The following is a 54,403-nucleotide window of genomic DNA, read 5'->3' as shown; positions in this document are numbered from 1 at the left end:
CGAACCGTTCCCGCCTGTCCTGAGTGGACCGTGCACTCGGAGAGACCCAATGGAGTAAACGGCGTTAACTGAAGAGGTGTAGGGTCGGCCGCGTGACAGACCACGTGCGCATCGGAGTGCTCGGCGCGGCCATGATCACGCCGGCCGCCGTCATCCGCCCGGCCCGCTCCTCGACGGTCGCCGAGGTCGTGGCGGTCGCCGCGCGCTCGACCGGCAAAGCCAAGGCGTTCGCCGACAAGCACGGCATCGCCCGCGTGCACGACTCGTACGAGGACCTCCTGGCGGACCCGGCGGTCAACGCCGTCTACAACCCGCTGCCCAACGGCCTGCACGGCAAGTGGACGCTGGCCGCGCTGGAGGCGGGCAAACACGTGCTGTGTGAGAAGCCGTTCACGGCGAACGCCGACGAAGCCGCGTCCGTGGCCAGGGCCGCCGACGCGTCCGGCCTGGTGGTGATGGAGGCGTTCCACTACCGCTACCACCCGCTGGCGCTCCGCGTCGCCGAGATCATGCGGTCCGGCGTGCTCGGCCCCTTGCGGCACGTCGAGGCTTCGGTCTGCTTCCCGCTGCCGATGTTCTCCAACATCCGTTACGACTACTCGCTCGCGGGCGGCGCGATGATGGACGCCGGCTGCTACGCCGTGCACATGGCACGACTACTGGGAGGCGAAGAACCCGAGGTGCGGTCGGCGAAAGCGTTGCTGCGCGGGCCCTCCATCGACCGCGCGATGCGTGCCTCCCTGCGTTTCCCCTCCGGCCACACAGGTTCCGTGCACGCGTCGCTGTGGTCGTCGACGGTGTTCAAGCTGTCGATGAAGGCGATCGGCGAGAACGGCACGCTGACCGTCCTCAACCCGCTCGGGCCGCAGACCGTGCACCGGTTGTCGTTGAAGCTCAAGGACAAGAGGTCGTCGGAGACGTTCGGGAAGCGCGCGACGTACGACTACCAGCTCGACGCGTTCACCGACGCCGTGCTGCACGGCAAGCCGTTCCCGACGACGGCGGACGACGCGGTGAAGAACATGACGGTGATCGACTCGATCTACCGGGCGGCCGGTCTGCCGGTGCGCCGGCCGACTCCGTGAGGCTTCCGACGACCACCTGATCAGGGGGGCCGCACAACCCGATCCGGGAGTAAAGAATCGACATAGCGACTCCGAAAAGTCTCATAGCCAGTTGAGACGCGGAGGTACGAACGGTGACGATCGAACAGAAGCCCGTCCAGCAGTTGTGTGAATCCCCGCTGGTCATCCTGGGTGTTTCGGGGTTACTCGCCGTGTTGATCGGTGTGCTTCCGCTGGCGTGGGCCTACAGCCCCGCACTCGCGGCGGCACTCGCCGCACTCCTCGTGATCGCTTTCGCGATCACCGTCAAGTACGCACCGAACCGCAAGTGAGAGCTTTAGACTCGATCGGGTGAGCGACGAGCTGGTACCGGCTGACCAGAGTCACCTGCGCGCCTCGGACGCGGACCGGGAACGGATCGCGCAGGTGCTGCACAAGGCGACCGCCGAAGGCCGCCTCGACATCCATGAACTGGACGAGCGGCTCGGCGCGGTCTACGCCGCGAAGACGTACGGCGAACTCGTCCCCATCACCGCGGACCTGGTGCTGAGCGGCCTGCCGCAGACCCCCGCCGTGCCGCAGTACCAGCCGGCGGTGAGCGACCGCATCGGCGGCCAGCCGGGCAGCGCGGTGTCGGTGGCGTTCTGGTCGGGCGTCAACCGCAAGGGCGGCTGGGTCGTCCCGCGCATGCACAACGCCGTCGCGATCATGGGCGGCATCGAGATCGACCTGACCCACGCCAACTTCGCCGAGGCCGAGGTGACGATCAGCTGCTTCGCGTTCTGGGGCGGCGTGGAGATCCGGGTGCCCGACGACATCAACGTCAAGGTCGACGGGTTCGGGTTCATGGGCGCGTTCGAGGAGCAGCTGCCGAGCCGCCGCCACATCCCGGGCGCGCCGACCGTGCGGATCACCGGGCTGGCGATCATGGGCGCCGTGGAGGTGAAGGGCCCCAAGAAAAAGAAGAAGGGCATCCTGCGCGAGTTGCTGGAGTGAGTTCGGAACTGTGTTTGAACGAGTAGGCAGTACAGGAAGGGTGTTGCCCAAGCGAGCGCCGGGGGCGCAGGTTCCGCGCCGAGCGAGCGCCGGGGGCCTGCGGTTTCCTGCCCTCGAAGGCTGCCTGATCAGCGGAAACGTCGTCACTTAGGACGGGCGTCCCATTCCGCTTAGACTCGCGGTCATGGCTGCTCCAACGACACTGCCGTCGGCCCTGGCTGACGCCGTGCGCGACGAATCGTCGCTGCGGCGTTTCCTGCACGGGCTCCCCGGCGTCGACCAGGTCGGCGTCGAGCAACGAGCCGCGGGCCTCGGCACGCGGAGCATCAAGAAGGCCTCCAAGCTGTACGCCATCGACCTGGCGATCAGCATGGTCGACCTCACCACGCTCGAAGGCGCGGACACGCACGGCAAGGTGCGCAGTCTTGCCGCCAAAGCGAAACGGCCCGACCCCGAGCGGCCCGGCGTGCCGAAGGTCGCGGCTGTCTGCGTCTACCCGGACATGGTGAAGACGGCGGCCGACGACCTGGTGGGCACCGGCATCAACGTCGCCAGCGTCGCGACCGCGTTCCCCAGTGGCCGCAGCACGATGGACATCAAGCTGGCCGACACCCGGTTCGCCGTCGAGCAGGGCGCGGCCGAGGTCGACATGGTGATCGACCGCGGTGCGTTCCTGAGCGGCCGGTACGGGCAGGTGTTCGAGGAGATCGTCAAGATCAAACAGGCGTGCGGGGACGCGCACCTCAAGGTCATCCTGGAGACCGGCGAGCTCGTGACGTACGACAACGTGCGCCGCGCGTCGTGGCTCGCGCTGCTGGCCGGTGGTGACTTCATCAAGACGTCGACCGGCAAGGTGCAGCCCGCCGCGACGCTGCCGGTGACGCACGTGATGCTGCAGGCCGTGCGGGACTGGAAGGACCAGACGGGTGAGCTGCGCGGGGTGAAGCCCGCCGGTGGCATCCGCACGACCAAGGACGCGATCAAGTACCTGGTGGCCGTGCACGAGGTGGCCGGTCCGGAGTGGCTCGACCCGAACCTGTTCCGGTTCGGCGCGTCGACGTTGCTCAACGACCTGCTCATGCAGCGTCGGACCCAGTTGGACGGCCACTACAGCGGCCCGGACTACGTGACGGTGGACTGAAGACATGTGGGAATACGCACCCGCGCCCGAGTCGCGGGACATCGCGAACCTCAAGCCGAACTACCGGATGTTCGTCGACGGCAAGTTCGTCGAGGGCTCCGGCGAGCCGCTCAAGACCATCAACCCGGCCACCGAGGAGGTGCTCGCGGAGGTCTCGACGGCGAGCGAGTCCGATGTGGACAGCGCGGTCAAGGCCGCGCGCAGGGCCTACGACCGCGTGTGGTCGAAGATGCCCGGATCCGAGCGGGCCAAGTACATCTACCGGATCGCGCGGCAGATCCAGGAACGCGGCCGTGAGCTCGCGGTGCTGGAGTCGCTCGACAACGGCAAGCCGATCAAGGAGTCGCGCGACGTCGACGTCCCGACGGCGGCCTCGCACTTCTTCTACCACGCGGGCTGGGCGGACAAGCTCGGCTACGCGGGCCACGGTCCGGACCCGAAGCCGCTGGGCGTCGCGGGCCAGGTGATCCCGTGGAACTTCCCGCTGCTGATGGCCGCGTGGAAGATCGCGCCGGCGCTGGCGTGCGGCAACACGGTCGTGCTCAAGCCCGCCGAGACCACCCCGCTGACCGCGCTGGTGCTCGCGGACATCATCCAGCAGTGCGACCTGCCGCCGGGTGTCGTCAACATCATCCCCGGTGCCGGTGACGTCGGTGCCGCGCTGGTCGGGCACACGGACGTCAACAAGGTCGCCTTCACCGGCTCGACCGACGTCGGCAAGGTCATCCAGGGCCAGCTCGCGGGCACGTCGAAGAAGCTCACGCTGGAACTGGGCGGCAAGGCGGCGAACATCGTGTTCGACGACGCGCCGCTCGACCAGGCCGTCGAGGGCATCGTCAACGGCATCTTCTTCAACCAGGGCCACGTCTGCTGCGCCGGATCCCGGCTGCTGGTCCAGGAGTCCATCGCCGACGAGCTGATCGAGAAGCTGCACGCACGCGTCAGCACGCTGCGGGTCGGCGACCCGCTGGACAAGAACACCGACGTCGGCGCGATCAACTCCCGCGAGCAGCTCACCAAGATCAAGGAGCTGACCGAGTCGGGCGAGGCCGAGGGCGCCACCCGCTGGACGTCGGAGTGCTCGTTGCCGGACAAGGGTTTCTTCTTCGCCCCGACCGTCTTCTCCGGGGTGTCGCAGGCGATGCGCATCGCCCGCGAGGAGATCTTCGGCCCGGTGCTGTCCGTCCTGACCTTCCGCACGCCGGAAGAGGCCGTGGCCAAGGCGAACAACACGCCGTACGGCCTGTCCGCCGGTGTCTGGACCGACAAGGGCTCGCGCATTCTCTGGATGGCACAACGCCTGCGCGCCGGCGTCGTCTGGTCCAACACGTTCAACCGCTTCGACCCGACCGCCCCGTTCGGCGGGTACCAGGAGTCGGGCTTCGGCCGTGAGGGCGGCCGCACCGGTCTGGAGGCCTACCTCGATGTCTGATCGCATCACGGTCGCGAAGACCTACAAGCTCTACATCGGCGGCAAGTTCCCGCGCTCCGAGTCGGGCCGCAGCTACCCGGTGACGGACGCGAAGGGCACGTTCCTCGCGAACGCCGCCCAGGGGTCCCGCAAGGACGCGCGGGACGCGGTCTCCGCCGCCCGCAAGGCTTTCGCAGGGTGGTCCGGCACCACGGCCTACAACCGCGGCCAGGTCCTGTACCGGGTGGCCGAGGTGCTGGAAGGCCGCCGCGAGCAGTTCATCGCCGAGGTCGCCACCTCGGAGGGCGTCCCGGCGAAGAAGGCGCAGTCCCTCGTGGACACCGCCATCGACCGCTGGGTCTGGTACGCGGGCTGGACCGACAAGATCGCGGCCGTGCTGGGTTCCTCGAACCCGGTGGCGGGCCCGTACTTCTCGTTCTCCACCCCGGAACCGACGGGCGTGGTCGCCGTGCTGGCCCCGCAGCAGTCGTCGTTGCTGGGCCTGATCTCGGTGATCGCACCGGTGATCGCCTCCGGCAACACCTGCGTGGTCATCACCTCGCAGGACCGCCCGCTCCCCGCCATCACGCTGTCCGAGGTGCTGGCCACGAGTGACGTCCCCGGCGGCGTGGTCAACATCATCACCGGGCGCACGGCGGAGATCGCCCCGTGGCTCGCCTCACACGGTGACGTGAACGCGCTGGACCTGACCGGGGCGCCGGAGTCGATCCGCGCGGACCTGGAGCGGTCGGCGGCGGGCACCGTGAAGCGCGTGCTGCGCAACAAGCAGAACGAGGACTTCGCGGCCACGCCCGACATGTCCCGCCTGCGCGCGTACCTGGAGACGAAGACGGTCTGGCACCCGATGGGTGTGTAGCCCTCAGTCGGCGGCGTAGGCCTTGCCCTGCGCCGCCAGCTCCTCCCCCAGGATCCGGACGGCCTTCGGTCCGATGCCGTGGATCTGCAGCAGCGTCCTCGCCGACACCTCGGTCAGCGAGTCGTACGTCGTGTACCCGTTCGCGACCAGCTCGCGGTTGGCGACCTTGCCGATGGCGCGCGGGAACTCGGATCCGGGCTGCTCGCTCACGAGTGCACCAGCCCTGCCCTCCACGCCCACGAGGCGATCCCGACGCGGTTGCGCACGTTCAGCTTCGTCTGCACCGAGGCCAGGTGGGTCTTCACCGTGGACAGCGACAGGAACAGCGACGACGCGATCTCCTGGTTGCTGAGGCCACGAGCCACCTCCCGGACCACGTCCTGCTCCCGAGCCGTCAGCAGCGACAGGTCGGGCCGCTGGGCGGGCCGGGCGAAGTGCTCCAGCATCCGCACGGTCACCTGGGGCGAGATCAGCGCGTTCCCCGCGGCCGCGGCGCGGACGGCCTCGACGAGCAACGCCGGACCGGCGTCCTTGGTCAGGAACCCGGAAGCGCCGTTCTCCAGTGCCGTGTGGACGTACTCGTCCAGGTCGAACGTCGTCACCACGACGACCTTCGTGGTCGGCGACAGCTTCTTGGTCACCTCGAGCCCGTCGAGCCCCGGCATGCGGATGTCCAGCAACGCCACGTCGGGCTTGAGCTCACGGGCGGCGGTGACGGCCGCGATTCCGTCGGGGACGTCCGCGACGACGGTGATGTCCGGCTGCTTCTCCAGGATCATCCGAAACCCGACCCGGACCATCTCCTGGTCGTCGGCGATGAGAACCGAGATCACTTCGTCCTCTCCAGGGGTAGCTCGGCGAGCACCTGCCAGCCGTTCTCACGCGGGCCCGCCGAGAACAGGCCACCGAGCAGGTCGACCCTCTCACGCATGCCTACGAGACCGTAGCCACCCTGGTTCAGCTCGTGCAGCTGACCGTCGTCGGCCACGATCACCCGCAACGCCCCGCTGGACGTCCGCGAGATCTCCACGTCGATCATGGTGGGCGACACGGCGTGTTTGTGCACGTTGGTGAGCGACTCCTGGACCAGGCGCAACACCGAGCGGCCGAGCTCGGGGGCCACCTCGCCGGGGGGCAGGTCGATGCGCAGGCGGGTCTCGAAGCCGAGCTCACGGGTGCGTTCGACGGCCGCGATGACGTCGGCGGCGAGGTCGGTGGTGGCTGCCTCGTTCTCGCCCTGGCGCAGCGTGCCGACGAGGCGGCGCATCGCTCCCAGTGCCTCGGTGCCCGAACGGACGATGCCGGGCAGCAGCCGGTGGGCGGCGTGCGGGTCGTCGTCGGAGACCTCCAGCGCGGCCTGGGCCTGCACGAGCATGCCCGTCACGTGGTGGGCGACGACGTCGTGGAGTTCGCGGGCCAGGGCGATGCGTTCTTCTTTCTGCGCGTCGGTGACGGCGGCGGCGATGAGCCGGCCGCTCTCGGTGTCGCGGGCGCGGAAGTACAGGCCGGTGCCGACGGCCGTGAAGCCCAGGACGAGCGAGCCGAGCATCTCGTTGTAGTTGCTGCCGGAGATCCAGTTGTCGCGGACGATGGCGGCGAAGAAGCTTACGGCGACCAGCGAGCCCACCGACCACGTGGCGGACCGGCGCGGTTCCTCCCGCACGACGACGGCCGTGATGACCAGGCACGCGGCGGTCTCGGCGACGGTCAGCGGGCTCAGCAGGGTCGGCAGGTCCACGCTGAACGTCCGGATGACGAACGACGACACGAAGATCGACGCGACGGCCACGGGGATCGTGAAGGCACGCGACTTGAACGAGGTGACGGCCACGATGCACACCGGCACGCTCAACAGCCACACGAGCGCCTCGGCGCTGCCGCCCCCGCTCATCAGAAGAAGCTCGCCGAGCATCAGCAAGGCGAGAACGGCGGCGATCGGCCATTGGCCCCGATGACTGTCCACGGGAGACAACGGTAGGACCACCACACCTCTACGGCCTCGGTCATCCGGCTGATCCGGTGTGTCGTCAAGGCTGAGGTTTTACGGCTCCGCGCACGGCACCTTGAGGACATGAATTCGGTTCTGGCCGCTCGTGGCCTGCTCAAGACCTACGGCGACGTGCACGCGCTCGCCGGGGTGGACATCGACATCAAGGCCGGGGACGTGCTGGCGGTCGTCGGTCCGTCCGGCTCCGGCAAGACGACGCTCCTGCACGTGCTGTCCGGCATCCTGCGCGCCGACGGCGGCGAGGTGTTCCTCGACGGGCGCGCGATCGGCGAACTGAACGAGACGGGACGCAGCGCGTTGCGGCGCACGGCGTTCGGGTTCGTCTTCCAGTCGGGGATGCTCGTGGCCGAGCTGACCGCCGAGGAGAACGCGGCGCTGCCGATGCTGCTCGCCGGCGGCTCGCGCGAGGAGTCGCTCGGCGCGGCACGGCTGTGGCTCGCGCGGCTCGGCCTGCAGGGACTGGAGAAGCGGCTGCCGAGCCAGCTCTCGGGCGGGCAGGCGCAGCGCGTCGCGATCGCGCGGGCCCTGGCCCACCGGCCGCGGGTGATCTTCGCGGACGAGCCGACCGGCGCCCTCGACACGCGCACCGGCCAGGAGATGATGACCGCGCTCCTGCAGGCCGCGGAGGAGACCGGCGCGGCCGTCGTCATCGTCACGCACGACAAGGCGATCGCGGATCGGGCGCTGCGCGTCGTCGAGATCCAGGACGGGCGCATCGCGGCAGGGGTGTCGGCGTGAGGATCGCTCTCGCGGTGCTGCGCAGGGACCGCCGCAGCCAGGTCGCGACCGTGCTGGTCGCGCTCGGCGTGATGATCGCGGTGTCGCTGGTGCTGTGGCTCCTCGCCGCACCGAACGGCCTGCAGGCGCGCGCCGACCGCACGGCGTGGCGCGACGTGCTGGGCCAGCACGACAGAGAAGCCATTTCCGTCGCGAAGAACCTGGATTCCTACGACGGCAAGCTGATCCAACGGTTCGACGTCGCGCGCAGGCACCAGTTCCAGGGCCACATCGAGGTCGCCGCTGGTATCACCCGGTTCCCGGAGGCGGGCGAGGTGCTGCTGTCCCCCGCCCTCGCGGACCTGGTCCGCGGCACCCCCGCGGAGCAGCTCGGCAACCGCTTCCCCGGCAGGCAGATCGCCGAACTCGGCCCGGAGGCGCTCAGGTTCCCCGGAGAGCTCGTCGCGATCATCGGTCACGACGAGGTCCGGAACGGATTCCCGGCACCAGGTCTGGTAGGCAGCGGCTCGTACCGCGACGACTACAAGGGAATGCTCTACCTCCTCACCCGCGTCGGGCTCGTGGTGCTGGTCGTGCCGTGCCTGGTGCTGGTCGCGTCGGCCGCCCGGCTGACCGCGGCGAAACGGGAACGACGCCTCGCCGCGCTCAGGCTCGCCGGCGCGTCGCCGCGGCAGGTCGTCGTGATGACCGCGATCGAGACGGCGGTGGGCGCGGTCGTCGGCAGCGCGCTGGGGTTGCTGCTGGCACAGCCGTTCAGCCACCTCACCGCGAGAATCCCGTGGGAGGGCGGCACCTGGTACCCCGGCGACTTCGTGCCGGAGCCCGCGGTCGTGGCGGCGGTGGCCGTGCTCGCGCCCCTGCTCGTCGTCGGTGCGGCGATCATGGGGCTGCGGCGGGTGGTGAACCAGCCGCTCGCCGCGCAGGAGCGGCGCAAGGTCCGGTCGTGGCGGCTGCTGACGATCGCCGGTGCGCTGGGCGTGTTCTTCCTCGGGATCATGTACGCGCAGGAGGCCGGCGAATCAACCGTGGCGCTCGCCGGCCTCGGCGCGGTGGCGGTCGCGCTGGTGCTGGCGGGACCCGTGATGACCGCATGGGTCGGCAGGTTCTTCGTCGGGCGCTGGCGTAAGCCTTCGACGCTGCTGGCCGGACGCAGGCTCTCCGGTGACCCGGTGGCGGCGTTCCGCGGCTCGGCGGGTGTCGTCATCGCGGTCTTCACCGGCTCGATGGCGCTCACGATGCTGCCGGGCCTGGAGAGCCAGGTCCCCTACCGCGACAGCACCTGGAACGAGAACGCGATCGTGGCGGACCAGGTGACGCACGACGTCACGCCGTTGCGGCTGACGACCTCGGCGCCGATCGTCACGATGCTGGACGGCACGGTGAAGAGCGGCAACCACAGCAGGTACGTCATCGTCGGGCAGTGCGCGGAGATCGCGAAGGTGCTGACCGGCCTCACCTGTCAGCCGGGACCTGCCGTGTACTCGTCCCGCCCGTTGGGGGGCGACGAGTTCGAGCCGAGCGGGCTGGACGACCTGACCGCGAAACTGCCGGAGAAGTACGAGACGCGGCCCTTCGAGGCAGGCGGCCAGGTGGACGCGGTCATCGACAGGGAGCTGCTGCCGTCGATCGCCGGTGAGGTGTCGATGGTCGGTGTGCCCACTACGGCCGAGAACCGCGACGCCGTGCAGACCGCGCTGATCGGCACGTTGCCCGGCGTGCGGCTCACGGACGGGGAGCAGCGGGGCCTGTACGGCGACACGCTGATGGCGGACCTGCAGCGGGCCACGATCATCGGCCTCTCCATCGCGGCGGTGCTCGGTGGCATCGGCGCGGCGGTGGCCGCGGCCGGGTCGGTGATCGACCGCAGGCGCACATTCGGCGCGTTGATCGCGGCAGGCACTCCTATTCGTGTGCTGGCTCACGCTTTGCGCCGAGAAGTGATGCTTCCGGTGTTCGCCGTCACAATCGCGGCATGCGGTGCGGGAATTGTCGTGGGCCTCGGACTGCTCACTCTGGCGCGCGGACTGGTGGGACACGGCGAAATGCCGATCACGCCGTGGGTCGTCGCACCGGTGGGCGTGGGCATCGCGGTCGCGCTGGTAGCAGCCTTGGCGTGCGGTCCGGTACTACGCGGCATCAGCCCGAGGGATTACGCGGCGGAGTAGTACTCGGCCGGAAGTACGAGAGTGGAACTGGCCCTCAGCGCGATGTGCGCGGAGGGCCATTTTCATACCTTTGATTCATGACGAATGCACAGCTCGCGAGCATCCAGTGGGGCGTTTTCCTCTCGGTCGTTTTCCTGCTCCCGCAGCTGCTGTTCCGTCAGCTGACATTCCGCGGCGCCACCATCACCGTCTACGCGAGCATGCTGTTCGCGGCGACGTTCCTGCCGGTGCAGACCGTCGCTCCGCGCCAGTCCGTGCAGCTGGTCCCGTTCCAGTGGATCGCCGACACGTTCCGCGACGGGCAGATCGCGTTCGACCAGATGACGCTGAACGTGCTGCTGTTCGTGCCGCTCGGCGCGATGCTGATGTTCTGGGGCGGGCGCACGATCGGCCAGGCCGCGCTGATCGGTTACGGCGTCTCGCTGCTGATCGAGGGCTCGCAGCTGTTGTGGGCGAACCGGATCTTCGACGTCGACGACCTGATCACGAACACCACCGGCACCGCGCTCGGCTGGCTCGGCGCGCTGGCCGCCGTGAAGGTCCACGCCCGCGTGACGGCCGCCGCCGTGCCGCAGCGCGAGCTCGCCGGCGTCCGCTGAGCTGCTAGTGGTGTGGCCCGGAAGGTTGCCGGGGGAATGCGCGGTCAGACGGGTGCATCGTGGTGTCGCCCCCACGTCCTCGTACTGGTAGTACGGGGGCGTGGGGGCGGCGCCGCGAGGCGCCCTGCTGAGCGTGGATTACCTCGCCAACGTTCCGGGTCGCGCCACTAGTTCGTCCGCCAGCCCAGTTCGCCCGCCGTGTTGACCTCCGGCAGGCAGTGCCCGACCGCGCTACGCGTCTCCAGGGCCGTCGCGACCTGGTCGAACATCTCCAGGATCGACGTCCACTCCGGCTTGACCATCTCGTTGCGCTCCTGGTCCCACTCGACCACGCAGCCGCGCAGCACGCCGGGCCGCAGGTCCACCGCGAGCACGTCGCCGGTGCCGTCGAACGCGATGGGGAGCCACTCGGGGTGGAACCCGCTGGTCGGCGCGCCCGCCTCGGAGGAGTCCACGGGCTTGCTCACGTGGGTCTCCCTGAGCACGAACGCGCGGTCGGCGCCCAGCGGCGTGTAGAAGGGCGGCAGGATCTCGGCGAAGAGTCCCTCCTCGGTGCCGCCGTAGACGCTCCACCACGACTGTAGATCGATCGGAACCCGAAGATCCGGTAGCGCGTCATACCTCGGACGCAACACGGCGCGGGTGGCCGGAGCGTGCTCCGCCAGCCATGCCAGGATCCGGTTCCAGTGCTCGATCACACCCACCGATCCATGATCTTGGCGGAACGACGGGCGAGGTACCGCCCATCGGGGCAGGATCGACGCGAACAGGTCACTACTGGGGGAAGAGCTTTCAGATGGCGGAAAAGGGCCTCAAGGTCGACTTCGACGCCTTGACCGGATACGCGTCGGCCGTGAGCGGTCTGGCGAGCGAGGTCGGCACGGTCGGTACCGGCACGTTGAGCGGCACCACCAGCCTGCCGGGCGACTGCTTCGGCAAGCTGGGCAACGAGGTCGGGCTCAACGCCGCGTTCCAGGCGGCCGCGCAGGCTCAGCTCGACGCGCTGAAGGCCGCGTCGACGGGACTCGCGGGCCTCGGCACCGCGGTCTCGAAGGCCCGCGAGGCCTACATCGCGCAGGAAGACGCGAAGAAGGCGTCGCTCGACAAGGCGGCGCAGGTATGAGCGTCGAGGGGCTGCTGAGCCAGTTCATCGCGCCCATGAAGGAGAACCTCGCGAAGCTCGACGGCGACACCGGCGGCGCGACGCGTGCGGGTGACGCCTTCGGCCGCGCCCAGACCGCGATGACCGACCTCGGCACGCGGCACGCCTCGGCCTCGACCGCGGTGCTGAACACGTGGTCCGGCGACAAGGCGAACGCCTTCACCGGCCGCGTCTCGACCTTCGCCTCGGCCACGAACCTGTTGTCCTCCAACGCTTCCGCGCTCAAAACCGCGGCCTCGACCGGTGTGACCGCGGTGACCGGCGGGCGCACCGCGATCCAAGGCCTCATCGACGAGTTCACGTCCAAGGCGACCCCGAAGCTCGCCGCCGCGCTCGCCCTGTCCCTCGTGGCCGGGCCGGGCGTGGTGCTGGCGGCCGTCGCGGACCTCGCCGGGATGGCCTCCGGTTACCAGAGCAAGACCGCCGCCGAACTGCAGAAGGTGCGCGACCAGCTCACGCAGCTCGTCGGGCAGCTCAACGCCCTGCAGAAGCCGGACGCGGGCGCACTGGCGAAGCTCGGCGACCCGCTCGGCGGCGACGAGGGCACCACCTCGACGGCCGGCGCCTCCGACACCAAGAAGCAGGAGTCCGGTCCCGGCTCCAACTCCGGCAGCTCGGGTTCGGGTGGTGGTGGCGGTTCCGGTGGTGGAGGTGGCGGAGGATCGGGCGGCGGCGGCGGAGGTGGCGGCGGCTCCGGCCCGCGCCTGCCCGTCGCGATCCCGCCGCAGCCCGGCGAAGGGGTCGGGGTGAACCTGCCGGACGGCAGCAGCGCCGAGGCACCGAACGAGACCGCGGCCAAGGCCGTGCGCAACGCGTTGTCCGCCCTGGGCACCCCGTACGTGTGGGGCGGCGCGAACCCGCCCCAGGGCACCGACTGCTCCGGCCTCACGCAGTGGGCGTACGGCGGCGCCGGGTTCGACATCCCGCGCCCGGCCTCGTCCCAGGCGATGGGCGCCTCGGTGCCGGCGGACCAGCTGCTGCCCGGCGACCTCGTGGTGTGGGACGGGCACGTGGCGATGGTGATCGGCAACGGCCAGATGGTCGAGGCCGGTGACCCGGTGCAGGTGCAGCCGATCCGCACGACGAACAGCGGGATGTCGTTCTACGGCTTCTACCGGCCCACGGGCTAGGGGCCTGGCTCACCGCGTTGTCACAGCTCGCCGCCGAAGATCCTGGAATGCGGCACACTGTCCACAACAGGGGGTGATCGGAGTGGACGACGACGTCCAGCGCGCCGCACGGAAGGTGCGCGATGTCGAGCAGGCGGTGTCGGAGCACGTCACGCGCAGTGGTCCCATCACGGGACGAGCGTCCTCTCCGGACGGTGCGGTGACCGTGGTCGCCACGCCCGGCGGTCCCCCGCGGCAGATCTCGGTGAGCCCGGCCGCGTTGCGGATGGGCCCGCAGGGGCTCGCCGCCGAGATCATGCGGATCGCCGACAAGGCCCAGCGCACCGCGAACACCCGCCTGCACCAGACGCTGGACCGAGTGGTCGACCCGCGCGAACTCACCGCGCTGGGTGTCGAACGCGGTCAGGACGAGGACGACTTCGGGTGGCAGCGGTGAACGAGGAACGCCTGCGGGCCACCGAGCAGCTCCAGCGCGAGATCGGCGTCCTCACCGCCACCGCCGAGCACCCGAACGGGCTGTGCATGGTCACGGCGTCGCCGAAAGGCGAGATCAGGGCCCTGCACCTGCACCCGGCGCTGCTGGGCCAGGGCGCGCAGGCGGTCGGGCAGGTCGTCACCGAGACCGTCCAACTCGCCACGAACGCGGCCGTGCAGGTCAGCTTCAACAAGATGGCACTCGCACTGGGTGACGGGATGGCGATCGACGTCGAGTCCATCGCCGGCGACTCACCCTTCCGGTCGACCTGGAACCCGGTCGTGCCCCCCAAAGACCCTGCTGAGCAGGCACCACCGGAGCGCAGGCAGAGGCCGCCGCGCGTCGAGGATCCAGACGAAGACGCTTTCTTCGAGAACCCCTTGTGGCGCCGGTGATCAGCACCGTTAGGCTCGTCGACGGCATCAGGCAGGCGTGACCGGGAGGTCAGGATGGCGCAGGACATCGTCCCCATCGAGCTGGGGCTGACGCAGGGTGACGTAGTCACGCTGTGGGCACCCCGCTGGCGCGAGAAGGGCGAGGAGTGGGAGGCGTTCCTCGGTGACGAGGAGGACCTGTTCGTCTTCCCCGACGCCGCGCACCTCGCCGCGTTCGTGCGCACCGCCGAGGAGCACGACCTGACCGATCACCCCGCGTGGCCGGTCGTGCCGTCGCTGGGCGTCGCGGACCTCTCGCCGGACGACAACCACCAGTTCGACCTGGTCGGCGTGCCCGAGCTCGTCGCGGAGGACCCGGACACCTGGACGATCGGTGAGCTCGCCGACGTCATCGCGATCGTGCGGGCCCTCGCGGACGTCTGCGACCTGGAGAAGGTCCACGAGGTGCTCGACAGCGCCGAGGGCTTCTCGCTGCTGCCGCAGGGCACGCTGCCGTTCAGCGGCCGTGACGGCGGCAAGCTGTGGGGCGAGCTGTCCGAGGTCGTCTCCGAGAAGTGGGACGAGGTCCTCGACGCGATCGACAGCGTGGTGAACACGCCGGAGGTCCCCGAGAAGGAGCTCGCCGTCGCCCAGGAGGAGCTCGCCGCGCTGGAGGCCGCGACGGCCGCTGCCGCCGTCGACTCCCCGGACGAGGCCGGCGACGAGGACAAGGCCGAGCCCACGGGCTTCTGGGCCGAGGTCGGCGTCGACCCGATCAAGATCATCACGTCGGCGGGCGAGTTCTACACGCTGCGCTGCTACCTCGGCGACGACCCGGTGTTCCTGGGCCGCCGCGGCAAGATCGAGGTGTTCAGCTCGCAGCGCGGCCTGAGCCGCTTCGTCGCCGAGAACGACGAGCACGACCTGGCCGAGGTCGAGACCTGGAACGACATCAAGGTCAAGGCCACCGCGGGCGAGCTCGACGTCGAGGTCAGCGACGACAACGTCTACGTGCTGACCGGCATCGCCGAGGACATGGAGGAGGGCCCCGACGCCATCGACCCGCAGCAGCTCGACCTCGCCGTCGAACTGTTCGAGGACGCGGGCGAGTGGGCCGACGACGAGTCCGTGAAGAACGCGCTCGGCTCGTCCGAGTCACTGGGCTGGCTCGTGTCGTTCGTCGTGTCGCCGGACCCGACGCGTCTCGCGCCGTCCGCCCCGTACGACGCCGAGGTGGCCGCGTTCCGCACGCTGCAGGCCTCGTTCGAGGACCGGCTCAACACCAACTGAGCCTTCTGTCGCGAGAAGCGGGCCATCCCTGTGCGGGGTGGCCCGTTTTTCGTTGACGCCCTTTGCGCCACCTGTATGATACAGATTTATGACAGGTTCTCGGTCGCAGCTCCTCGCCGCCGAACTGCGGGAACGCATCACGCTCGGCGACTACGGCCCCGGTGGCGCCCTGGAGAGCGAGGCCGAACTCGGCCGCCGCTACGAGGTCAGCCGTGTGACCGTGCGCCGCGCGTTGGAACAGCTGCGCGACGAAGGCCTGCTGGCGTCACGGAAAGGCGCCGGCTGGTACGTGGTGTCGTTCGCGCAGCCCTTGGCGCTCGGCACGTTCCAGCACGCGCAGTCGGCCGTTGCCGAAGCCGGCGTCTCGCTGGTGCGGACCGTTCTGGAGTACGGCTACCGCGAGGCCTCGGCCGGTGTCGCGTCGACGCTGGGCGCCGGCGAGATGCTGCGCGTGCGTTCGTTGCGCCGCACCGGGGACACGCCGCTGGACGTCGTGACGGAGTGGGTGCCCCTGGCGCTGGCCGCACCGGTCAGCCGCGCCGACGCCGAGTCGCCCGGCACGTGGGAGACGTTGCGCCGCAACGGGAACCAGATCGCCGTCGTCCGGCAGAGCATCGCCGCCGTCGCCGCGGGCGACCTCGGGTCCCTGCTCGGTGTCACGGCCGCCACGCCGGTGTTGCTGGTGCGCCGCATCGCCCTGGACGCCGCGGAGCACCCGATCGCCCTGTCCGAGCACCACTACCTGGGCCACCGGTTCCAGCTGGAGGTCGAGTTCCGCGGCTGGCCCGGCGCGGAACCTCCCGGCGTCGCCGCGATTCCCTCGGAGGACTGACCATGCGCGTACTCGTCACCGGTGCGGCCGGGTTCATCGGCTCGCACTTCACCCGTTACTGGCTGCGCGAGCACCCCGCGGACGAGGTCATCGCCCTCGACGCGCTGACCTACCGCGGCACCCGCACGAACCTGCCCGCCGACGTGCCGTTCGTGCACGCGGACATCGCTGCCGCCGATGTCGAGGGCGTCGACGTCGTGGTGAACTTCGCGGCCGAATCGCACAACAGCCTCGCGGTACTGGATCCCGGCCGTTTCTTCCGCACGAACGTACTGAGTACACAGGCGTTGCTGGAGTCGTGCCGCCGCGCGGGCGTTCAACGGTTTCACCACGTGTCGACGTGCGAGGTGTACGGGGATCTCGCCCTGGACGCCACCGAGGCGTTCCACGAGGAGTCGCCGTACCGGCCGCGCACGCCCTACAACGCGTCGAAGGCCGGCGCGGACCACGCCGTGCGTTCGTACTTCGAGACGTTCGGCCTGCCGGTGACGATCACCAACTGCGCCAACAACTACGGGCCGAACCAGTTCCCCGAGAACGTGCTGCCGCTGTTCACGACCCGCGCGCTGAACGGCGAGCAACTGCCCGTCTACGCGTCGAGCGAGAACCGCCGCGAGTGGATCCACGTGCTGGACCACTGCCGGGCGATCGAAGCCGTGTTGCGGGACGGCGTCGTCGGCCGGACCTACCACGTGGGCACCGGCGTGGAGGCGAACGTCGACCAGATCGCCGGCCTGGTGCTGGACGAGCTGGGGCTACCGCTCTCGCGCAAGCAGATCGTCGCCGACCGGCCCGGCCACGACCGGCGCTACCTGCTGGACTCGTCGCGGATCGGCCGCGAGCTCGGATGGCGCCCGGAGATCGGCTTCGAGGCCGGTGTCCGGGACACCATCCGCTGGTACGCGGCCAACCGCGCGTGGTGGGAGCCGCTGCTCAAGCTCAGCCCGGTCGACGAGAGCGCGTGGGCTACCCGGTGAGCGCCGCGTAACCCGGCTTGACCAGCTCGTTGATGATCGCCAGCCGCTCGTCGAACCCGATGAACGCCGACTTCATGGCGTTGATCGTGAACCACTGCAGGTCCGCCCAGCCGTAGCCGAACGTCTCGACCAGCGCGGCGAACTCGCTGGAGAGCGAGCAGTCGCTCATCAGGCGGTTGTCGGTGTTGACGGTGACGCGGAACCGCAGCTTCGCGAGCAGGCCGATCGGGTGGTCGGCGAGCGTCGGCGCGGCACCGGTCTGCAGGTTGGAGGTCGGGCACATCTCCAGCGGGATGCGGCGGTCGCGGACGTAAGCGGCCAACCGTCCCAGCTGGACGGTGCCGTCGCCGGAGACCTTGATGTCGTCGACGATCCGCACGCCGTGGCCGAGCCGTTCGGCGCCGCAGTGCTGGATCGCCTCCCAGATGGACGGCAGGCCGAACGCCTCACCGGCGTGGATGGTGAAGTGCGCGTTCTGCCGGCGCAGGTACTCGAACGTGTCGAGGCCCCTGGTGGGAGGGAACCCGGCCTCGGGGCCCGCGATGTCGAAGCCGACGACGCCGAGGTCGCGGTAGCGCACGGCGAGCTCGGCGATGCGCAGCCAGCCCTCGTTCTGGCGCATCGCGCACAGCAGGGTGCCGACGCGGATCTTGCGGCCGGTCTCGGCGACACGGGCGGAACCGAGGCGGAAGCCCTCCTGGACGGCCTCGACGACCTGCTCCAGTGAGAGGCCCTTGTCGGTGTTCAGCTCGGGGGCGTAGCGGATCTCGGCGTACACGACGCCGTCCGCGGCCAGGTCCTCCACGGCCTCGGCGGCGACGCGGACGAGAGCGGCCTCGTCCTGCATGACACCGCACGTGTGGGCAAAACCTTCGAGGTAGCGCACGAGGGAGCCGGAGTTGGCATTGTCGCGGAACCAGCCGCCCAGGACGCCCGCGTCTGTGGTGGGCAGGCCCTGGTAGCCGGAGGCATCGGCGAGTTCGATCACCGTCTGCGGGCGGAGGCCACCGTCGAGGTGGTCGTGCAACAGCACCTTCGGCGCGCTGCGGATGGTCTCCAAGGTAAGCGGCGTGGACATTGCTACACGTTACTCCAGGCGACACGCCGCTTCGGTGATGGCCAAAATGATCTTGCCGTCGATATGATCATTTGTCGGTACAACGTCGTTGCAGATCCGTGATCAGCAACTTTCTGCAACCAATGCGAGGCTTGAGTCACCCCAAGGTAGGAACATCATCGGGCGTTACTGCCTGCTTCCAGGCGGTAACTTGGCGTTGAGAGTAGTCAGGTAGCCTGATCGGGTTAGTTGCCCATCCGTACCCGGCCGTTCTCTGGCAGGGGTGGTACAGCGACGTCCCGTGACGCGGATAGGCTCCCGTGGTCTCCCCCTCCCCTGGACGAAGGCACTCAGCCGTGACAGAGAACAACAACTCCACGATGTCCTTCGATCGGATGCGCAACATGCTCACGCGCGCCGCGGAGATCCGTGAGAGCGAGCAGCAGCAGATCTTTGACGCGCTGGACGAGATCCACGCCCGGATGTCGCCTCTGGAGTCGCTGGGTTCGGTTCGCAAGCGCCTGTCGGAGCTGCCGGACCGCACCGAGGTCAGCGTTCTCGCTGAGCGCCTGGACGAGGCCCTCGCCAAGCTGGAGGCCCAGGACAACGCCGTCGCCGACATCGGTCGCGCGGTCGACGCCCTGGTGGACAAGCTCGCCAAGCCCTTCGCCCAGCTGGACGGACGCCTCGACGGCGTCGCCGGCCGCTTCGAGGGCGTCGCCGGTCGCATGGACGGCCTGGAGGACAAGCTCTCCAGCATCCACAAGCGCATCGACGACCTCGACGGCCACCTGGACAAGCAGGACGGCAAGGTCGACGCGATCCCGGCCGCCGTCACCAACCCGCTGCGCGAGCGCGTCGAGGCTCTCGAAGCCGCGCTGCGCGGCCGTCTCGACGAGGTGGACGAGGGCGTGCACGAGCACCTCGACGGCACCCGCGAGGCCCTGCAGAAGATCCTCGCCGAGTCGTTCTCGAGCGTGCACGGCCGCGCGGACGAGCAGCGTGACGCCCTCGCCGCCGCCCGCACCGAGCTGACCACCGCCATCGCCGAGAGCCGCGGGGAGCTGGCCGGGGCGATCGCCGACAGCCGCGACAAGCTGACGTCCACCGTCACCGGCAACCACAACCAGCTGGCGGCGTCGCTCGCCGAGACCCGCACCGAGCTGTCCGGCGCCGTGGCGGAGACCCGCGGCGAACTGGCCGGCGTCATGGCCCAGACCCGCGACTCCCTCGCCGGAACGCTGGCCGAGACGCGCGACTCGCTCGCCGGCTCGCTGGCCGAGACCCGCACCGAGCTCGCGACGGCCGTCGCTGACACCCGCGAGGTCGTGGGCGGCAAGCTCGACGAGGCCCGCACCGCCCTGTACGCGGCGATCGAGCAGTCCCGCGACCAGGTCGACTCGGCGGACCGCCTGGAGGCCCTCGCCGGCCGCCTGGAGCAGGTCACCTCGAAGCTCGACACCATGACGGACCGCCTCGACAAGGTCGAGGACGGCTTCGCCACCCGCATCTCCGAGCTCGGCGGCACCGTCGGCGCGAGCCTGTCCAAGGTCGCCGAGACCGTCGGCGCCCGCCCGGACGCCGACGCGTTGCAGTCCCTGGTTCGCAAGTCGAACCAGGAGTCGGAACTGCGCATCGGCGGCCAGCTGGACGAGGCCATGGCCACCTTCGCCGAGCTCATCCTCGGCGGCGGCTCGCCCACCCCGCCTCCGCCGCCCACCGCCCTGCCGCGCCCGCAGCGCCGCACCCGCAAGAACGGCGGCCCGAAGCCGGCGAACGGCGGCAAGGACATGGATGACGACGACCTGGCGGCCGAAGGCGCCTGATCGTCTGACCACCGCGAACGACCCTGGAGCAACGTCGCTCCAGGGTCGTTCGGCGTTTGCGGTGAACCTCAGTCAGCTGACACACGTGACCATGGCGAGAGCGCTCACACGGCTCGTGGCTATGCTCGCCGCCAGCTGGGGGTGACCAAAAGGGAAGCCGGGGGCGTCCGGAAGGGAAGTCCGTGCAGCAACAGCGACTCGTCGCCAACCGCTACGCACTGCTCGCCGAGCTCGGCCGGGGTGCGATGGGTGTCGTGTGGCGCGCTCAGGACCAGGTGCTCGGCCGCGCGGTCGCGCTCAAGGAGCTGCACCCGCCGCAGGGCATCGCCGCCGAGGAACGCAATGTGCTCGAAGAGCGCATGCTCCGTGAGGCGCGCACGGCGGGCCGGCTGAACCATCCCGCCGTGGTCACGGTCTACGACATCGTCCGCGAGAACGACCGCACCTACCTCGCGATGGAACTCGTCGACGCGCTCGACCTCGCCGGCATCGTGCAGAAGCACGGGCCGCGCGACTCGACCTGGATGGCGGGCGTCGCGTTGCAGGTGCTCGGCGCGCTGGAGGCCGCGCACTCGGCGGGCATCGTGCACCGGGACGTCAAGCCCAGCAACATCATGGTGCGTCCGGACGGAGCCGTGAAGCTCACGGACTTCGGCATCGCGCAGGCGATGGACGACCCGCGGCTCACGCACAACGGCGGCATCGTCGGCTCGCCCGCGTACATGTCGCCGGACCGGCTCCACGGCTGGGAGGCCTCGCCGGCGTCGGACCTGTGGGCGCTCGGCGTCACGATGGCGCACGCGGTCGAGGGTGTCAGCCCGTTCGAACGCACGTCCACCGCGTCCACGCTGCACGCGGTCATGAACGAGCCGCCGGTGCTGCGGCGGGCCTCGCCGGCGCTGGCCGACGTGATCCGCGGCTTCCTGACGGTCGATCCGAAGCGACGCCTGACCGCGCCGCAGGCTCGGCACATGCTGACGGCGATCGCGCAGGGTGCTCCGGCGGTTCCGTTGCCGCGCAACAAAAAGAGCACGGCCGTCAAGGTCGCCGCCGTGGTCGTGGGCGTCGCGGTGCTCGCGGGTGCCGCGTTCGCCGGCTACCAGGCCTTCAAGCCTCAGGATTCCGGTGCGGGCCAGAACACCAACCAGCCCTCGGAGAACTCCACGGAGTGGACCGAAGCAGCGTCGTTGCCGGTGGGCGCGCCCCTGCCGTCCCGGCGCATCGCCACGTTCGGGCGCGGCGGCGACGTGCCCGAGTGGAACCTCTCCGGCACGCAGTGCGCCAAGGACTTCCTCACGCAGGGGTCGCCGGTGCGGACGGACGTGCCGTGCAACGGGCCGCACGGCATCCAGCTCTTCTCGGCCGCGACCCCGTTGTGGGACAAGCCCAAGGACATCGCCTATCCCGGCACGAAGTGGCTCGCCGACTTCACGAAGAACTACTGCACCGAGCAGTTCAAGGCCATCGAGCCGAACATCAAGGAGCCCATCGGCTTCACCGGGCTCGTCCCCACCCAGAAGGAGTGGGAGGCCTACCACGACGCCGCCACGCCGGGCCGCCAGGAGGTCCTGTGCGTGCTGTGGAAGCAGGACAGGTCACCCCTGGCAGGTTCGCTCGTCGGCTAGACCTCAGCCTCGGATGGTGTCGATCACCAGCGGTGAACGCTCCGGCGCGGCATCCCGAACCTCGTAGGCGCCTTCCAGCGCCTGCAGGGCTCCCTCGACCGCGTCCGGGGTGTCGGTGTACAGCTCCAGCAACGGTTGCCCGGCCTCGACGGAGTCCCCCGGCTTGGCCAGACAGAGCACGCCGGCACCGAACTGCACCGGGTCCTCCTTGCGGGCACGACCGGCACCGAGCCGCCACGCCGCCACCCCGACGCCGTAAGCGTCCAAGGTGGACAGAACCCCGGCGGCAGGTGCCGTCACCACGTGCTTGTGCGAGGCGACGGGCAGGGAGGCATCCGGATCGCCACCCTGGGCCCGGATCATCCGCGCCCACACCTCGTACGCCTCACCGGAGGCCAGCACGGCGGCCGGATCGGCCGAGATCCCGGCCAGCGACAGCATCTCGGACGCCAGCGCCACCGTCAGTTCGACGACGTCGGCAGGTCCGCCGCCACGCAGCACGTCGACGGACTCGGCCACCTCGACCGCGTTGCCGACAGCGCGTCCCAAGGGCACGGACATGTCGGTCAGCAGCGCCGAGATCCGCACGCCGTGCTCGACGCCGATGCCCACCAGGGCCTCGGCGAGAGCGCGGGCGGAGGCCAGGTCCTTCATGAACGCGCCGGAGCCGACCTTCACGTCGAGCACCAGTGACTCGGCGCCCTCGGCGATCTTCTTCGACATGATCGAGGACGCGATCAGCGGGATGGCCTCGACGGTTCCGGTGACGTCCCGCAACGCGTAGAGCTTGCGGTCGGCCGGAGCAAGTCCTTCGGTGGCAGCGCACACGACGGCACCGACCGAGGAGAGCTGGGACAGGATCTCCGCGGTGGACAGCGCGGCGCGCCACCCAGGGATCGACTCCAGCTTGTCCAGGGTGCCACCGGTGTGACCCAGTCCGCGTCCCGAAAGCTGCGGCACGGCAGCGCCACAGGCGGCGACGAGAGGTGCCAGCGGCAGCGTGATCTTGTCGCCGACACCGCCCGTCGAGTGCTTGTCCACGGTCGGCCGGTCGACGTGCAGCGCCAGCCGCTCGCCGGACGAGATCATCGCCTGCGTCCAGCGCGCGGTCTCCGCCGCCGTCATGCCGTTGAGGAAGATCGCCATGGCCAGCGCGGACATCTGCTCGTCCGCGACGGCACCGCGCGTGTACGCGTCGATGACCCAGTCGATCTGCGCGTCCGACAGCACCGCGCCGTCGCGCTTGGCGCGGATGACGTCCACCGCCGAGAAGCTCATGGCAGGTCCTCCGGTCCGAACGCGTCCGGCAGCACCGACGACATCGGCAGCACCCCGGAAGGCGTGTCCACCAAGCAGTCGCGGCCGCCCAGCTCGTACAGCACCTGACGGCACCGGCCGCACGGCATCAGCAGCTCACCGGCACCGGAACGACACGCCACCGCGACGAACCGGCCGCCGCCCGTGAGCTGCAGCTGACCGGCCATCGCGCACTCGGCGCAGAGACCGACGCCGTACGAGGCGTTCTCGACGTTGCAGCCCGTCACGATGCGGCCGTCGTCGCACAACGCCGCGGAACCGACCTGCAGCCCCGAGTACGGGCAGTGGGCGAACGACGCCGCCTCCACCGCCCGTGCCCGCAACAGGTCCCAGTCGACCTCAGCCACGGCGGTACACCAGACCGTCGGCGGCCGGCATCCGCAACCGTTGCGAGGCAACGGCCAGCACGGCCAGCGTCACCATGTGGGGCGCGTAGGACACGAACTCGCTGGGGATCTCGTCGAGGCTGATGTACAGCAGGTACATCAGCACGGCCACGAAGATCGCCGCCGCCGCGGAGAACCACTTCCGGCGGATGAGCTGCCACACCACGATCACGCCGAGCAGCAGCACAACGCCGTAGACCAGCGCCAGCACCGTCTCGCCACCCGAACGCAGCTGCAGGCCGTCGGCGTAGCCGAACAGCGCCGCACCGCCCAGCAGGCCACCGGGCCGCCAGTTGCCGAAGATCATCGCGGCGAGGCCGATGTAGCCGCGGCCGCCGGTCTGCCCCTCCAGGTAGGACAGCTGGCCGGGGTTGAGCACCAGCGCGGCGCCACCCAGACCGGCGAGACCACCGGAGACGATCACGGCGACGTACTTGTGGAAGTACACCTTCACGCCCAGCGAGTCCGCCGCGTGCGGGTTCTCGCCGACCGAGCGCAGGCGCAGGCCGAAACGGGTGCGCCAGAGCAGGAAGTACGACAGCGGCAGCAGCAGGATCGCGATCATCGTCAGCGGCGAGACACCGGTGACGAGACCGCGCAGGATGCCGGCGACGTCCGAGATGAACAGGAGCTGCCCAGCTTCGAGCTCGCCGAGCCAGTCACCGAGGCCCGCCGCCGAGAACGTGTCGAACGACTGGACCGGCGGCGACTGCCGCGGGTTGCTCGACAGCGGCAGGAAGATCAGCGTCGACAGGTACTTCGTCAGGCCGGCACCGAGCAGGTTGATCGCCACACCGGAGACGATGTGGTTCACGCCGAACGTGACCGTGGCGACCGCGTGCAGCAGGCCACCCAGCGAACCGAACACGACGGCCGCGACGAGAGCGGCCCACGGGCCCCACTGGTAGCCGGCCCACGCCGCGCCCCAGGTGCCCATGATCATCATGCCTTCGAGGCCGATGTTGACCACGCCGGCGCGTTCCGCCCACAGGCCGCCGAGACCGGCGAGCAGGATCGGCAGCGCGAGCCGGACCGCCGTCTGGGTCGTACCCGACGACGTCAGCTGCGGGAAGCCGGTCTGCATCGACGTGATCGACAGCAGTGCGATCGCGCCCGCGACACCGAGCATGGCCACGGCCCAGCCGGGCACCTTGCGCTTGCGAGGCGCCGCCGGGATGTGCGGCTTCTCCTCCAACGTCGTGATCACGCCGCACCTCCGACAGTTCCGAGCTCACGGCCGACGCGACGCTGCTCCGAGGCGAGCTCGAAGCGGCGCACCACCTCGTAGGCGACGACGACCGACAGGACGATCGAGCCCTGCATGATGGTGACGATCTCCCTGGGCACACCGACGTTGTCGAGCGCGAGACCCGACTTGTCGAGGAACGCCCAGAGCAGTGCGCCGAACGCGATGCCACCGGGATGGTTGCGGCCGAGCAGCGCGATCGCGATGCCCGAGAAGCCGATGCCCGCGGTGAAGTTCAGGCTGAACGTGTGGTCGCGGCCGAGCAGTTCCGGCAGCGAGATCAGGCCCGCGATGGCACCCGAGAGCAGCATCGAGACCAGGATCATCTTCTTGGCGTTGACGCCACCCGCGGACGCCGCGGTGGACGACTCGCCCGAGGCCCGCAGCTCGAAGCCGAAGCGGGTCTTGTTCATCATGATCCAGTAGCCGACGCCCAGGGCGATGGCCACGAAGATGAAGCCGAACACCGTGCCGCCGCCGGCGAACGAGATGCCGGGCATCCAGCCGCTCTCCGGGATCTCCGCGGTGCGGATGTTGTTGCCCCGCAGCTCACCGAAGACGTCGCGACGGATCAGGTAGGCGGACAGGCCGATCGCCAGGCCGTTCATCATGATCGTCGAGATGACCTCGTTGACACCGCGCGTCACCTTGAGGATCGCGGGGATCGCGGCCCAGGCGGCACCGGCGACAGCGGCCGCGATGATGATCACCAGCGTGTGGATGCCGGTGGGCAGCGCGATCGAGCCGCCGACCACGGCCGCCACGACGGCGGCGACGCGGTACTGGCCCTCGACACCGATGTTGAACAGGTTCATCTGGAACCCGATCGCCACCGCGAGCGCCGCGATGTAGTAGATGCCCGTCGAGTTGAGGATGTCGACGGCCGTCGTGCCCTTGCCGACCTGCGACACCATCGCACCGAACGCGCTGAGCGGGTTCGCGCCGGAGATGATGAGCGCGACGCCGCACAACAGCAGTGAGAAGACGATCGCCAACGCGGGCGGCAGGAGTTTGCCGCGCAGGTGTCCCATCAGTTCTCGCCTTCCTCGACGACAGCGGTCTCCTGGACCGCTGCGCTCGTGCTGCCCGCACCGGTCATGGCACTGCCGAGGTCCTCCGGCGTGACGGTGCTCGGGTCGGCGTCGGCCACCAGGCGGCCGCGCAGCATGACCTTGATCGTGTCCGACAGGCCGATCAGCTCGTCCAGGTCGGCGGAGATCAGCAGCACGGCGAGACCGGCGGCACGGGCGCGCTTGATCTCGTCCCAGATCAACGCCTGCGCGCCGACGTCCACACCGCGGGTCGGGTGCGACGCGATCAGCAGCACCGGGTCGCCGGACAGTTCCCGGCCGACGACGAGCTTCTGCTGGTTACCGCCGGAAAGCGCGGCCGCGGGCACGTCGATGCCGGGCGTGCGGACGTCGAAGTCCGCGACGATCCGTTCGGTGTCCTTCTTCGCGCCGTCGGTGTCGAGCCAGATGCCCTTGGCCGTGGGCTTGCGCGTCTGGTAGCCGAGGATCCGGTTGTACCAGAGGGGTTGCGTGAGCAGCAGGCCGTGGCGGTGGCGGTCCTCCGGGATGTAGCCGATGCCCGCCTCCCTCCGGCCGAGCGTGCCCAGCTTGGTGAGGTCCTTGTCCAGCAACGTGATCGTGCCGCTGCCGGCCTTGCGCATGCCCATGATCGTCTCGACCAGCTCGGTCTGGCCGTTGCCCTCGACACCGGCGATGCCGACGACCTCGCCGGAACGGACCACCAGGTCGACGTCCTCGAGGATCGCGCGCGAACCGTCCGGCGTCTTGAGCGTGAGGCCCCTGACGTCCAGCATGACCTTGTCCGTGACGGTGGACTCGCGGGTCTCCGGGCTGGGCAGCTCGCTGCCGACCATCATCTCGGCGAGCTGCCGGGAGCTGACGGTCTTCGGGTCGGCGCTGCCCACGGTCGTGCCGCGGCGGATCACCGTGACGGAGTCCGCGATCGCGCGGACCTCGTCGAGCTTGTGCGAGATGAACAGGAACGTGTAGCCCTGCTCCTGCATGCCGCGGACGGTGTCGAAGAGCTCGTTGACCTCCTGCGGCACGAGCACGGCGGTCGGCTCGTCGAGGATGATCACCTTGGCACCGCGGTAGAGCACCTTGAGGATCTCGACGCGCTGCCGGTCCGCGACGCCGAGCTGCTCGACCAGCACGCCGGGGTCGACGTTCAGCCCGGTCCTGCCGGAGAGCTCGATGATGCGCGCGCGGGCCTTCTTGCCGATGCCGTGCAGGGCCTCGGCACCCAGGACCACGTTCTCCTGGACGGTGAGGTTGTCGGCCAGCATGAAGTGCTGGTGCACCATGCCGATCCCGGCCTTGATGGCGTCGGACGGCGTGCGGAACCGCACCTGCTCGCCGTTCACCTCGATGGTGCCCTCGTCCGGCGGCTGCATACCGTAGAGGATCTTCATCAGGGTGGACTTGCCCGCGCCGTTCTCACCGCACAGGGCGTGTACCTCGCCACGGCGGACGGTCAGGTGGACGTCGCTGTTGGCGACCACACCTGGGAATCGCTTGGTGATGCCTGTGAGCACCACCGCGGGGTGTTCGTCCGTCCCAACGGACGTGGAACTGCTCATCGTCGAGTGCTCCTCCTACCACGCACCAGGCCCTGTGAGGGCGAAATCCTCACAGGGCCCGGCACGTGCGAACGACTAAGCGAACTGACGGACTACGGCTTATCCGCGACCTTGATCTTGCCCTCGATGATCTGGGCCTTGTAGCCCTCGAGGATTCCCTGCAGCTTCGCGTCGATCTTGCCACCCGACGTGGAGTAGCCGACACCGTTCACCTTCAGGTCGAAGACCTTCGGCAGCGAGGCGATGTCGTTCTTGGCGACGGCCTTGACGAAGTCGTAGACCGCGACGTCGACGCGCTTGAGCATGGACGACACGATGACGTCCTTGGTGTCGGCGACGGTCGCCTGGTTGTACTGGTCGGAGTCGACGCCGATGGCCAGCACACCCGCCTGCTTGGCAGCCGAGAAGATGCCCTTACCGGAGGCACCGGCGGCCTGGTAGATCACGTCGGCGCCCTTGTCGATCTGGCCCTTCGCGGCTTCCTGGCCCTTCGGGGCGTCCTGGAAGCCCGTGAAGTCACCGGCCGGCGTGATGTACTTCTTCTCGATCTGGATCTTCGGCGCGGCGGTCTTGGCACCCTGGGCGTAGCCGGCCTCGAACTTCTGGATCAGCGGGATCTCGACACCGCCGACGAAGCCCACGTGGCACTTCTTGCTCTGGTACGCGGCGATGACGCCGGCCAGGAAGGAGCCCTCCTGCTCGGCGAACAGCAGCGGAGTGACGTTGGGGGCGCCCTCGACGACCCCGTCGACCAGGCCGAACTTGACGTTCGGGAACTCCGCGGCGACGAGCTTCATCGACTCGGCGTAGGCGAAGCCGACACCGATGATCGGGCTGAAGCCCTCGGACGCGAGCTGGCGCAGACGGGTCTGCTTGGCGGACTCGTCCTCGTTCGGGGCGGCGGAGAGCTCGCGCGTGTTCTCCTTCTTCACGCCCATGTCCGCGATGGCCTTGTCGAGACCGGCGGCGGCGGAGTCGTTGAACGACGCGTCGCCACGGCCACCGATGTCGTAGGCCAGACCGATCTTCAGCGCGCTCGCGTCCACCTTGCCACCGTTGGCGGCGCTGGTGTTCGAGGTAGCAGGCGCGCTCGGGGCCTCGGCGAACTCGCAGGCGGCACCCGTGCCGTTACCCGCGTTGTTGCTCCCGCCACCCGAGTCCTTCGCGCAGGCGGCCATAGTCATCACGCTGGTCAACGCGATCGCGGCGACCGCGACACCACGCATACGACGACGCACGGCTCGTCTCCTCCCTGAGGTTCCTCCCCAACGTCGTTGTTGGGTCCTAGAGGCGGCACCGTACCTCTTAGTAACCAACCCCGTTGCCGTCAGCACCTACAAAGACCCCTATCGGTTACGCATTCGACGCTTTGGCCGCACCAGTGGTGATCAGTCGTGTTCGGCGCGTGGTGAATCGTCCTCTTCGGGCCGTTTCCCCAGCTCGATCTTCGTCCGAACGGCCCAGTTTCACCTCCCGTTGAACCAGTCGCGGGCCCGCGCTCGTGCAGGAGATGGCAAGTGCCCTTGCCGACGACGGCGGCCCGGACCAAGGCGGAGGTCCGGGCCGCCGTCCTGCGTTCGTGACCGTTTTGTGGCGTGGACCGCATTTCGGAATCGATCAAGACCGCTTGGCCGATCGACAGCGTGTCTCATCGATCACAGAGCGGGTGCGCCTGCTGGGTTGGTTCCAACGTGCGGGACTAGGATTTTCCGGTCATGGTCGGGAAGAACTGTTGCCGACCCACCACCACTGACGTTGGAGGTCGCGGCGCATGACCAGCGCAGGCGCACCCGAGCGGTCGGGCACCACCCGAGGGGGTGGGACGCTCTACCGCGGTGATCTGGGCATGTGGTCCTGGGTCGCCCACCGGATCACCGGTGTCCTCACGTTCTTCTTCCTCTTCACCCACGTGCTCGACACCGCCCTCGTGCGGGTGTCGCCCAACGCGTACGACGCGGTGATCGAGACCTACAAGAACCCGATCGTCAACCTCTTCGAGGTCGGCCTCGTCGGCGCGGTTCTCTACCACGCGCTCAACGGCATCCGGGTCATGCTGGTCGACTTCTGGGAGAAGGGCGCCAAGTACCAGCGGGTCATGCTCTGGAGCGTGCTGGCCGTCTGGGTCGTCGTGATGATCCCCGGCACCTACTTCATGCTGGCGCGCACGATCTCCGAGCTGCTTGGGGGCCACTGACCATGTCGCTCGCACTCGACAAGCCCCGTTCGCCGCGCCGCCCTGCGGCCCGCCGCGGCAACGGCGAGCTCTACAGCTGGCTGTTCATGCGCCTGTCCGGGCTGCTGCTCGTGATCCTGGTGCTGGGCCACCTGTTCATCATGAACATCCTCGACGGCGGCATTCACCGCATCAACTTCGGCTTCGTGGCCGGCCGGTGGGCATCGCCGTTCTGGCAGTTCTGGGACCTCTCGATGCTCTGGCTCGCACAGATCCACGGCGGCAACGGCGTCCGGACGATCATCAACGACTACGCCCGCAAGGACGCCACCCGGTTCTGGTTGAAGATGCTGCTCTACGTCTCGATGGTGCTGATCATCGCGCTCGGCACGTTCGTGATCTTCACCTTCGACCCGAACATCTCGAACTGACCCGCGCGGGGAGCCCACCACAATGCAGTTCCACAAGTACGACGTAGTCATCATCGGCGCTGGTGGTGCCGGAATGCGCGCGGCGATCGAGTCCGGCCAGCGCGCCCGCACCGCGGTGCTCACCAAGCTCTACCCCACGCGTTCGCACACCGGCGCGGCCCAGGGCGGCATGTGCGCCGCCCTGGCCAACGTCGAGGAGGACAACTGGGAGTGGCACACCTTCGACACGATCAAGGGCGGCGACTACCTGGTCGACCAGGACGCCGCCGAGATCATGGCGAAGGAGGCGATCGACGCCGTTCTCGACCTCGAGAAGATGGGCCTGCCGTTCAACCGGACGCCCGAGGGCAAGATCGACCAGCGCCGGTTCGGCGGCCACACGCGCAACCACGGTGAAGCCGCCGTGCGCCGCGCCTGCTACGCCGCGGACCGCACCGGCCACATGATCCTGCAGACGCTCTACCAGAACTGCGTCAAGCACGGCATCGAGTTCTTCAACGAGTTCTACGTGCTCGACATCTGCCTGACCGAGACGGAGAACGGCCCGGTCTGCACCGGTGCCGTCGCCTACGAGCTCGCGACCGGCGAGATCCACGTCTTCCAGGCCAAGTCCGTCGTGTTCGCGACGGGTGGTTTCGGCAAGGTCTTCAAGACCACGTCGAACGCCCACACGCTGACCGGCGACGGCATGGGCATCGTCTTCCGCAAGGGCCTGCCCCTGGAGGACATGGAGTTCTACCAGTTCCACCCGACCGGCCTAGCCGGTCTCGGCATCCTGCTGACCGAGGGCGCGCGAGGCGAGGGCGCGATCCTGCGCAACGCCTCGGGTGAGCGGTTCATGGAGCGCTACGCCCCGACCATCAAGGACCTGGCGCCGCGCGACATCGTGGCCCGTTCGATGGCGCTCGAGGTGCTGGAAGGCCGTGGCGCCGGCCCGAACAAGGACTACGTGCTGCTCGACTGCACGCACCTCGGCGCCGAGGTCCTGGAGACGAAGCTGCCGGACATCACCGAGTTCGCGCGCACGTACCTGGCCGTCGACCCGGTCGTCGAGCCCGTCCCGGTGTACCCGACCGCGCACTACGCGATGGGTGGCATCCCGACGAACATCCACGGCGAAGTGCTGCGGGACAACGACAACGTCGTTCCGGGCCTGTACGCTGCGGGTGAGTGCGCCTGCGTCTCCGTGCACGGCGCGAACCGCCTCGGCACGAACTCGCTGCTGGACATCAACGTCTTCGGCCGCCGCGCCGGCATCGCCGCCGCGGAGTACGCGCTGTCGCGCGATGAGCACGTCGAGCTGCCGGAGAACCCGGCCGCGTCCGTCGAGGCCCAGGTCGCCTTGGCGCTGTCGGAGCACGGCCAGGAGCGCGTGGCGGACATCCGCACCGAGCTGCAGGCCACCATGGACGCCAACGCGTCCGTGTACCGCACCGAGGACACGCTGAAGACGGCGTTGCACGACGTGCAGGCCCTCAAGGAGCGTTACGCCCACATCTCCGTCCAGGACAAGGGCAAGCGCTTCAACACGGACCTGCTGGAGGCCGTCGAGCTCGGCTTCCTGCTGGAGCTGGCCGAGGTGCTGGTGCACGGCGCACTCGCGCGCAAGGAGTCCCGCGGCGGTCACGCCCGCGAGGACTACCCGAACCGCGACGACACGAACTTCATGCGCCACAGCATGTTCTACAAGCAGGGCGAGGGTCTGGCCGCGGACATCCGCATGGACTTCAAGCCCGTGACCTTTACCCGGTACAAGCCGATGGAGCGCAAGTACTGATGACCGCCACCGCTGAAACCACTGCAGGCTCGCGCGGCTCCCTGCCGCCCGTTCCGGACGGCGCTGTCACGGTCACCGTCAAGATCCGCCGGTTCAACCCGGAGATCGACGACGAGCCGCGCTGGGACTCGTTCGACATCCCGGCGCTCCCGTCGGACCGCGTGCTGAACCTGCTGCACCACATCAAGTGGTACGTCGACGGCACGCTGACCTTCCGGCGTTCCTGCGCACACGGCATCTGCGGCTCGGACGCCATGCGCATCAACGGCGTGAACCGCCTGGCGTGCAAGGTGCTGCTGAAGGACCTGCTGGAAAAGGGCGACAAGCACACCACGATCACCATCGAGCCCATCAAGGGCCTGCCGGTGCACAAGGACCTGCTCGTCGACATGGAGCCCTTCTTCGAGGCGTTCCGCGCGGTCAAGCCGTACCTCGTGACCTACGGCAACGAGCCGACGCGCGAGCGCATCCAGTCCGCCGCCGACCGCGAACGGTTCGACGACACGACGAAGTGCATCCTGTGCGCCTGCTGCACCACCTCCTGCCCGGTCTACTGGACCGAGGGCTCGTACTTCGGCCCGGCGGCGATCGTGAACGCGCACCGGTTCATCTTCGACTCGCGTGACGAGGGCGCTGAGGAGCGGCTCGACATCCTCAACGACATCGACGGCGTGTGGCGGTGCCGGACCACCTTCAACTGCACCGACGCGTGCCCGCGTGGCATCCAGGTGACGAAGGCGATCCAGGAAGTGAAGCGCGCGCTGCTGTTCAAGCGCGTCTGAGTTTGCTGCTTTTTCGAGGCGCCGCGTTCCCGCTGGGGGCGCGGCGCTTCGGTCGTTTGGCGCGGGGATCCCTTGGGCGTGAGCGGGTCGGGTTTCAGCGAGGTGGGTCGCGTTCCGGGCGTTCCGTCACCTTGCGAGGGTGGGCGCGCAGGTCGTGACGAAGTGCGGGGTTGCGATTGGGGCTTGACCTTGAGCCTCTGGCGGGATGCTTGGCGGGCGGGAAAGGGCCGGGCTGAAAAGCGCCCGGCCGTGCCCGTGAGGGGAGCATCCCGCCCACTCAAGGTAAAGCCCCAATCGCCGTGAGCGGGGTGCACCGCTACCCAGCCCGTGAGGTACTCACGGCTCGCTTCGCATCGCCACACCCGGACTCGTACTTGGTTGCTCAGGTCACCTCCACGACGTGCACCGGCGGACGCGGTCTCGCGGCGGCCGCCCGATGCGCCGCCTTGAGCTCGCGCGCCACCGCGTCCGGGTGGTCACGCAGGCGCGTGGGCAGCGTCTGCACCACGAGGATTCCCGCTGCCGCGTAACGGCTGTTGCGGGCGAGGGTGCGTTCGTAGTCGCGCGGGCCGTAGTGGAACGCGCGGGAGTCGATCTCCCAGGCCAGGCCCACGGCGTCGTACCAGGCATCGGGTCTGCCGATGATGACGCCGTCGGGACCGGCGATGGTGGCGTTCCAGTGCGGTGTGGTCAGACGGATCTTGCGCGACAGACGTCTGGCGTCCCGTTCCGCCACCGACTCCGCGCGGCCCAGGTCCTTGAGGACGGCTCGGACGAGCTTTGTGCCGAAGCGGTTCGTGCGGGCCTCCGCCTGGAGGTCCGCGGGCGTGCAGCGGCCTCGTTGGATGGCGGCGGCGATGAGGGCGGTGGCCTCGTCCTCGGAGCGCATGAAACGGCAGGCGTCCACCACGGCTCTGGCCGCGGACACCACCGGGAAGCCGCCCACGTCGGACGAGGCGGGTACGGGTGAGGCTCGTTCCAGGACCAGCGTGCCGCTGCCTCGTGCCGTGCCTGGCACCAGCATGTGGATCTCCTGGGCGCGGGCGGGCAGGCCGTGGCGACGACAGGCCTCCGCCCCGGTGACCACGGCTGCCGGGCCCGCGCGCAGGAGGGCCGCGGTCAGCTGCTGGTCCGGGGTGGGCGGGCCGTTGTGCAGCAGCACCACACCTGGGTACATGCGCTGCCACGGCCCGCCCGAGGCGCACCTCCGCCACGGGTTGCCGACACCCAGTGACTTCAGGGTGCCGGCACTGATGACGCCGAGATCGCTGCGTTCGCGCAGGTGTTCGATTCGCACGTCATCAGTGTGACGAGGAGCACCGACAGTTTTCGGCGGTCAGCGCCGGGTCAGTCGCCTGGCGCGGTCGAGCAGCAGCAGAGCCGTGCCGCCGACCAGGAGCAGGACGCCGAGCAGCAGCATCCACGTGGTCGAGGCGCCGGTGTTGGCCAGGCGGTTGTCCTGGTGGACCACGGGCGTGACCGAGGTGGTGGTCACCGGTGGCGTCGTCGGCGGAGTGGTGATCTTCGACGTGGTGGTCGTCGTCACCGGCGGCGTCGTCGTGGACGACGTCGTCGAAGTGGTGGTCGACGTCGTGGTCGAGGTCGACGTCGGCGGGGTCGTTGTCGTAGAGGACGACGTCGTGGTGGTGGTCACCGGTGGCGTCGTCGTCGTGGTCGTGTACGGGGTAGTGGTCGTGTAGGGGGTGGTGGTCGTGCACGGCGTGGTGGTCGTCGTCGGCGGGGTGGTCGTGGTCGACGTCGGAGGCTCTTCACCTCTCGGCGATGGCGCGCGCCATCCCGGACGTTCCTTCGGGCACCACGCAGCGGCGCACACCTGGCCATCCCCGGAGGCCGAAGCCTCCGGGGCGGCACCGTGCAGCGAGACGACCGTCAACACTGCTCCGGCGGTGAGCACACCGATATAGGCGATACGTGACATGCCACGGATGGTTGCGCGCAGGTACAACACGTGGTGCGAAAAGCGCCCCTACGTCACCCGCCAGTGCGGGCGACATCCCCCGATCAGGTCCAGAAGACCGCGACCCCCACGTTCAGGACGACCAGCGAGGCGGCCGCCGGCAGCAGCCAGGACGGGGCCTTGGGCTTGTTGACGTTGATCGCCACGACGACGGCGATGGCGACGACGACCAGCAGCTTGACGCCGATCTTGATGTGGTCGTACTTCACCGCGTCGACCAGCGGGTCGATGCCGACCAGCGCGACACCGGTGAGCAGCTGCAAGGCCGCACCGTGCAGCCAGCCCTTGTTGACCGGCGCGTCCTTGCCGGCCCTGGCCTGCAACATGATCATCGCGACCAGCATGCCCATGCCGAGCAGGTGCAGGAACACCAGCAGCAGGCGTACGAACTCCACAGCTTTTCCTATCGACGTCGAGTGGCCAGGAAACCCCGCACGCCCAGCACGCCGATGACGGTGCCGAACACGAGCGAGGCGATCACGAGCACCAGGTGCACCGTGAAGAAGGCGGTAGGTCCGTCGCTAAACGAACGTGGGTCCTTCCAGATGTTCTTCAGGAACGTGGGCCAGATCACCCACGACCACACTCCGAAAGCCACCAGGAAGAGTGACATCGGGCGCGAGAGCTTCACGTTCACCAGTATCAGACGTGGTGCGTGCAAGTCGCTAAACGGGGGTGGATAGCCTGAACGTGTGCCCTTCCCAAAACGGCTCATCGTCGCCCTGGTCCTGGCAACGGCCACAGCCGCGTTCGCCGCACCGACCGGCACCGCACAACAGGCCGCCGGCTCGGCACAGTGTGCGAACCGCGAGACCCCGCCGCCACCGGTGGACACGTCCGAGCAGCCGGCGCCGGGCCAGAAGGCCCCGACCGCGCTCGATGTGCCGGAGAAGCCCATCGGCGGTGACCGGCTCGGCGAGTGCGGCCTGATCCTGCCGCCGAACTCGGCGCAACCGCCCAGTGGCATCACCGCGGCCTCGTGGCTGCTCGCGGACATGGACAGCGGCGCCGTCATCGCCGCGTACGACCCGCACGGCCGTCAGCGCCCCGCCAGCATCATCAAGGTGCTGCTCGCGATGGTCGTCGCCAAGGAACTGCGTGGCGACCACGTCGTCACCGCCAGCGCCGAGGACACCCAGCAGGAATGCACCTGCGTCGGGCTGAAGGACGGCGGCCAGTACACGGTCCGCCAGCTGCTGCACGGCCTGTTGCTCACCTCGGGCAACGACGTGGCGCACACGCTGGCCCGTCAGCTCGGCGGCGTGCCGAACGCCCTGCGCAAGATGAACGCCATGGCCAAGGAGCTCGGCGCTCTCGACACCCGCGCCGTGACCCCGTCGGGCCTCGACGGTCCCGGCACCAGCACCTCGGCCTACGACGTCGCCCTGATCTTCCGCGGCGCGATGAAGTACGACGAGTTCGCGCAGGCCATCAAGCTGCAGCGGGCGCAGTTCCCCGGCCGCAACGGCGGCACGATCATGCTGCAGAACGACAACCGCCTGCTCCAGAACTACCAGGGCGCGCTCGGCGGCAAGACCGGCTTCACCGACGACTCGCAGCACACCTACGTGGGCGCGGCGGAACGCAATGGCCGTCGTCTCGTCGTGGCGTTGCTGCGCGGCCAGCAGACGCCCACGCGCATCGACGCCCAGGCCGCGAAGCTGCTCGACTACGGCTTCGCCATGGGCCCCGGCGGTGTGGGCAAGCTCGTCGACGGCGCCCCGCAGCCGAAGCAGGCCGTCGTTCCGACGCAGAGCACCGACACCCAAAACGACGCAGCCGCCGTCGACTCGCGCACGGGCCGCCCCACGCCCACCGCGTTCGGCACCGTCGGCCTCCCGATCACGGCCGTGGCGGGCATCGGCCTGCTGGCCGGTCTCCTGCTCTTCATCCGCAGCAAGCGCGCCAAGGCCGCGCGGGCACGCCGACAGGCGGCACAGGGCGTCTGAGGCACGAAAGACGACGGCCCCAGCGCACGCGCGCTGGGGCCGTTCGCGTTCCGCGCGCTACTTGCGGCGCCACCGAAGGCCGAGCACCGCGCCGACCACCGCTCCAGCGCCCAGCATCAACGACGGCGAGGGCCCGGACCGCATCTCCACCACGGGAGAGATCACCGCGGGCGGGGGTGCCTGGACGACCTCCGGCTCGCGGTTCTCCTTGGCCGTGGCCGTCCAGGCCGTGATGAACAGGATGAACTGCGCCACGAGGTTCGCGAACACCAGCACACCGATCACCGACCCGAACGCGGCCGAGGTCGGCGACTTCGTCGTGAACGACAGGAAGATCGTGGCGGCCTGCTTCAGCACCTCGAAGCCGATCGCGCCCGCGAAAGCCCCGCGCAGCGCCGAACGCCAGCTCACGGGTTTGCGCGGCAGGCGCGCGAGCACCCACAGGAACACCATCCAGTTCGCGACCAGCGACAGGACGATCGTGCCGATGCGCAGCAGGACGTGCGCCCAGCCGGCGTTCTCCAGCCCCAGCCAGTCCAGGACCTGCTCCGCGAAGCCGGTGCCGAGCGCCGTGATGCCGAACGACAGCACGATCGCGAGGCCCAGGCCGATCAACGCCAGCAGGTCGCGCCACAGCGTGCCCAAGAACGGCAGATTCTCCTTGGCGTGGCCCCACTGCGCGGTCAGGGCGTCGCGCAGGTTGCCCATCCAGCCGAGGCCGGAGTACGCGGCGCCGAGCAGACCGATGATGCCGACCGTGCCCTTGGACTCCAGGGCGGTGTTCACTGCCTCGTTGATCTGCTCGCTGAGCTGCTTGTCCGGCACCGCCTCGGCGATGGCGCCACGCAGGTCGGCCAGCAGGTCCGGCTGCGACTGCAGCACAAAACCGGCGACCGCGAACCCGATCATCAGGATCGGCACGAGCGACAGCACGCTGAAGTACGTCACCGCGGCGGCGTAGTGCGTGCCGTACCGCTCGGTGAAGCGCTCGTAGGCCAGCATGATGTGGTCGAGCCACGCGTACTTCCGCCGCCACTTGTCCACGTGCGAAACGCTAGTGCAAGTGCACTACTCGGGCAGCACAAAGCCGATCTTGTCGTACGTACGGCGCAACGTGGTGGAGGCGACCTCACGGGCGCGCTCGGCGCCGCGGGCCAGGATCTTGTCCAGCGACGCCACGTCGTCGAGGTACATCCGGACACGTTCCTGCACCGGCGTGACCCACTCGGTGAAGACCTCGCCGAGGTCCTTCTTCAGGTCCCCGTAGCCCTTGCCGTCGTAGTCGACGACCAGCGACTCGACCGTGCGGCCGGTGAGGGCCGAGTAGATCGTCAGCAGGTTCGAGACGCCCGGCTTGTTCTCGACGTCGAAGACGATCTCGCGGCCCGTGTCGGTCACCGCGGAACGTATCTTCTTGGCCGAGCGCTTCGGGTCTTCCAGCAGCTCGACGACGCCGCCTGGCACCGACTTGCTCATCTTCGCCGTCGGGTCCTGCAGGTCGAAGATCTTGGCCGTGTCCTTGACGATGTACGCCTCGGGCAGCCGGAACGTCTTGCCGTGGCGTGAGTTGAAGCGCGTCGCGAGGTCGCGCGTCAGCTCCAGGTGCTGGCGCTGGTCCTCACCGACCGGCACGTAGTGCGCCTGGTACAGCAGGATGTCCGCTGCCTGCAGGATCGGGTACGTGAACAGGCCCACGCCGACGGACTGCTCCTGGCGCGCGGACTTGTCCTTGAACTGCGTCATCCGCGCCGCCTCGCCGAAGCCGGTGAGGCACTGCATGATCCAGCCGAGCTGGGCGTGCTCCGGGACGTGCGACTGCACGAACAGGGTCGCCCGATCCGGGTCGATGCCCAGCGCGAGCAGCTGCGCGGCCGAGACGCGCGTGTTCTGGCGCAGTTCCTTCGGGTTCTGCTCCACGGTGATCGCGTGCAGGTCGACGACGCAGTAGAACGCGTCGTGCGCTTCCTGCAGCGCCACCCACTGCCGCACCGCACCCAGGTAGTTGCCGAGGTGGAACGACCCGGCCGTCGGCTGGATGCCGGACAGGACGCGGGGGCGCTTTACGGGCTCTGCAGGCGCGTTCTCCGTGGACACGAACGGAATCTTCCCAGACCGGGTGGATCAGTTGTGCGCGGTGTCCTGCTGGACCAGGTCGATGCGCTGGTTGGCGGCCACGACGGGAGCCGGCTTGCGCCGCTTCACCAGGCCGTACACCAGACCACCCACGCCCGCGGTGACCGCGATCAGACCCACAGGACCAGCAGCGGTACCGGTCATGCTGCTCTCGACCGCCGCGCTCAGAACCAGACTCATGCCGTGCACTTGCCGAGCCTCCCCAAGGCACAGACTCACCCCGGAACGGGTGAACCTTGCTGACTGATTGGCCGCCAAGCTACCGATGGCCGGTAGCGTCTATGCGCCGAATCAGACTATCGGTCACGAATGATCGGTTCGCACTCGCCCATATGTCGTAGTCCGCTGACGGGCGTTACGCCCTGCTAGTGAAGCCAGGGTTTCAAGCTCACTCACAGTGCGCGCCGACCCGTGTTCGGAGCCTGCCATGCGGCTGATGGTCTCCTCCATCAACGTGCCGCCGATGTCGTTCGCGCCGCCGTTGAGGATCTCCGCGGTGCCCTCGTCGCCGAGCTTCACCCAGGAGCACTGGATGTTGTCGACGCGTCCGTGCAGCGCCAGCCGTGCGAACGCGTGCACGGCCCGGTTGTCGCGGCGGGACGGTCCGGGACGGGCGACTCCTGCCAGGTAGATCGGGGCGTTGCGGTGCACGAACGGCAGCGCGACGAACTCGGTGAGCCCGCCGGTCCGGTCCTGCAGGTCCGCGAGCACCCGGAAGTGCGTGAGCCAGTGGCCGGGGTGGTCCACGTGGCCGTACATCATCGTGCTCGACGAACGAATGCCCAGCTCATGGGCCGTACCGACGACTTCGAGCCAGGTCGCGGTCGGCAGCTTGCCCTTGGTCAGCACCCACCGCACGTCGTCGTCGAGGATCTCCGCCGCGGTGCCGGGGATCGTGTCGAGACCGGCTTCCTTCAGCTCCGTGAGCCAGTCACGGATGCTCACGCCCGCCTTGGCCGCGGCGGAGACGATCTCCATCGGACTGAACGCGTGGACGTGCATCTCGGGCAGACGCTTCTTGATCGCGCGCACGACGTCGGCGTAGTAGGTCACCGGCAGTTTGGGGTCGATGCCGCCCTGCATGCAGACCTCGGTGGCGCCGTCGTCCCAAGCCTCCTGCGCGCGGTCGGCGACTTCCTCAGCTGAGAGCCGGAACGCGTCCGCGTCGCGCTCGCGCTGGGCGAAGGCGCAGAAGCGGCAGCCGACGTAGCAGACGTTGGAGAAGTTGATGTTCCGGTTGACCACGTACGTGACGTCGTCGCCGACCACCTCGCGCCGCAGGTCGTCGGCGAGGCGGGTCATCTCCTCCAGCGCATCGCCGTCCGCGGTCAGCAACGCCATCGCGGCGTCGGTGTCGCCGAGCAACGCCCCCGGGTCGTTCGCGGCGATCTTCAGTCCACGTTGGACGTCTTCGGAAAGCCGTTGCGGGGCAACGGGAATCTTCAGCTCGGCCCAGTCGCCGTAGACCTCGTCGAAGTCACCGCGGCGGTCGCTCGTGCGGCCTTCGGTGTCGATCGCGGTGTGGAGGTCCGCGCGTCCGAACGTGTCGAGCCCGCCGTCCGGTTCCTGCCACTCGCGGCCGGCCACGGGAGCGTCCGGGTTCGCGAGGCCGTTCTCCAGTGCCAGCGCGGAAACGTGCGCGGTGAGCCGGGTGTCGATCCACTGCCCCGCCGCCGCGCGGACGTAGCGCGGGTAGACGTTCAGCCGTTCCCGCAAGGAAAAGCCGGCTTCCTTGGTGATCTCCGCGAGCTGGTCGACCTGCGGCCACGGCTGCTCGGGGTTCACGTGGTCGGGCGTGATCGGCGAGACGCCGCCCCAGTCGTCGACGCCGGCGCGCAGCATCAGATCGAACTCGCCACCGACGAGGTTCGGCGGGGCCTGCACGCTCACGGTCGACGGCATCACAAGGCGCGCAACGGCAATCGTCGCGGCGAGCTCCGTCAGGTCGGCGTCGGGCATGCCGCGCATCGCCGTGTCCGGCTTGGCGCGGAAGTTCTGGATGATGACTTCCTGGATGTGCCCGTACTGCTTCGCGATCTGACGCATCGCGAGCAACGACTCGGCGCGCTCGGCGACGGTCTCGCCGATGCCGATCAGGATCCCGGTGGTGAACGGGACGTTCACGCGGCCGGCGTCGGTGAGGACGCGCAGCCGGACGGCGGGATCCTTGTCGGGGCTGCCGTAGTGCGGGCCGCCCTTCTCGCTCCACAGCCGCTCGGCCGTGGTCTCCAGCATCATGCCCATGCTGGACGCGACGGGCCGCAGCCGCGTCAATTCCTCCCAGCTCAGCACGCCGGGGTTGAGGTGCGGCAGCAGCCCGGTCTCCTCCAGCACCGCGATGGCACTGGCCCGCACGTAGTCCAAAGTGGACTCGTAACCGCGCGCCTCCAGCCACTCCTTCGCGGCGGGCCAGCGGTCCTCCGGCCGGTCGCCCAGCGTGAAAAGGGCTTCCTTGCACCCCTGCGCGGCGCCGGCGCGGGCGATCGCCAGCACCTCGTCACGTTCGAGGAACGCGGCGGGCAGTTTGTGCGGCACGGTCGCGAACGTGCAGTAATGGCACCGGTCCCGGCACAGCCTCGTCAGCGGGATGAACACCGACCGGCTGTACGTGACGATCCCGGCACGCCCCTCGGCGAGCAGGTGCGCGTCCCGCACCTTGCCCGCCGCTGTCAGCAACGCGTCCAGGTCGTCCTCGCGCGCATGCAGCAACACGGCGGCTTCCGTCGCGTCGAGCACGGCACCGTCAGCGGCCCTGCGCAGCGCACGCCGCATGGCCGCCGCACTCGGACGGGGCTGCGGTGGGGATAGCGAGATGTCCACTGCCACGTAAACGACCTTAAGCCGCCAAAATTCCTGATCACCGCGCACCGGGTGTGGGACATCCCACTGTCAGCGCACGCTGACGAGCAGTTCCGTGTTCCGGTCGAGCGGCGTGCCCAGCGGGTTCGTCCGCGAATGGATGTCGTTGTAGGTGAACTCCCGGCACAGGCTGGCGAGCCCCGCGTCGGTCCGGTCGTCGTAGTCGACCCGGTACGGCGCGTCCGCTTCGAGCAACGTCGTGAACAGCGACAACGTGCCGTCACCGTTGTCCGCGACCTCGATCACGCGGGCGTGCTGAGGGTAGTCGACGTGCGCGGCGGTGTTGATCTCCCAGAAGCTCCGCGACGGCGTGTCGTGCCGGTGCGGGGTGATCACGTTGCGGTGCGTGTGGCCGTTGACCCACGCCAGCACGTTCGGGAAGCGGTGCAGGACGTTGAGCAACGCGTCGCCGTTCATGCGCGGGTCCAACGGGCGGCGCTTGTCCGGCAGCACGTTGCCCATCGTCGTGCTCGTGTGGTGGCTGAAGAGCACGAACAGCTCGTCGGTGACGTTCTGCCGTTGCGGCAGGCCAAGCCAGTCGTAGTAGAGCGAACTGTTGCGCTTGAGGGTCTTCTCGATCCAGTTGAGCTGATGCAGCCCGATGGAGCCCGTGGAGAACCCCGCGAGGTTCGTGGTGTCCATGCTGATGCCGGTGACACCGGGCGCCATCCGGAACGTGTAGAAGACGTCGACGCCGTCCGCGTTGGCTTCCGTGTAACCGTGCCCGCCCGTCAGCAGATGCTTGCGCACGTACTCACCGGTGCTGAACAGCCTGCGCCGACTGTCCGGCGTCACGGTCCGGACGACGCCGCCACTCGCGAGAATCGCCATCGCTTCCGGAATGGCTTTGGGGTCCTTGAACGCCCGCGCGACCTTCGCGTTCTGCACGGGATCACCGAACCCGACGATCTTCTTGCGGCCGGTGTACCAGCTGTCGAGCAGTCCGTCCGGCAGCGCGCCGACCACGCTGTCGTCGTGGTTGCCGATCGTGGAGTACCAGGGGATGTCCAGGCCGGGGCTGGTGAACTCACGGACCGCCGCGTCGAGCAGACCACGGAGCTGCGGGAACCCGGCGGCCTTGTAGTCGTCGCCGCCGCTCAGGTCCGGCTGCCAGAACGTGCTGATGCCGGCGTTCTGCACGCCCTCGTACCGCGAGTCGCCGGTGTTCGGCGTGATGCGACCGCCGTTGAGGATCGTGAGGAACCAGTCCAGCTCGATGTTCTCGTGGTTGTCCGTGTTGTCACCGGTCGTCATGAGGAAATCCAGGGGCCGGCCGGTCAGCGGACCGTTCTTGAGAGCGTTGACCCGGCGGACGAGGCTCGTCGAGCCCTGCGTCGTCAGCGCCTCCTGCGGCCGGTGCGTGCTGGAACCCATGATCGGATGCAGGTACTCGAACCGGAGCGGACTCTGCGCGTCGCAGATGTGCATGTCGCTGAACTGCACGAAGCTGGTGAGCGCCCGGCGCCTGGCCTCCCGGTTCGCCTTGGCCTGGACGAGGTCGCCGCGCACGACCGTCGGCCAGCCCGGCCCTGCCGTGAGCCTGCGGTAACCGCCGGTGCCGATCGGCGTGGCCGTGACGTCGAGCGTCGTGCCCGCGGTCGACGCAAACGCTTGGCGGTCCAGGAGCGGCACGCCTGCGGCGCCCACGCCCATCGCCAGGAGGAAAGAACGCCGGTTGAACCCTGTCATGCCGCCCCCGATTCATCGATAGTGAATCGTGTTCATGTTCGGGGAGCGGGCGGGTTGAATCGAGCCGTCAGGTGGGTGACAAGAGCGATAAAGGCTGTTCGGGCTGGGTCAGTCGGAGTACTGCAACGGACACGCGAGGGCAGGCGTTGAAGGAAGGTTGCCGAGCGCAGGAGGTGTCGTGAAGAAAGACGGGCCGCTGCCCAACCCGGATGACGAGAACTACAAGGCCCAGGACGAGCCCGACGGCAACGACGCGATCGCGGCCATCGCGATCTTGGTCGGCCTCGTGCTGGCGTTCGTCTGCATCCCGCTGTTTCAGAAGTCGGTCAAGATCGCCTTCGACCTCGGGACTCCGGGTACCTACGTGGTCGTCGGCGTACCGGACTGCACTGGCTTCCGCTGCTACACCCGCACCGGCACGTTCACGAGCGACGACGGCAAAGTCACGCGTTCGGGCGTGCACGTCCGCAACGGCCTGCGGCGCGGGTTGAAGCAGGGAGATCGCGTTCGCGCGTTCGACATCGGCACCGCGGACGAGGTCTTCACTAACGAGGGGCAGAACGGTTATCCCTCCGCTCTGCCGATTATCTTTGGGCCGGCGGGGCTGCTCGGGATCGGTCTCGGGCTCCAGCACTTCTGGGCGACCCGGAAGCGCCGCGGTCAGTCCGAGTAGACGACCGTGCACAGTTGAGCCCTGCGAGCAACTGGTGAAGCCGCTCCTCCAGCCGCGGTCGCTTCTCCACGAGCACATGTCACACCAATGCATCGTCCGCGCTGGCACAGCCGTGGATCAGGATGTTACGGAAGGCCACGATGCGGGCAGGTCGGGATTGAGCCGGCCAGCAACTCGGTGGCGCGCAGGGCATCCCACAAGTACGTGCGGGGATCACGCTGCATACAGAGTTTCCTTGCTTTCCATGACCTGCTGACGGAAGTAAGGGTTGCGGATACTGCTGTTGACCACGAGGTCGACAGGCCTGCCGAGGATCCGCTCCAGTCCTTCCTTCAAAGCGAAGTAGGTGCCGAAGTGATCAAAATCGTCGCCGGCCTCGAAGTCGACGAGAAGGTCCACATCGCTGGTCGTCACGTTGAACGAACCACTGACCGCCGATCCGAACACGTCGAGACGCCGAACACCCAACGTTCGGCACAGGTCCTCGATCTCGGCCAGCCTCGCTGCTACGACCTCATGCACCCTCGTCACCTCCTCAAGCACGATTGTGCCTGATCTCGGACGTTGGGTCAGTCCGAGTAGACGACGGTGACGGGCGCGTGGTCCGACCAACGCTCCGCGTACGTAGCCGCCCGCTCCACCACAGCCGAAGCGGCCCGAGCCGCCAGCCCATCCGTCGCGACCTGGTAGTCGATCCTCCACCCAGAATCGTTGTCGAAGGCCTTGCCGCGATACGACCACCACGAGTACGGCCCAACAGCGTCAGGGTGCAGCGCGCGCATCACGTCGTTGTAGCCCGACGCGAACACGGACGTCATCCACTCCCGCTCGTACGGCAGGAAGCCGGACTCCTTCTGGTTCGTCTTCCAGTTCTTCAGGTCCGCCTGCTGGTGCGCGATGTTCCAGTCACCGCACACGAGCACCTCACGGCCCGAGACGGCCGCTTTCTCTCGCAGCGACACCAGGTACGGCAGGAAGGCCGCCATGAAGCGGTCCTTCTCGTCCTGCCTCTCCGTGCCCACGTCGCCGGACGGCAGGTACAGCGAGGCCACGACGACGCCGGGCAGTTCGATCTCCAGGTAGCGGCCGCTCGCCTCGAACTCGGCGGTACCGAAGCCCACACGGACCGAGGTGGGTTCAACGCGCGAGAGCAAACCAACGCCTGCGCGGCCCTTCAGCGACGACGGGGCGTACACGCCGTGCCAGCCGAGAGGTGAGTGAACGTCCGGAGCCAACTCGGACGGCTCCGCGCGGACTTCCTGCAGGCACACCACGTCCGCGGAAGAGGAAGCGAGCCACTCGAGGTAGCCCTTCTTCGCGGCGGCGCGCAGACCGTTGACGTTGACCGTGGAGACCGTGAGCACGACGAGGGAGCCTACTGGGAGGCCAGACCCCAGGGCTTCGGGTACTCGGCGCCGCAGCCGGCGCAGTGTGCGGTCAGGTCGAGGTAGCCGACGAGGGTGGCCATCTCGTCACGGGGCAGTGCCAGCTGACGTTCGCCGTAGACCTCGGTGTAGAGGCCCTGCCACTCCGGCTCGCAGGAGCACTGCGTGACGCTCTTGGCTCTACCCCAACGAAACATGTTCCGCAGCATGCACGCGAGTTTACTTGCAGGTCGAATCGCTGGTCAGCGCGACGAACGACTGACTCACCCAGCGGCGGTCGCTGAGCATCCGGTAGCCGTTCTCGACGCGCGCCTGGGCGTCGGTCACCGCGTCGCGCGGCATGGTCGAGACGATCGGCTGCATGTCACCGGGTCCCGAGCGGACGTTGAGGATGTCCGCGGTCACCGTGACCTTGCAGATCTCCGCGCCCTTGTCGCTGCCCATCTGCTTGCCGCCGTTCACGGCGTACAGCACGCCCGCGACCCCGAGCACCCCGATGACGATCATTCCCCGAACCGGTACACCGAACATGACGCTGCCTCCGCACGCACAAAGCCCTGGAACAGCAGATATAGCGGCTGCGGGACGGGTGTGGACGGCTCGGCGCGGCAACCACCCGCAAGAGGAACCGACCGGGTGACGGGCAACGAGAAAGGCCACCCCGGTGTGACCGGGGTGGCCTTCTCACGTGCTCGAGTCAGGCGATCAGAACGACGCCATCTTCTTCTTGAGGTTCTCGTCGAGCGCGGCGAGGAAGTCCTCGGTGGTCAGCCACGCCTGGTCCTTGCTGATCAGCAGGGCCAGGTCCTTGGTCATCTGACCGGACTCGACGGTCTCGATCACGACCTCCTCGAGCGCCTCGGCGAAGCGGATCACCTCGGGGGTGCCGTCCAGCTTGCCGCGGTGCATGAGGCCACGGGTCCACGCGTAGATCGACGCGATGGGGTTCGTGGAGGTCGGCTTGCCGGCCTGGTGCTGGCGGAAGTGACGCGTCACGGTGCCGTGCGCGGCCTCGGCCTCGACCGTCTTGCCGTCCGGCGTCATCAGGACCGACGTCATGAGGCCGAGCGAGCCGAAGCCCTGCGCGACCGTGTCGGACTGGACGTCACCGTCGTAGTTCTTGCACGCCCAGACGTAGCCGCCCTCCCACTTCATGGCCGCTGCGACCATGTCGTCGATGAGGCGGTGCTCGTAGGTGAGGCCCTTGGCGTCGAACTCCGCCTTGAACTCTTCCTCGAAGACGCGCTGGAAGATGTCCTTGAAGGCGCCGTCGTAGGCCTTCAGGATCGTGTTCTTCGTCGACATGTAGACGGGGTAGCCCCGCTGCAGGCCGTAGGAGAACGAGGCGCGGGCGAAGTCCTCGATGGACTTGTTGTAGTTGTACATGCCCATCGCCACACCGCCCTCCGCCGGGAACTCGGTGACGACGTGCTCGATCGGGTCCGAGCCGTCCTCCGGCTGGAACGTGATCGTGAGCTTGCCGGCGCCGGGCACCTTGAAGTTGGTGGCCTTGTACTGGTCACCGTGCGCGTGACGGCCGATGATGATCGGCTTCGTCCAGCCCGGCACCAGCCGCGGGACGTTGGAGATGATGATCGGCTCGCGGAAGACGACACCACCGAGGATGTTGCGGATCGTGCCGTTGGGCGAGACCCACATCTTCTTGAGGCCGAACTCCTCGACGCGCGCCTCGTCCGGCGTGATCGTGGCGCACTTGACGCCGACGCCGTGCTTCTTGATGGCGTTGGCGGCGTCGACGGTGACCTGGTCGTCGGTGGCGTCCCGGTGCTCGATGCCCAGGTCGTAGTACTCCAGAGTGACGTCCAGGTACGGGTGGATCAGCTTGTCCTTGATGAACTGCCAGATGATCCGGGTCATCTCGTCGCCGTCGAGTTCGACGACGGTGCCCTGAACCTTGATCTTGCCCATAATCCTGGGCGCTCCTCTCGCGACGATGCAAGCAGGACAAGCGTACTGGTAAAACGCCGCCCTGTGCCTGCGACCCTGGTTACATCGATTCAACTGACGCCAAGCACTGCGCCGTTGGTGTGAACCGTAGTCCTCCCGCCCACCGGTCACCACGAGAGCGGGCCCCACCAGGCAGGAGTCGATCTTCTTCGCCGTTGCACGAGTTCTGCTCCGGCGGCGTTCAAGCAACGACTACTGTCTGCACGGTCGGGTGATCACCGGAAAGGGCGTAAGTGTCAACTGGGCCAACACATGCGATGAGTGGGCTGCTCGCCTGGAGCGCGGTCACCGCACTCGCGTCAAGTCACCCGATCGGCCAGCTCTCGCCGCAGAGCTGGGCCGTCGGCGCGGTTCTCGCCACCGGCGCGGCACTTCTGCCCGACCTGGACCACCCCGGTTCGACCATCTCGCGCACGTTCGGAGCGCTGAGCAGCGGGCTGTCCGCGGGCATCAACGCGTTGAGCAGCTTCGTCTACCGGACGACACGCCTGAAGAGGGATTCCAAGCGAGACGGCGGACATCGTGGTCTCACGCACACGCTCGTCTTCGCGTTGTTCTCCGCCGTCTTCACCGCCGCGGTCATCCAGAACAGCCAGAAGTGGGCGCTGCCGGTGCTCATGTTCGTGTTCGCCGGTCTCGCGGTGCGCGGGATCATGAACGACTGGTGCCCCAAGCAGGACGCGCTGCTGATCACCGTGGTCTCGGCGGGGATCACCTGGGCGATGATCGCGTGGACCTCGCAGACGGACGCGTCCGCCGCGGCGTGCGGGATCGCGGTCGGCGTCGGGTGCTTCGCGCACTACATCGGTGACGCGATCACCGAGCAGGGCTGCCCGATCCTGTGGCCGATCCCGATCATGGGCAAGACGTGGTACCCGGTCGCGCCGCCGAAGATCATGCGGATGAGGACCGGCGGCGTGGTGGAGATGGCCATCGTCGGGCCGGTCGTGACGATCCTGTCGATCTGGCTGGGACTCGCCGCGTTGCAGGGCACCGGCGCCCTGCCGTTCCTGGACTGGGTGGACCTCCTTCCGGTCTAGTTCACCCGGCGTCCACCTGCACCACACCCGATCGGCCTAGCCTCCACGGACCCCGACCCGTCGCGTGGAGGTTCAGCCATCCCCAGGTTGCGCCGTTCGGACCTAATCAAAGGTGCGGTAACCGGACGATCATCGTTTGAAACGTCGGCCACGCCACATGTGAAGGTCGAGCGATCCTACGAGCCGCGCTGGCACTATGCGGTCTTCACGCACACGTTCCGCAACGCCGGGGAGCCGTTCTTCCCCCGGTTGCGCGGAACCGACGGCAACCGCGGCGCGTTCGAACCCCAGGCGGACACACCCGGAGCCGCGAACCCGTGGGAGGACCCTGTGGTGCTACTCCAACCCGATCTTCGTGGAGGTCAGGTGACCAGCACCTTCGTCGGCGTCGACGCCGGCTATGAAAACCGCTGGGAAGCGGAGAAGATCGCGTTGGAGCTGCACGACACAGTGCTGACCACGGCCCGAACGGTCGTGGTGCACGAGGTCGACGCCCACTACGCGATGTCCTTCCTCCTGCCCGTTCCCCCGTCCGACGCAGTGGTGAACTCACTGGTCGCACAGGGTTTCGGCGTCGCTGTACGCGGTGCGTCCTCAGGACGTCTGGTAGGCCCGGAGGCGCTTCGAGTAGGCGCCTCCACTGCTGCCGAGGCCCATCAGTACCGCCGCGAGGGGCGCGCTCTGCGATACCAAGGCCAACGGTCGTTGCGCGGCCGCCACGGGGTGTCGGACATCCTCGCGTTCACGGCCATAGAGGCCGTCCTCCCGCGCGGCACACACACGGTCGACACGCGCGGGAACCTGACGCCGTTCTTCCGCGACGGCAAGTTGGTGCTGGTCATCGACTAGTTTTGCGGATGTGCGTGACATCGCTGTCTTCAGTGGTTCTGCCCATCCCTCCCTAGCCGCCGAGATCTGTGGTCACCTCGGTGTCGAACTCTCCCCCAGCCGTCTGACGCGGTTCGCCAACGACTGCCTGGAAGTGCAGTTGCAGGCGAACTGCCGGGAGCGGGACGTGTTCCTGATCCAGCCACTGGTGCCGCCGGTGCAGGAACACCTCGTCGAACTCCTGCTGATGCTCGACGCTGCCCGTGGCGCTTCGGCCGCGCGCACGACCGTCGTCCTGCCGCACTACGCCTACGCGCGTTCGGACAAGAAGGACGCGCCCCGGATCTCGATCGGCGGCCGCCTGGTCGCCGATCTGATGGTCGCCGCCGGAGCGTCCAGGGTGCTGGCGATGACGTTGCACTCGCCGCAGGTGCACGGGTTCTTCTCGGTGCCCGTCGACCACCTGCACGCCCTGCGCGAACTCGCCGCGCACTTCTCCCGGTACGACCTCTCGAACACCGTCGTGGTGTCGCCGGACCTCGGCAACGCCAAGGAGGCCGCGCACTTCGCCCGGATCCTGGGGCTGCCGGTCGCGGCCGGCGCCAAGCAGCGGTTCGCCGACGACAAGGTGCAGATCCAGACCGTGATCGGCGAGGTGGCCGGGCGGGACGTGATCGTGCTGGACGACGAGATCGCCAAGGGCTCGACGGTGATCGAACTGCTGGACAAGCTGCGGGAACGCGGCGCCGGGTCGATCCGGGTCGCCTGCACGCACGGGCTGTTCTCGGCCGGCGCGCTGGACCGGCTGCAGGCGTTCGACGACGTGCTGGAGATCGTCGCGACGAACACCGTGCCGATCCCGGCGGAGAAGTCCGTGCCGAAGTTGAAGGTGCTGTCGATCGCGCCGGCGCTGGCCGAGGCGATGCGGCGGATCAACGTCGGCGAGTCGGTGTCGACCCTCTTCGAGGCTCCTTAGTCACTTGAGGTGCGCGAGTGCCGTGATCAGCCGATCTCCGACGTCGGCCGGTCCCGGCATCTTGCGCACCACGGCCCGCTGGTGCGCGAGGCCGTGCAGCCCCAGCCACAACGCCACCGCGTCGCCGAACAGGTCGTCGCTGCCGTGGGCGATCCCCTCTTCGACGCACGCGCCGAGCACGTCGACGAGCAGCGTGAACGCCTCCACGCCGAGTGATTCGAGGTCGGCGTCGGTGATCGAGGTGACGTCGACCGACGGCGTCCACAGACCGCCGAACATGATCCGGTAGCGCTGCGGGTGCAGCTTCGCGAAGTCCAGGTAGGCGTTGCACACCGCGAAGAGCCGTGCGCGTGCGTCTGGGCCCGCGTTGTCGCCGGCCTCGCGCAGGACGGTCGTGAGCGCGTCCATCTCCTGCTGCACCACGGCCAGCATGATCGACGGCTGGTCCGCGAAGTGCGGGTAGATCGACGGCGCCGCGATCCCCGCCTTGCGGGCGACCGAGCGCAGCGTGACCGCACGTTCGTCGCCGCCCTCGTCCAGCAGCGCAAGGGCCGCCGCGATGATCTCGTCCCGCAGTTTTCCGCCTTCGCCCCTGCGGTTGCGCCTGCGCGGTTCCGTGTTCGTCACGGCCGTAACCATACATCTGAAAGTTTATGGGTGTTAGGTCTTGTGGTCCTAAACTTACGGGCGTTAGCTTATGTCCGTAAGCACAGCCGAGACCGAGGAGTCACGATGAACGCCACGACCACCACCACCCGCGCCACCGAGATCGTCCTGCCGGGTGTGGTCGAGCCCGCCGGCCTGCACGTCCAGGTCCGCGACCTGCCCGCGCCGGGTCAGGGCCAGGTCGTCCTGCGGATGGACGCCACGGGCGTCTCGTTCGCCGAGCAGCAGATGCGCCTGGGCAAGTACTACGACCAGCCCGCGTTCCCGTTCGTGCCCGGTTACGACGTCGTCGGCACCGTGGTCGGAACCGGGCCCGGCGTCGGCCGCGACCTGCGGGGACACCGGTTCGCCGCGGTCACCAAGGTCGGCGCGTGGGCGAGCCACCTGATCGTCGAGGCCGCCGACCTGGTGCCCGTCCCGGACGGCGTGGACGCGGCCGCCGCCGAGACCGTCGTGGTCAACGGCGTCACGGCGTGGCAGATGATGTACCGCACGGCGAAGGTCAAGCGCGGCGACACGATCGTCGTGCTGGGCGCGAACGGCGGCGTCGGCTCGACGCTGGTGCAGCTCGCCCGCCACGCCGGCATCAGGGTGATCGGCACGGCCTCCGCCCGCCACCACGAGGCGGTGCGCGAGCTCGGCGCGATCCCCGTCGACTACCGCGACCCGAACATGTACGCCCGCATCCGCGAACTGGCGCCCGAGGGGGTGGACGCCGTGTTCGACCACGTCGGCGGCTCCGCCCTGCACGACTCCTGGCGGCTGCTGCGCCGCGGTGGCGCGCTGGTCAACTACGGTTCGGCCGCCACGAAGGACGAGCCGGGCAACGCGATGCTGCCGGTGCTCAAGCTGTTCGGCCGGCTGATGCTGTGGAACCTGCTGCCCAACGGCAAGCGCGCCGGTTTCTACAACTTCTGGGCCGGCAAGCGCTTCCGTGCCGCCGCGTTCCGCGCTCGCTTGACCGAGGACCTCACGCAGGTGTTCGCGCTGGTCAAGGCCGGCGTGCTGACGCCGCAGATCGCCGCGCGCATCCCGTTGCCGGAGGCGGGTGCCGCGCTCGCACTGGCCGAGTCGCGGACCGTGCTGGGCAAGGTCGTCATCGTCCCGGAGCCGTGAGCCGGCCGGGCTGCCGCCAGGCGATCGTGGCGGCGGCGACCGCCCTCGTCGACCAGCGCGCCTCGATCCGCCGCTCGCCCCAGTTCGTCGTCATCGCACCGCGCCTGATCACTTCACTCATCTGACCTTCCGGGAGTCCCCGCCATGAACGCCACCGCTGTTCGCGCCACCACCGTCGCGTCCACCGAGATCGACAACCGCGCCGCCTACCTGGGTTTCGCGTTCGCCTACGTCTTCGGCCACGGCGCCGCGCTGCTCTCCAGGTCCGGCGCGGTCCTGATGCCGGCGTGGCTGCCGATCGGGTTGCTCGCCACCGGCCTCGTCGCCGGCACGGTCTTCGCCATGACCGCGTCGCTGCGGGCCCAGAAAGCCGCTCCGGAAGCGCGCCGACGAGCCGAGAAACTGGTCGGCACGGCCTGGATCACCGGCTTCACCGCTCTGGCGTTGGCGGTCACCGGCCTGAGCACGGTGTTCGACAAGCCGGAACTGCAGACCGTGCTGTGGCCCGCGGGCTCGACCATCGTCGTCGGCCTGATCTACATCGCCGAGGGCGCGATCCGCGGCAACGCCCTGCACTACAACCTGGGCACCTGGCTCATGCTCGTCGCCGCCGCGACGCTGTTCATTCCGGGAGCCGGCTTCTTCGGCACGCTGGCCGTGCTGGGTGGCGGCGCCTACCTGGTGGCGGCGTTCCTGGAGCGTCGACGCCTTGCCGCGTAAGGCTTCTACAGCCGCACTCGCACCGTGACACGGCCCTTGTCGTCACGGTGCGAAGTCGCGTGTCCGGTCTTCTCCGTGCCATCGAGCTCAAGCGTCAACGGACCGCCCTCGCCTTCGAAGTTGCGCCACCACACTTTCGCGTCCGGCAACATCACGCGGATCTCGACGACATCGCCTTTGCGTTGGTAGCCAACGGGTGTGCTGATCGTGCGACCGGACCGCCTGCCCGTGTACGTCACGACCGTGAGCCCCTTGCGCACGAGCTTCCCCACGAGCGGCGCGTCGCGCAGTCCGACGATCCACTTGTTGACCCGGCGCACCATCGGTCCCTGAACCCTCATGCGTTTCACCGTAGTCTGCTAAGTGGAGACCCCCGTCCGCTTGAGGCGAAGTGAGAAGAAGTGACCGCTGAACCGTCTCAGATGCGAGCCGACGCACGGGAGAACCGCGCGCGAGTCCTCGTCGTCGCCCGCGAACTGTTCGCCGAGCGCGGACTGGAAGTGCCGATGGCCGCGATCGCACGCAGGGCAGGCGTCGGCGTCGCCACCCTGTACCGGCGCTTCCCGACCAAGGAAACGCTGGTCATGGAGGCCTTCGCCGAGCAGTTCGCCGTCTGCCAGGGCGTCATGGACGACGCGCTGAAGGACCCGGACCCGTGGCGCGGGCTCCGCACGGTGATCGAGAAGGTCTGCCTGCTCCAGGCGTGCGACAGGGGCTTCACCGCCGCGTTCATGGCCTCGTTCCCCGACCTGCACTCCGAGGCGCGCGACCGGACATGGCTCGGCTTCGTGGCGCTAGTGCAGCGGGCGAAGGACAGCGGGCACCTGCGGGCCGACTTCTCACCGCACGACCTGACGCTGGTGCTCGTGGCCAACGGCGGACTGTCCAGCCTGCCGGCGGAGGTCGCCGTGGCGAGTTCCCGGCGCCTGGTCGCGTACCTGCTGGAGTCGTTCCGAACGGGCACGGACGTGCTGCCGCCGCCCGTGCCGCTCAGCCTGGACCTCGTCCTCGGTTAACCGGGATGTGCACCGACGGTGTCGCGGATCATCGCGCCCAGGTCGGCCGAGCCCTTGCGCGCGCAGTGAGCGCAGCAGAAGAACTTGCCCTCCACCTCCACGCCGTGCCCGATCACGCGGCAGTCGCAGTGCTCGCAGCGCGGCGCGAGCCGTTGGATCGCGCACTCGAAGCTGTCGAACGTGTGCACACCCCCGCCGACGGTGCGCACCTCGAAGGCCATCCAGTACTCGTTGCCACAGACGTCACAGGTCGCCATGCGCGGAAGACTGCGACAGGTCAGTCGGGTCGGCAACTCGAAGCGTCGAGTTGCGCGACCAACGTCTTCGGGGCAATCACCCGATAGGCGTCCTCGACAAGATCGGCGAGGACGTCCCAGTCGAGTGGGACGTCGAGGTACACACCGAGCCAGCCACGACGACCGACGTAGGGCGGGCGGAAGTACTTCTCCGGCGCCTGCGCGACGAGCGTTTCCTGCACACCAGGGCCCGCCGCGCACCAGAACGCCGTGCGGTCGTCATGGTGGTGGTCGGCTGACGTCACAAAGGTCTTCTTGCCGCGGACGAACCAGGTCGGCTCGCCATGACTCAGGCGTTCGGTCACCTCTGGCAGCGCGAGACAGAGGCGGCGCAGGTGTTCGAGCGCGTCCACCAGGACATCCTGCGCCTTCGACGGCGATCTGTCAGCCGGCGTCCAACCCACCGTCCACAGAGGACACTGCACTGCGGCGGGAGCCAGTGAACGTTCTGAGCGGGACCGGCCGGATTCGAACCGGCGTTCTCCCTCCTCCGTTCAGGAGGGCGCGTCGACCACTGCGCTACAGGCCCCATCGCCACCGCGTCTCTCACAGTAGTCGGGGAAGTCCGGGCCGTATGCCCTGCGAAAGTGTTGGACCCAATAAGGTTCACGGACCAACCCCGAACTGGACGGTGTCGTGCC

Annotated in this window: 62 protein-coding genes and 1 pseudogene (1 of these 63 running past the window's edge); 32 read left to right on the top strand and 31 right to left on the bottom strand. The window is 68.7% G+C overall.

Annotated elements, in window-relative coordinates; genetic code table 11:
* Positions 1 to 92 precede the first annotated feature (92 nt).
* The 6 genes from BLR21_RS08700 to BLR21_RS08675 all read left to right on the top strand — a co-directional run bounded on the left by BLR21_RS08700 (position 93) and on the right by BLR21_RS08675 (position 5,489).
* Complete coding sequence (locus BLR21_RS08700) at positions 93 to 1,085, top strand: Gfo/Idh/MocA family protein (RefSeq protein WP_090005302.1); 993 nt, start codon at positions 93 to 95, stop codon at positions 1,083 to 1,085.
* A 113-nt stretch (positions 1,086 to 1,198) separates the two neighbouring features.
* A complete protein-coding gene (locus BLR21_RS08695) occupies positions 1,199 to 1,396 on the top strand; it encodes a hypothetical protein (RefSeq protein WP_090005301.1) in 198 nt (65 codons plus the stop codon).
* Between the two features lie 19 nt (positions 1,397 to 1,415).
* Positions 1,416 to 2,060, top strand: a complete 645-nt coding sequence (locus BLR21_RS08690; RefSeq protein ID WP_030478498.1) for a DUF1707 SHOCT-like domain-containing protein — start codon at positions 1,416 to 1,418, stop codon at positions 2,058 to 2,060.
* Between the two features lie 184 nt (positions 2,061 to 2,244).
* A complete protein-coding gene (gene deoC, locus BLR21_RS08685; protein WP_090005300.1) occupies positions 2,245 to 3,201 on the top strand; it encodes a deoxyribose-phosphate aldolase in 957 nt (318 codons plus the stop codon).
* Between the two features lie 4 nt (positions 3,202 to 3,205).
* The gene (locus BLR21_RS08680) at positions 3,206 to 4,633 is read left to right on the top strand and encodes an aldehyde dehydrogenase family protein (protein ID WP_090005299.1); all 1,428 of its coding nucleotides are present in this window, start codon (positions 3,206 to 3,208) and stop codon (positions 4,631 to 4,633) included.
* On the top strand, positions 4,626 to 5,489 hold the full coding sequence (locus tag BLR21_RS08675; protein ID WP_090005298.1) for an aldehyde dehydrogenase family protein: 864 nt from the start codon (positions 4,626 to 4,628) through the stop codon (positions 5,487 to 5,489). Before BLR21_RS08680 ends, BLR21_RS08675 begins: the two co-directional genes overlap by 8 nt.
* Positions 5,490 to 5,492: 3 nt before the next feature.
* Here BLR21_RS08675 and BLR21_RS08670 read toward each other — a convergent pair whose 3' ends face one another.
* The 3 genes from BLR21_RS08670 to BLR21_RS08660 are packed head-to-tail and all read right to left on the bottom strand — an operon-like array spanning position 5,493 to position 7,452.
* Complete coding sequence (locus tag BLR21_RS08670) at positions 5,493 to 5,699, bottom strand: helix-hairpin-helix domain-containing protein (protein ID WP_090005297.1); 207 nt, start codon at positions 5,697 to 5,699, stop codon at positions 5,493 to 5,495.
* Entirely contained in the window at positions 5,696 to 6,322 is a 627-nt protein-coding gene (locus BLR21_RS08665) for a response regulator transcription factor (RefSeq protein WP_030478493.1), read from the bottom strand. The genes BLR21_RS08670 and BLR21_RS08665 overlap by 4 nt, the downstream gene beginning before the upstream one ends.
* Complete coding sequence (locus BLR21_RS08660; protein WP_256334566.1) at positions 6,319 to 7,452, bottom strand: sensor histidine kinase; 1,134 nt, start codon at positions 7,450 to 7,452, stop codon at positions 6,319 to 6,321. The genes BLR21_RS08665 and BLR21_RS08660 overlap by 4 nt, the downstream gene beginning before the upstream one ends.
* Positions 7,453 to 7,560: 108 nt before the next feature.
* Between BLR21_RS08660 and BLR21_RS08655 the strand changes: the two genes are divergently transcribed.
* From BLR21_RS08655 to BLR21_RS08645, 3 genes are all read left to right on the top strand, one after another.
* Positions 7,561 to 8,235, top strand: a complete 675-nt coding sequence (locus BLR21_RS08655; RefSeq protein WP_090005296.1) for an ABC transporter ATP-binding protein — start codon at positions 7,561 to 7,563, stop codon at positions 8,233 to 8,235.
* Positions 8,232 to 10,400 (top strand): FtsX-like permease family protein, encoded by a 2,169-nt coding sequence (locus BLR21_RS08650; protein WP_090005295.1) that lies wholly within the window; start codon positions 8,232 to 8,234, stop codon positions 10,398 to 10,400. The genes BLR21_RS08655 and BLR21_RS08650 overlap by 4 nt, the downstream gene beginning before the upstream one ends.
* A 77-nt stretch (positions 10,401 to 10,477) precedes the next feature.
* Positions 10,478 to 10,999 carry a VanZ family protein gene (locus tag BLR21_RS08645; protein ID WP_090005294.1) on the top strand — a complete coding sequence of 174 codons (522 nt, stop codon included), beginning with the start codon at positions 10,478 to 10,480 and terminating at the stop codon, positions 10,997 to 10,999.
* A 167-nt stretch (positions 11,000 to 11,166) separates the two neighbouring features.
* Here BLR21_RS08645 and BLR21_RS08640 read toward each other — a convergent pair whose 3' ends face one another.
* Positions 11,167 to 11,703: an SMI1/KNR4 family protein gene (locus BLR21_RS08640; RefSeq protein ID WP_090005293.1), complete on the bottom strand. Its 537-nt coding sequence runs from the start codon at positions 11,701 to 11,703 to the stop codon at positions 11,167 to 11,169.
* A gap of 92 nt (positions 11,704 to 11,795) precedes the next feature.
* On the opposite strand from BLR21_RS08640, the gene BLR21_RS08635 reads away from it, so the two are divergent.
* The 7 genes from BLR21_RS08635 (at position 11,796) to BLR21_RS08605 (ending at position 17,239) form a co-directional block, all read left to right on the top strand.
* On the top strand, positions 11,796 to 12,122 hold the full coding sequence (locus tag BLR21_RS08635; RefSeq protein WP_090005292.1) for a type VII secretion target: 327 nt from the start codon (positions 11,796 to 11,798) through the stop codon (positions 12,120 to 12,122).
* Complete coding sequence (locus tag BLR21_RS08630; RefSeq protein ID WP_090005291.1) at positions 12,119 to 13,291, top strand: C40 family peptidase; 1,173 nt, start codon at positions 12,119 to 12,121, stop codon at positions 13,289 to 13,291. The genes BLR21_RS08635 and BLR21_RS08630 overlap by 4 nt, the downstream gene beginning before the upstream one ends.
* Before the next feature lie 82 nt (positions 13,292 to 13,373).
* Positions 13,374 to 13,727: a YbaB/EbfC family nucleoid-associated protein gene (locus BLR21_RS08625; RefSeq protein WP_256334565.1), complete on the top strand. Its 354-nt coding sequence runs from the start codon at positions 13,374 to 13,376 to the stop codon at positions 13,725 to 13,727.
* Entirely contained in the window at positions 13,715 to 14,161 is a 447-nt protein-coding gene (locus tag BLR21_RS08620; protein ID WP_090005290.1) for a YbaB/EbfC family nucleoid-associated protein, read from the top strand. The genes BLR21_RS08625 and BLR21_RS08620 overlap by 13 nt, the downstream gene beginning before the upstream one ends.
* 54 nt (positions 14,162 to 14,215) lie before the next feature.
* Positions 14,216 to 15,430: a primosomal protein gene (locus BLR21_RS08615; protein WP_090005289.1), complete on the top strand. Its 1,215-nt coding sequence runs from the start codon at positions 14,216 to 14,218 to the stop codon at positions 15,428 to 15,430.
* An 88-nt stretch (positions 15,431 to 15,518) separates the two neighbouring features.
* A complete protein-coding gene (locus BLR21_RS08610; protein ID WP_090005288.1) occupies positions 15,519 to 16,262 on the top strand; it encodes a GntR family transcriptional regulator in 744 nt (247 codons plus the stop codon).
* 2 nt (positions 16,263 to 16,264) lie between these two features.
* Positions 16,265 to 17,239, top strand: a complete 975-nt coding sequence (locus tag BLR21_RS08605) for a dTDP-glucose 4,6-dehydratase (protein WP_090005287.1) — start codon at positions 16,265 to 16,267, stop codon at positions 17,237 to 17,239.
* On the opposite strand, the gene BLR21_RS08600 is transcribed toward BLR21_RS08605, so the two are convergent.
* Positions 17,229 to 18,317, bottom strand: coding sequence for an adenosine deaminase (locus BLR21_RS08600; protein WP_090005286.1), 1,089 nt, complete (start codon positions 18,315 to 18,317; stop codon positions 17,229 to 17,231). The genes BLR21_RS08605 and BLR21_RS08600 overlap by 11 nt on opposite strands.
* A gap of 359 nt (positions 18,318 to 18,676) precedes the next feature.
* Here BLR21_RS08600 and BLR21_RS08595 point away from each other — a divergent pair, with 359 nt between their 5' ends.
* Together BLR21_RS08595 and BLR21_RS08590 are read left to right on the top strand one after the other, a co-directional pair.
* Positions 18,677 to 20,122 (top strand): coiled-coil domain-containing protein, encoded by a 1,446-nt coding sequence (locus BLR21_RS08595; protein ID WP_090005607.1) that lies wholly within the window; start codon positions 18,677 to 18,679, stop codon positions 20,120 to 20,122.
* 182 nt (positions 20,123 to 20,304) lie between these two features.
* A complete protein-coding gene (locus BLR21_RS08590; RefSeq protein WP_256334564.1) occupies positions 20,305 to 21,747 on the top strand; it encodes a serine/threonine-protein kinase in 1,443 nt (480 codons plus the stop codon).
* A gap of 3 nt (positions 21,748 to 21,750) precedes the next feature.
* On the opposite strand, the gene BLR21_RS08585 is transcribed toward BLR21_RS08590, so the two are convergent.
* The 6 genes from BLR21_RS08585 to BLR21_RS08560 form a co-directional block, all read right to left on the bottom strand.
* The gene (locus BLR21_RS08585; RefSeq protein ID WP_090005285.1) at positions 21,751 to 23,025 is read right to left on the bottom strand and encodes a thymidine phosphorylase; all 1,275 of its coding nucleotides are present in this window, start codon (positions 23,023 to 23,025) and stop codon (positions 21,751 to 21,753) included.
* Positions 23,022 to 23,411, bottom strand: a complete 390-nt coding sequence (locus tag BLR21_RS08580; protein WP_030478475.1) for a cytidine deaminase — start codon at positions 23,409 to 23,411, stop codon at positions 23,022 to 23,024. The genes BLR21_RS08585 and BLR21_RS08580 overlap by 4 nt, the downstream gene beginning before the upstream one ends.
* Positions 23,404 to 24,657 (bottom strand): ABC transporter permease, encoded by a 1,254-nt coding sequence (locus tag BLR21_RS08575; protein WP_256334563.1) that lies wholly within the window; start codon positions 24,655 to 24,657, stop codon positions 23,404 to 23,406. The genes BLR21_RS08580 and BLR21_RS08575 overlap by 8 nt, the downstream gene beginning before the upstream one ends.
* A complete protein-coding gene (locus BLR21_RS08570; protein ID WP_090005284.1) occupies positions 24,654 to 25,727 on the bottom strand; it encodes an ABC transporter permease in 1,074 nt (357 codons plus the stop codon). Before BLR21_RS08570 ends, BLR21_RS08575 begins: the two co-directional genes overlap by 4 nt.
* Entirely contained in the window at positions 25,727 to 27,307 is a 1,581-nt protein-coding gene (locus BLR21_RS08565; RefSeq protein ID WP_090005283.1) for an ABC transporter ATP-binding protein, read from the bottom strand. Before BLR21_RS08565 ends, BLR21_RS08570 begins: the two co-directional genes overlap by 1 nt.
* Before the next feature lie 92 nt (positions 27,308 to 27,399).
* Entirely contained in the window at positions 27,400 to 28,533 is a 1,134-nt protein-coding gene (locus BLR21_RS08560) for a BMP family lipoprotein (RefSeq protein ID WP_090005282.1), read from the bottom strand.
* A gap of 545 nt (positions 28,534 to 29,078) precedes the next feature.
* On the opposite strand from BLR21_RS08560, the gene sdhC reads away from it, so the two are divergent.
* The 4 genes from sdhC to BLR21_RS08540 are packed head-to-tail and all read left to right on the top strand — an operon-like array spanning position 29,079 to position 32,470.
* Complete coding sequence (gene sdhC / locus BLR21_RS08555; protein ID WP_090005281.1) at positions 29,079 to 29,501, top strand: succinate dehydrogenase, cytochrome b556 subunit; 423 nt, start codon at positions 29,079 to 29,081, stop codon at positions 29,499 to 29,501.
* A gap of 2 nt (positions 29,502 to 29,503) precedes the next feature.
* Positions 29,504 to 29,911, top strand: a complete 408-nt coding sequence (locus tag BLR21_RS08550; protein ID WP_176929541.1) for a succinate dehydrogenase hydrophobic membrane anchor subunit — start codon at positions 29,504 to 29,506, stop codon at positions 29,909 to 29,911.
* 22 nt (positions 29,912 to 29,933) lie between these two features.
* Positions 29,934 to 31,688 carry a succinate dehydrogenase flavoprotein subunit gene (sdhA, locus tag BLR21_RS08545; RefSeq protein WP_090005280.1) on the top strand — a complete coding sequence of 585 codons (1,755 nt, stop codon included), beginning with the start codon at positions 29,934 to 29,936 and terminating at the stop codon, positions 31,686 to 31,688.
* A complete protein-coding gene (locus tag BLR21_RS08540; RefSeq protein ID WP_090005279.1) occupies positions 31,688 to 32,470 on the top strand; it encodes a succinate dehydrogenase iron-sulfur subunit in 783 nt (260 codons plus the stop codon). The genes sdhA and BLR21_RS08540 overlap by 1 nt, the downstream gene beginning before the upstream one ends.
* Positions 32,471 to 32,852: 382 nt before the next feature.
* Here BLR21_RS08540 and BLR21_RS08535 read toward each other — a convergent pair whose 3' ends face one another.
* On the bottom strand, positions 32,853 to 33,767 hold the full coding sequence (locus BLR21_RS08535) for a hypothetical protein (RefSeq protein ID WP_256334562.1): 915 nt from the start codon (positions 33,765 to 33,767) through the stop codon (positions 32,853 to 32,855).
* A gap of 39 nt (positions 33,768 to 33,806) precedes the next feature.
* The gene (locus tag BLR21_RS42370; RefSeq protein WP_090005278.1) at positions 33,807 to 33,965 is read right to left on the bottom strand and encodes an LPXTG cell wall anchor domain-containing protein; all 159 of its coding nucleotides are present in this window, start codon (positions 33,963 to 33,965) and stop codon (positions 33,807 to 33,809) included.
* Between BLR21_RS42370 and BLR21_RS42365 the strand changes: the two genes are divergently transcribed.
* Positions 33,946 to 34,170 carry a hypothetical protein gene (locus BLR21_RS42365; RefSeq protein WP_176929540.1) on the top strand — a complete coding sequence of 75 codons (225 nt, stop codon included), beginning with the start codon at positions 33,946 to 33,948 and terminating at the stop codon, positions 34,168 to 34,170. The genes BLR21_RS42370 and BLR21_RS42365 overlap by 20 nt on opposite strands.
* 322 nt (positions 34,171 to 34,492) lie before the next feature.
* On the opposite strand, the gene BLR21_RS08515 is transcribed toward BLR21_RS42365, so the two are convergent.
* Positions 34,493 to 34,843 (bottom strand): hypothetical protein, encoded by a 351-nt coding sequence (locus BLR21_RS08515; protein WP_090005275.1) that lies wholly within the window; start codon positions 34,841 to 34,843, stop codon positions 34,493 to 34,495.
* Positions 34,844 to 34,851: 8 nt separating this feature from the next.
* Positions 34,852 to 35,079 (bottom strand): SCO4848 family membrane protein, encoded by a 228-nt coding sequence (locus tag BLR21_RS08510; protein ID WP_030478462.1) that lies wholly within the window; start codon positions 35,077 to 35,079, stop codon positions 34,852 to 34,854.
* 61 nt (positions 35,080 to 35,140) lie between these two features.
* Between BLR21_RS08510 and BLR21_RS08505 the strand changes: the two genes are divergently transcribed.
* Complete coding sequence (locus BLR21_RS08505) at positions 35,141 to 36,397, top strand: D-alanyl-D-alanine carboxypeptidase family protein (protein ID WP_090005274.1); 1,257 nt, start codon at positions 35,141 to 35,143, stop codon at positions 36,395 to 36,397.
* Positions 36,398 to 36,454: 57 nt separating this feature from the next.
* Here BLR21_RS08505 and yhjD read toward each other — a convergent pair whose 3' ends face one another.
* The 5 genes from yhjD to BLR21_RS08480 all read right to left on the bottom strand — a co-directional run bounded on the left by yhjD (position 36,455) and on the right by BLR21_RS08480 (position 43,078).
* Positions 36,455 to 37,441, bottom strand: coding sequence for an inner membrane protein YhjD (gene yhjD, locus BLR21_RS08500; RefSeq protein ID WP_256334561.1), 987 nt, complete (start codon positions 37,439 to 37,441; stop codon positions 36,455 to 36,457).
* A gap of 24 nt (positions 37,442 to 37,465) precedes the next feature.
* Positions 37,466 to 38,491 (bottom strand): tryptophan--tRNA ligase, encoded by a 1,026-nt coding sequence (trpS, locus tag BLR21_RS08495; protein ID WP_090005273.1) that lies wholly within the window; start codon positions 38,489 to 38,491, stop codon positions 37,466 to 37,468.
* A gap of 27 nt (positions 38,492 to 38,518) precedes the next feature.
* On the bottom strand, positions 38,519 to 38,710 hold the full coding sequence (locus BLR21_RS08490) for a hypothetical protein (protein ID WP_143027658.1): 192 nt from the start codon (positions 38,708 to 38,710) through the stop codon (positions 38,519 to 38,521).
* Positions 38,711 to 38,833: 123 nt separating this feature from the next.
* Positions 38,834 to 41,356, bottom strand: coding sequence for a bifunctional FO biosynthesis protein CofGH (locus BLR21_RS08485; RefSeq protein WP_090005272.1), 2,523 nt, complete (start codon positions 41,354 to 41,356; stop codon positions 38,834 to 38,836).
* Positions 41,357 to 41,419: 63 nt separating this feature from the next.
* The gene (locus BLR21_RS08480; RefSeq protein ID WP_090005271.1) at positions 41,420 to 43,078 is read right to left on the bottom strand and encodes a TIGR03767 family metallophosphoesterase; all 1,659 of its coding nucleotides are present in this window, start codon (positions 43,076 to 43,078) and stop codon (positions 41,420 to 41,422) included.
* A gap of 178 nt (positions 43,079 to 43,256) precedes the next feature.
* Here BLR21_RS08480 and BLR21_RS08475 point away from each other — a divergent pair, with 178 nt between their 5' ends.
* Complete coding sequence (locus tag BLR21_RS08475; RefSeq protein WP_090005270.1) at positions 43,257 to 43,751, top strand: hypothetical protein; 495 nt, start codon at positions 43,257 to 43,259, stop codon at positions 43,749 to 43,751.
* A 213-nt stretch (positions 43,752 to 43,964) separates the two neighbouring features.
* Here the strand turns inward: BLR21_RS08475 and BLR21_RS08470 are convergent, their stop codons facing one another.
* The 5 genes from BLR21_RS08470 to BLR21_RS08450 form a co-directional block, all read right to left on the bottom strand.
* Positions 43,965 to 44,273, bottom strand: a complete 309-nt coding sequence (locus BLR21_RS08470; protein WP_090005601.1) for a nucleotidyltransferase family protein — start codon at positions 44,271 to 44,273, stop codon at positions 43,965 to 43,967.
* A gap of 47 nt (positions 44,274 to 44,320) precedes the next feature.
* On the bottom strand, positions 44,321 to 45,115 hold the full coding sequence (locus BLR21_RS08465; RefSeq protein ID WP_090005269.1) for an exodeoxyribonuclease III: 795 nt from the start codon (positions 45,113 to 45,115) through the stop codon (positions 44,321 to 44,323).
* 11 nt (positions 45,116 to 45,126) lie between these two features.
* Entirely contained in the window at positions 45,127 to 45,333 is a 207-nt protein-coding gene (locus BLR21_RS08460) for a hypothetical protein (RefSeq protein ID WP_143027657.1), read from the bottom strand.
* A 22-nt stretch (positions 45,334 to 45,355) separates the two neighbouring features.
* Entirely contained in the window at positions 45,356 to 45,667 is a 312-nt protein-coding gene (locus tag BLR21_RS08455) for an SH3 domain-containing protein (protein WP_143027656.1), read from the bottom strand.
* Positions 45,668 to 45,841: 174 nt separating this feature from the next.
* Entirely contained in the window at positions 45,842 to 47,065 is a 1,224-nt protein-coding gene (locus tag BLR21_RS08450) for an NADP-dependent isocitrate dehydrogenase (protein ID WP_030478450.1), read from the bottom strand.
* Between the two features lie 272 nt (positions 47,066 to 47,337).
* Between BLR21_RS08450 and BLR21_RS08445 the strand changes: the two genes are divergently transcribed.
* The 3 genes from BLR21_RS08445 to BLR21_RS08435 all read left to right on the top strand — a co-directional run bounded on the left by BLR21_RS08445 (position 47,338) and on the right by BLR21_RS08435 (position 49,948).
* Complete coding sequence (locus BLR21_RS08445) at positions 47,338 to 48,144, top strand: metal-dependent hydrolase (protein ID WP_090005267.1); 807 nt, start codon at positions 47,338 to 47,340, stop codon at positions 48,142 to 48,144.
* A 159-nt stretch (positions 48,145 to 48,303) separates the two neighbouring features.
* Entirely contained in the window at positions 48,304 to 48,993 is a 690-nt protein-coding gene (locus BLR21_RS08440; protein ID WP_256334560.1) for a hypothetical protein, read from the top strand.
* A 10-nt stretch (positions 48,994 to 49,003) separates the two neighbouring features.
* The gene (locus BLR21_RS08435; RefSeq protein WP_090005266.1) at positions 49,004 to 49,948 is read left to right on the top strand and encodes a ribose-phosphate diphosphokinase; all 945 of its coding nucleotides are present in this window, start codon (positions 49,004 to 49,006) and stop codon (positions 49,946 to 49,948) included.
* Here BLR21_RS08435 and BLR21_RS08430 read toward each other — a convergent pair whose 3' ends face one another.
* Complete coding sequence (locus tag BLR21_RS08430) at positions 49,949 to 50,575, bottom strand: TetR/AcrR family transcriptional regulator (RefSeq protein ID WP_218130816.1); 627 nt, start codon at positions 50,573 to 50,575, stop codon at positions 49,949 to 49,951.
* A gap of 105 nt (positions 50,576 to 50,680) precedes the next feature.
* On the opposite strand from BLR21_RS08430, the gene BLR21_RS08425 reads away from it, so the two are divergent.
* The gene (locus BLR21_RS08425) at positions 50,681 to 51,730 is read left to right on the top strand and encodes a medium chain dehydrogenase/reductase family protein (RefSeq protein ID WP_090005264.1); all 1,050 of its coding nucleotides are present in this window, start codon (positions 50,681 to 50,683) and stop codon (positions 51,728 to 51,730) included.
* Here the strand turns inward: BLR21_RS08425 and BLR21_RS42360 are convergent.
* Positions 51,711 to 51,851, bottom strand: a complete 141-nt coding sequence (locus BLR21_RS42360; protein WP_176929539.1) for a hypothetical protein — start codon at positions 51,849 to 51,851, stop codon at positions 51,711 to 51,713. The genes BLR21_RS08425 and BLR21_RS42360 overlap by 20 nt on opposite strands.
* Before the next feature lie 23 nt (positions 51,852 to 51,874).
* Here BLR21_RS42360 and BLR21_RS08420 point away from each other — a divergent pair, with 23 nt between their 5' ends.
* On the top strand, positions 51,875 to 52,450 hold the full coding sequence (locus tag BLR21_RS08420; protein ID WP_090005263.1) for an ABC transporter permease: 576 nt from the start codon (positions 51,875 to 51,877) through the stop codon (positions 52,448 to 52,450).
* Positions 52,451 to 52,455: 5 nt separating this feature from the next.
* On the opposite strand, the gene BLR21_RS08415 is transcribed toward BLR21_RS08420, so the two are convergent.
* Positions 52,456 to 52,791 (bottom strand): nitroreductase/quinone reductase family protein, encoded by a 336-nt coding sequence (locus BLR21_RS08415; protein WP_090005262.1) that lies wholly within the window; start codon positions 52,789 to 52,791, stop codon positions 52,456 to 52,458.
* Positions 52,792 to 52,872: 81 nt separating this feature from the next.
* On the opposite strand from BLR21_RS08415, the gene BLR21_RS08410 reads away from it, so the two are divergent.
* Positions 52,873 to 53,466 (top strand): TetR/AcrR family transcriptional regulator, encoded by a 594-nt coding sequence (locus tag BLR21_RS08410; RefSeq protein ID WP_090005261.1) that lies wholly within the window; start codon positions 52,873 to 52,875, stop codon positions 53,464 to 53,466.
* Here BLR21_RS08410 and BLR21_RS08405 read toward each other — a convergent pair.
* The 3 genes and pseudogenes from BLR21_RS08405 to BLR21_RS42355 all read right to left on the bottom strand — a co-directional run bounded on the left by BLR21_RS08405 (position 53,463) and on the right by BLR21_RS42355 (position 54,292).
* Positions 53,463 to 53,723: a Prokaryotic metallothionein gene (locus BLR21_RS08405; RefSeq protein WP_090005260.1), complete on the bottom strand. Its 261-nt coding sequence runs from the start codon at positions 53,721 to 53,723 to the stop codon at positions 53,463 to 53,465. The two genes, BLR21_RS08410 and BLR21_RS08405, sit on opposite strands and share 4 nt — an antisense overlap.
* Positions 53,724 to 53,743: 20 nt before the next feature.
* Positions 53,744 to 54,115 carry an MmcQ/YjbR family DNA-binding protein gene (locus BLR21_RS08400; protein WP_090005259.1) on the bottom strand — a complete coding sequence of 124 codons (372 nt, stop codon included), beginning with the start codon at positions 54,113 to 54,115 and terminating at the stop codon, positions 53,744 to 53,746.
* 100 nt (positions 54,116 to 54,215) lie between these two features.
* Positions 54,216 to 54,292, bottom strand: a pseudogene (locus BLR21_RS42355).
* Between the two features lie 106 nt (positions 54,293 to 54,398).
* Here BLR21_RS42355 and BLR21_RS08395 point away from each other — a divergent pair.
* Positions 54,399 to 54,403, top strand: the beginning of a protein-coding gene (locus BLR21_RS08395) for a J domain-containing protein (RefSeq protein WP_090005258.1). 1,111 nt of this gene lie beyond the right edge of the window; 5 of the gene's 1,116 nt are visible here — the first part of the coding sequence; its start codon is at positions 54,399 to 54,401; its stop codon lies beyond the right edge, outside the window.

Origin of the sequence: Lentzea albidocapillata subsp. violacea (assembly GCF_900100275.1) — a bacterium.
Taxonomy (GTDB): domain Bacteria; phylum Actinomycetota; class Actinomycetes; order Mycobacteriales; family Pseudonocardiaceae; genus Lentzea; species Lentzea violacea.
The sequence above is the reverse complement of the archived record's forward strand: the minus strand, read 5'-3'. Positions and strand labels throughout refer to the sequence as shown.

Excerpts from the sequence above, each read along its gene's own strand:
- BLR21_RS08405 (WP_090005260.1), bottom strand. The coding sequence starts at position 53,723 with ATGGCGACCTGTGACGTCTGTGGCAACGAGTACTGGATGGCCTTCGAG.
- BLR21_RS08675 (WP_090005298.1), top strand. The coding sequence starts at position 4,626 with ATGTCTGATCGCATCACGGTCGCGAAGACCTACAAGCTCTACATCGGC.
- BLR21_RS08680 (WP_090005299.1), top strand. The coding sequence starts at position 3,206 with ATGTGGGAATACGCACCCGCGCCCGAGTCGCGGGACATCGCGAACCTC.
- BLR21_RS08425 (WP_090005264.1), top strand. The coding sequence starts at position 50,681 with ATGAACGCCACGACCACCACCACCCGCGCCACCGAGATCGTCCTGCCG.
- BLR21_RS08645 (WP_090005294.1), top strand. The coding sequence starts at position 10,478 with ATGACGAATGCACAGCTCGCGAGCATCCAGTGGGGCGTTTTCCTCTCG.
- BLR21_RS08655 (WP_090005296.1), top strand. The coding sequence starts at position 7,561 with ATGAATTCGGTTCTGGCCGCTCGTGGCCTGCTCAAGACCTACGGCGAC.
- BLR21_RS08480 (WP_090005271.1), bottom strand. The coding sequence starts at position 43,078 with ATGACAGGGTTCAACCGGCGTTCTTTCCTCCTGGCGATGGGCGTGGGC.
- sdhA (WP_090005280.1), top strand. The coding sequence starts at position 29,934 with ATGCAGTTCCACAAGTACGACGTAGTCATCATCGGCGCTGGTGGTGCC.
- BLR21_RS08565 (WP_090005283.1), bottom strand. The coding sequence starts at position 27,307 with ATGAGCAGTTCCACGTCCGTTGGGACGGACGAACACCCCGCGGTGGTG.
- BLR21_RS08540 (WP_090005279.1), top strand. The coding sequence starts at position 31,688 with ATGACCGCCACCGCTGAAACCACTGCAGGCTCGCGCGGCTCCCTGCCG.
- BLR21_RS08450 (WP_030478450.1), bottom strand. The coding sequence starts at position 47,065 with ATGGGCAAGATCAAGGTTCAGGGCACCGTCGTCGAACTCGACGGCGAC.
- sdhC (WP_090005281.1), top strand. The coding sequence starts at position 29,079 with ATGACCAGCGCAGGCGCACCCGAGCGGTCGGGCACCACCCGAGGGGGT.
- BLR21_RS08560 (WP_090005282.1), bottom strand. The coding sequence starts at position 28,533 with ATGCGTGGTGTCGCGGTCGCCGCGATCGCGTTGACCAGCGTGATGACT.
- BLR21_RS08600 (WP_090005286.1), bottom strand. The coding sequence starts at position 18,317 with ATGTCCACGCCGCTTACCTTGGAGACCATCCGCAGCGCGCCGAAGGTG.
- BLR21_RS08630 (WP_090005291.1), top strand. The coding sequence starts at position 12,119 with ATGAGCGTCGAGGGGCTGCTGAGCCAGTTCATCGCGCCCATGAAGGAG.
- BLR21_RS08570 (WP_090005284.1), bottom strand. The coding sequence starts at position 25,727 with ATGGGACACCTGCGCGGCAAACTCCTGCCGCCCGCGTTGGCGATCGTC.
- BLR21_RS08455 (WP_143027656.1), bottom strand. The coding sequence starts at position 45,667 with ATGTTCGGTGTACCGGTTCGGGGAATGATCGTCATCGGGGTGCTCGGG.
- BLR21_RS08595 (WP_090005607.1), top strand. The coding sequence starts at position 18,677 with ATGTCCTTCGATCGGATGCGCAACATGCTCACGCGCGCCGCGGAGATC.
- BLR21_RS08550 (WP_176929541.1), top strand. The coding sequence starts at position 29,504 with ATGTCGCTCGCACTCGACAAGCCCCGTTCGCCGCGCCGCCCTGCGGCC.
- BLR21_RS08460 (WP_143027657.1), bottom strand. The coding sequence starts at position 45,333 with ATGTTTCGTTGGGGTAGAGCCAAGAGCGTCACGCAGTGCTCCTGCGAG.
- deoC (WP_090005300.1), top strand. The coding sequence starts at position 2,245 with ATGGCTGCTCCAACGACACTGCCGTCGGCCCTGGCTGACGCCGTGCGC.
- BLR21_RS08610 (WP_090005288.1), top strand. The coding sequence starts at position 15,519 with ATGACAGGTTCTCGGTCGCAGCTCCTCGCCGCCGAACTGCGGGAACGC.
- BLR21_RS08490 (WP_143027658.1), bottom strand. The coding sequence starts at position 38,710 with ATGAGTCTGGTTCTGAGCGCGGCGGTCGAGAGCAGCATGACCGGTACC.
- BLR21_RS08585 (WP_090005285.1), bottom strand. The coding sequence starts at position 23,025 with ATGAGCTTCTCGGCGGTGGACGTCATCCGCGCCAAGCGCGACGGCGCG.
- BLR21_RS08415 (WP_090005262.1), bottom strand. The coding sequence starts at position 52,791 with ATGAGGGTTCAGGGACCGATGGTGCGCCGGGTCAACAAGTGGATCGTC.
- BLR21_RS08410 (WP_090005261.1), top strand. The coding sequence starts at position 52,873 with ATGCGAGCCGACGCACGGGAGAACCGCGCGCGAGTCCTCGTCGTCGCC.
- BLR21_RS08615 (WP_090005289.1), top strand. The coding sequence starts at position 14,216 with ATGGCGCAGGACATCGTCCCCATCGAGCTGGGGCTGACGCAGGGTGAC.
- BLR21_RS08605 (WP_090005287.1), top strand. The coding sequence starts at position 16,265 with ATGCGCGTACTCGTCACCGGTGCGGCCGGGTTCATCGGCTCGCACTTC.
- BLR21_RS42360 (WP_176929539.1), bottom strand. The coding sequence starts at position 51,851 with ATGAGTGAAGTGATCAGGCGCGGTGCGATGACGACGAACTGGGGCGAG.
- BLR21_RS08635 (WP_090005292.1), top strand. The coding sequence starts at position 11,796 with ATGGCGGAAAAGGGCCTCAAGGTCGACTTCGACGCCTTGACCGGATAC.
- BLR21_RS08420 (WP_090005263.1), top strand. The coding sequence starts at position 51,875 with ATGAACGCCACCGCTGTTCGCGCCACCACCGTCGCGTCCACCGAGATC.